Origin of the sequence: Microbacterium sp. WCS2018Hpa-9, assembly GCF_031843745.1 — a bacterium.
GTDB lineage: Bacteria > Actinomycetota > Actinomycetes > Actinomycetales > Microbacteriaceae > Microbacterium.
Genome location: NZ_JAVTIY010000012.1, coordinates 1 through 55,652, shown reverse-complemented (window position 1 = coordinate 55,652; position 55,652 = coordinate 1). Strand labels below are relative to the sequence as shown.

General features: G+C 68.1%; 57 protein-coding genes and 1 tRNA gene (1 of these 58 running past the window's edge). 24 read left to right on the top strand and 34 right to left on the bottom strand.

The genetic code is table 11. The features are described from left to right. On the top strand, nt 1-8 hold the 3' end of the coding sequence (locus RQG82_RS19170; RefSeq protein ID WP_311260378.1) for a prolyl oligopeptidase family serine peptidase. 1,852 nt of this gene lie to the left of the window's left edge; only the last 8 of its 1,860 coding nucleotides appear in the window; its start codon lies beyond the left edge, outside the window; its stop codon occupies nt 6-8. Here the strand turns inward: RQG82_RS19170 and smpB are convergent, their stop codons facing one another. From smpB to ftsE, 3 genes are all read right to left on the bottom strand, one after another. Beyond that, the gene (gene smpB, locus RQG82_RS19165; protein ID WP_042536531.1) at nt 9-485 is read right to left on the bottom strand and encodes an SsrA-binding protein SmpB; all 477 of its coding nucleotides are present in this window, start codon (nt 483-485) and stop codon (nt 9-11) included. A gap of 84 nt (nt 486-569) precedes the next feature. Next, nucleotides 570-1,484: a permease-like cell division protein FtsX gene (gene ftsX, locus RQG82_RS19160; RefSeq protein ID WP_311260377.1), complete on the bottom strand. Its 915-nt coding sequence runs from the start codon at nt 1,482-1,484 to the stop codon at nt 570-572. Then, the gene (gene ftsE / locus RQG82_RS19155) at nt 1,481-2,542 is read right to left on the bottom strand and encodes a cell division ATP-binding protein FtsE (RefSeq protein WP_311260376.1); all 1,062 of its coding nucleotides are present in this window, start codon (nt 2,540-2,542) and stop codon (nt 1,481-1,483) included. Before ftsE ends, ftsX begins: the two co-directional genes overlap by 4 nt. 139 nt (nt 2,543-2,681) lie before the next feature. On the opposite strand from ftsE, the gene RQG82_RS19150 reads away from it, so the two are divergent. After that, nucleotides 2,682-4,094, top strand: coding sequence for a DUF2510 domain-containing protein (locus RQG82_RS19150; RefSeq protein ID WP_311260375.1), 1,413 nt, complete (start codon nt 2,682-2,684; stop codon nt 4,092-4,094). A 185-nt stretch (nt 4,095-4,279) separates the two neighbouring features. Here the strand turns inward: RQG82_RS19150 and prfB are convergent, their stop codons facing one another. After that, entirely contained in the window at nt 4,280-5,389 is a 1,110-nt protein-coding gene (prfB, locus tag RQG82_RS19145) for a peptide chain release factor 2 (protein ID WP_311260374.1), read from the bottom strand. 108 nt (nt 5,390-5,497) lie between these two features. Here prfB and RQG82_RS19140 point away from each other — a divergent pair, with 108 nt between their 5' ends. Continuing rightward, nucleotides 5,498-6,730: an MFS transporter gene (locus RQG82_RS19140; protein ID WP_311260411.1), complete on the top strand. Its 1,233-nt coding sequence runs from the start codon at nt 5,498-5,500 to the stop codon at nt 6,728-6,730. Further along, the gene (locus RQG82_RS19135) at nt 6,727-7,287 is read left to right on the top strand and encodes an NUDIX domain-containing protein (protein WP_311260373.1); all 561 of its coding nucleotides are present in this window, start codon (nt 6,727-6,729) and stop codon (nt 7,285-7,287) included. The genes RQG82_RS19140 and RQG82_RS19135 overlap by 4 nt, the downstream gene beginning before the upstream one ends. Before the next feature lie 45 nt (nt 7,288-7,332). Here RQG82_RS19135 and RQG82_RS19130 read toward each other — a convergent pair whose 3' ends face one another. The 7 genes from RQG82_RS19130 to RQG82_RS19100 are packed head-to-tail and all read right to left on the bottom strand — an operon-like array spanning nt 7,333 to nt 11,363. After that, nucleotides 7,333-7,716 (bottom strand): hypothetical protein, encoded by a 384-nt coding sequence (locus RQG82_RS19130; protein WP_311260372.1) that lies wholly within the window; start codon nt 7,714-7,716, stop codon nt 7,333-7,335. A 23-nt stretch (nt 7,717-7,739) separates the two neighbouring features. Beyond that, complete coding sequence (locus RQG82_RS19125; RefSeq protein WP_311260371.1) at nt 7,740-8,174, bottom strand: TadE family protein; 435 nt, start codon at nt 8,172-8,174, stop codon at nt 7,740-7,742. After that, complete coding sequence (locus RQG82_RS19120; RefSeq protein WP_311260370.1) at nt 8,164-8,568, bottom strand: TadE/TadG family type IV pilus assembly protein; 405 nt, start codon at nt 8,566-8,568, stop codon at nt 8,164-8,166. The genes RQG82_RS19125 and RQG82_RS19120 overlap by 11 nt, the downstream gene beginning before the upstream one ends. A gap of 12 nt (nt 8,569-8,580) precedes the next feature. Next, a complete protein-coding gene (locus RQG82_RS19115; protein WP_311260369.1) occupies nt 8,581-8,793 on the bottom strand; it encodes a hypothetical protein in 213 nt (70 codons plus the stop codon). Between the two features lie 19 nt (nt 8,794-8,812). Further along, complete coding sequence (locus RQG82_RS19110; protein ID WP_311260368.1) at nt 8,813-9,751, bottom strand: type II secretion system F family protein; 939 nt, start codon at nt 9,749-9,751, stop codon at nt 8,813-8,815. Further along, nucleotides 9,748-10,605, bottom strand: coding sequence for a type II secretion system F family protein (locus RQG82_RS19105; RefSeq protein WP_311260367.1), 858 nt, complete (start codon nt 10,603-10,605; stop codon nt 9,748-9,750). Before RQG82_RS19105 ends, RQG82_RS19110 begins: the two co-directional genes overlap by 4 nt. Continuing rightward, on the bottom strand, nt 10,602-11,363 hold the full coding sequence (locus RQG82_RS19100) for a CpaF/VirB11 family protein (RefSeq protein ID WP_311260366.1): 762 nt from the start codon (nt 11,361-11,363) through the stop codon (nt 10,602-10,604). Before RQG82_RS19100 ends, RQG82_RS19105 begins: the two co-directional genes overlap by 4 nt. Nucleotides 11,364-11,511: 148 nt before the next feature. Between RQG82_RS19100 and RQG82_RS19095 the strand changes: the two genes are divergently transcribed. The 3 genes from RQG82_RS19095 to RQG82_RS19085 all read left to right on the top strand — a co-directional run bounded on the left by RQG82_RS19095 (nt 11,512) and on the right by RQG82_RS19085 (nt 14,910). After that, the gene (locus RQG82_RS19095; protein WP_238989083.1) at nt 11,512-12,630 is read left to right on the top strand and encodes a tyrosine-type recombinase/integrase; all 1,119 of its coding nucleotides are present in this window, start codon (nt 11,512-11,514) and stop codon (nt 12,628-12,630) included. Continuing rightward, nucleotides 12,620-12,955: a helix-turn-helix transcriptional regulator gene (locus RQG82_RS19090; protein ID WP_124091585.1), complete on the top strand. Its 336-nt coding sequence runs from the start codon at nt 12,620-12,622 to the stop codon at nt 12,953-12,955. Before RQG82_RS19095 ends, RQG82_RS19090 begins: the two co-directional genes overlap by 11 nt. A gap of 101 nt (nt 12,956-13,056) precedes the next feature. Continuing rightward, a complete protein-coding gene (locus tag RQG82_RS19085) occupies nt 13,057-14,910 on the top strand; it encodes a hypothetical protein (protein WP_311260365.1) in 1,854 nt (617 codons plus the stop codon). Here RQG82_RS19085 and RQG82_RS19080 read toward each other — a convergent pair whose 3' ends face one another. From RQG82_RS19080 to RQG82_RS19055, 6 genes are all read right to left on the bottom strand, one after another. Continuing rightward, the gene (locus RQG82_RS19080) at nt 14,911-15,228 is read right to left on the bottom strand and encodes a thioredoxin family protein (RefSeq protein WP_311260364.1); all 318 of its coding nucleotides are present in this window, start codon (nt 15,226-15,228) and stop codon (nt 14,911-14,913) included. Between the two features lie 11 nt (nt 15,229-15,239). Then, complete coding sequence (locus tag RQG82_RS19075) at nt 15,240-15,770, bottom strand: signal peptidase II (protein ID WP_036297873.1); 531 nt, start codon at nt 15,768-15,770, stop codon at nt 15,240-15,242. Continuing rightward, on the bottom strand, nt 15,767-16,375 hold the full coding sequence (locus RQG82_RS19070; RefSeq protein ID WP_036297875.1) for a cadmium resistance transporter: 609 nt from the start codon (nt 16,373-16,375) through the stop codon (nt 15,767-15,769). The genes RQG82_RS19075 and RQG82_RS19070 overlap by 4 nt, the downstream gene beginning before the upstream one ends. Then, entirely contained in the window at nt 16,375-18,291 is a 1,917-nt protein-coding gene (locus RQG82_RS19065; protein ID WP_036297919.1) for a cation-translocating P-type ATPase, read from the bottom strand. The genes RQG82_RS19070 and RQG82_RS19065 overlap by 1 nt, the downstream gene beginning before the upstream one ends. Continuing rightward, nucleotides 18,288-18,647 carry a helix-turn-helix transcriptional regulator gene (locus RQG82_RS19060; protein ID WP_036297877.1) on the bottom strand — a complete coding sequence of 120 codons (360 nt, stop codon included), beginning with the start codon at nt 18,645-18,647 and terminating at the stop codon, nt 18,288-18,290. The genes RQG82_RS19065 and RQG82_RS19060 overlap by 4 nt, the downstream gene beginning before the upstream one ends. 93 nt (nt 18,648-18,740) lie before the next feature. Then, nucleotides 18,741-19,217, bottom strand: a complete 477-nt coding sequence (locus RQG82_RS19055) for an ATPase, T2SS/T4P/T4SS family (RefSeq protein ID WP_311260363.1) — start codon at nt 19,215-19,217, stop codon at nt 18,741-18,743. Nucleotides 19,218-19,337: 120 nt separating this feature from the next. Here RQG82_RS19055 and RQG82_RS19050 point away from each other — a divergent pair. Together RQG82_RS19050 and RQG82_RS19045 are read left to right on the top strand one after the other, a co-directional pair. After that, nucleotides 19,338-19,419 (top strand) — tRNA-Leu (locus RQG82_RS19050). Between the two features lie 66 nt (nt 19,420-19,485). Further along, nucleotides 19,486-20,256, top strand: a complete 771-nt coding sequence (locus RQG82_RS19045) for a VTT domain-containing protein (RefSeq protein WP_311260362.1) — start codon at nt 19,486-19,488, stop codon at nt 20,254-20,256. A 26-nt stretch (nt 20,257-20,282) separates the two neighbouring features. Here the strand turns inward: RQG82_RS19045 and RQG82_RS19040 are convergent, their stop codons facing one another. Beyond that, the gene (locus RQG82_RS19040) at nt 20,283-21,143 is read right to left on the bottom strand and encodes a Ku protein (RefSeq protein WP_311260361.1); all 861 of its coding nucleotides are present in this window, start codon (nt 21,141-21,143) and stop codon (nt 20,283-20,285) included. Nucleotides 21,144-21,201: 58 nt separating this feature from the next. Here RQG82_RS19040 and ligD point away from each other — a divergent pair, with 58 nt between their 5' ends. After that, nucleotides 21,202-23,190: a non-homologous end-joining DNA ligase gene (gene ligD, locus RQG82_RS19035; RefSeq protein ID WP_311260360.1), complete on the top strand. Its 1,989-nt coding sequence runs from the start codon at nt 21,202-21,204 to the stop codon at nt 23,188-23,190. A gap of 4 nt (nt 23,191-23,194) precedes the next feature. On the opposite strand, the gene RQG82_RS19030 is transcribed toward ligD, so the two are convergent. The 5 genes from RQG82_RS19030 to murI form a co-directional block, all read right to left on the bottom strand. Further along, on the bottom strand, nt 23,195-24,115 hold the full coding sequence (locus tag RQG82_RS19030) for a cation diffusion facilitator family transporter (RefSeq protein ID WP_311260359.1): 921 nt from the start codon (nt 24,113-24,115) through the stop codon (nt 23,195-23,197). A gap of 83 nt (nt 24,116-24,198) precedes the next feature. Next, nucleotides 24,199-24,774 (bottom strand): dihydrofolate reductase family protein, encoded by a 576-nt coding sequence (locus tag RQG82_RS19025; protein ID WP_311260358.1) that lies wholly within the window; start codon nt 24,772-24,774, stop codon nt 24,199-24,201. Nucleotides 24,775-24,832: 58 nt separating this feature from the next. Beyond that, nucleotides 24,833-25,426 (bottom strand): RdgB/HAM1 family non-canonical purine NTP pyrophosphatase, encoded by a 594-nt coding sequence (gene rdgB, locus RQG82_RS19020; protein ID WP_311260357.1) that lies wholly within the window; start codon nt 25,424-25,426, stop codon nt 24,833-24,835. After that, nucleotides 25,426-26,160, bottom strand: coding sequence for a ribonuclease PH (gene rph / locus RQG82_RS19015; RefSeq protein ID WP_042536503.1), 735 nt, complete (start codon nt 26,158-26,160; stop codon nt 25,426-25,428). The genes rdgB and rph overlap by 1 nt, the downstream gene beginning before the upstream one ends. A gap of 46 nt (nt 26,161-26,206) precedes the next feature. Beyond that, nucleotides 26,207-27,040 (bottom strand): glutamate racemase, encoded by an 834-nt coding sequence (gene murI, locus RQG82_RS19010; protein WP_311260356.1) that lies wholly within the window; start codon nt 27,038-27,040, stop codon nt 26,207-26,209. A gap of 74 nt (nt 27,041-27,114) precedes the next feature. On the opposite strand from murI, the gene RQG82_RS19005 reads away from it, so the two are divergent. Beyond that, the gene (locus tag RQG82_RS19005; protein ID WP_311260355.1) at nt 27,115-28,440 is read left to right on the top strand and encodes a nicotinate phosphoribosyltransferase; all 1,326 of its coding nucleotides are present in this window, start codon (nt 27,115-27,117) and stop codon (nt 28,438-28,440) included. Nucleotides 28,441-28,462: 22 nt separating this feature from the next. On the opposite strand, the gene RQG82_RS19000 is transcribed toward RQG82_RS19005, so the two are convergent. From RQG82_RS19000 to RQG82_RS18990, 3 genes are read right to left on the bottom strand one after another with little or no spacing between them, the layout of a single operon-like run. Further along, nucleotides 28,463-28,729 (bottom strand): DUF3039 domain-containing protein, encoded by a 267-nt coding sequence (locus tag RQG82_RS19000; protein ID WP_042536500.1) that lies wholly within the window; start codon nt 28,727-28,729, stop codon nt 28,463-28,465. 40 nt (nt 28,730-28,769) lie between these two features. Further along, on the bottom strand, nt 28,770-30,335 hold the full coding sequence (locus tag RQG82_RS18995; RefSeq protein ID WP_311260354.1) for a hypothetical protein: 1,566 nt from the start codon (nt 30,333-30,335) through the stop codon (nt 28,770-28,772). Next, nucleotides 30,311-32,065: an ATP-binding cassette domain-containing protein gene (locus RQG82_RS18990; protein ID WP_311260353.1), complete on the bottom strand. Its 1,755-nt coding sequence runs from the start codon at nt 32,063-32,065 to the stop codon at nt 30,311-30,313. Before RQG82_RS18990 ends, RQG82_RS18995 begins: the two co-directional genes overlap by 25 nt. A gap of 252 nt (nt 32,066-32,317) precedes the next feature. Between RQG82_RS18990 and RQG82_RS18985 the strand changes: the two genes are divergently transcribed. The 4 genes from RQG82_RS18985 (at nt 32,318) to RQG82_RS18970 (ending at nt 36,027) form a co-directional block, all read left to right on the top strand. After that, entirely contained in the window at nt 32,318-33,010 is a 693-nt protein-coding gene (locus RQG82_RS18985) for an NTP transferase domain-containing protein (RefSeq protein ID WP_311260352.1), read from the top strand. Between the two features lie 81 nt (nt 33,011-33,091). Continuing rightward, complete coding sequence (locus RQG82_RS18980; protein ID WP_311260351.1) at nt 33,092-34,078, top strand: hypothetical protein; 987 nt, start codon at nt 33,092-33,094, stop codon at nt 34,076-34,078. A 117-nt stretch (nt 34,079-34,195) separates the two neighbouring features. Next, nucleotides 34,196-35,785 carry an acyl-CoA carboxylase subunit beta gene (locus RQG82_RS18975; RefSeq protein ID WP_375137374.1) on the top strand — a complete coding sequence of 530 codons (1,590 nt, stop codon included), beginning with the start codon at nt 34,196-34,198 and terminating at the stop codon, nt 35,783-35,785. A 50-nt stretch (nt 35,786-35,835) separates the two neighbouring features. Next, nucleotides 35,836-36,027: an acyl-CoA carboxylase subunit epsilon gene (locus tag RQG82_RS18970; protein WP_396653640.1), complete on the top strand. Its 192-nt coding sequence runs from the start codon at nt 35,836-35,838 to the stop codon at nt 36,025-36,027. A gap of 197 nt (nt 36,028-36,224) precedes the next feature. Here RQG82_RS18970 and RQG82_RS18965 read toward each other — a convergent pair whose 3' ends face one another. From RQG82_RS18965 to RQG82_RS18945, 5 genes are all read right to left on the bottom strand, one after another. Beyond that, entirely contained in the window at nt 36,225-37,421 is a 1,197-nt protein-coding gene (locus tag RQG82_RS18965) for an ROK family transcriptional regulator (protein WP_311260349.1), read from the bottom strand. Nucleotides 37,422-37,724: 303 nt separating this feature from the next. Then, on the bottom strand, nt 37,725-38,735 hold the full coding sequence (locus tag RQG82_RS18960; protein ID WP_311260348.1) for a hypothetical protein: 1,011 nt from the start codon (nt 38,733-38,735) through the stop codon (nt 37,725-37,727). Beyond that, nucleotides 38,732-39,964 (bottom strand): ATP-binding protein, encoded by a 1,233-nt coding sequence (locus tag RQG82_RS18955; protein WP_311260347.1) that lies wholly within the window; start codon nt 39,962-39,964, stop codon nt 38,732-38,734. Before RQG82_RS18955 ends, RQG82_RS18960 begins: the two co-directional genes overlap by 4 nt. Next, nucleotides 39,954-40,616: a response regulator transcription factor gene (locus RQG82_RS18950; RefSeq protein ID WP_311260346.1), complete on the bottom strand. Its 663-nt coding sequence runs from the start codon at nt 40,614-40,616 to the stop codon at nt 39,954-39,956. The genes RQG82_RS18955 and RQG82_RS18950 overlap by 11 nt, the downstream gene beginning before the upstream one ends. A gap of 41 nt (nt 40,617-40,657) precedes the next feature. Next, the gene (locus RQG82_RS18945; RefSeq protein ID WP_311260345.1) at nt 40,658-41,887 is read right to left on the bottom strand and encodes a TRAM domain-containing protein; all 1,230 of its coding nucleotides are present in this window, start codon (nt 41,885-41,887) and stop codon (nt 40,658-40,660) included. A 23-nt stretch (nt 41,888-41,910) separates the two neighbouring features. Between RQG82_RS18945 and RQG82_RS18940 the strand changes: the two genes are divergently transcribed. Beyond that, nucleotides 41,911-42,549 (top strand): nucleoside triphosphate pyrophosphatase, encoded by a 639-nt coding sequence (locus RQG82_RS18940; protein WP_311260410.1) that lies wholly within the window; start codon nt 41,911-41,913, stop codon nt 42,547-42,549. A 78-nt stretch (nt 42,550-42,627) separates the two neighbouring features. Further along, nucleotides 42,628-44,394 carry a biotin carboxylase N-terminal domain-containing protein gene (locus tag RQG82_RS18935; protein WP_311260344.1) on the top strand — a complete coding sequence of 589 codons (1,767 nt, stop codon included), beginning with the start codon at nt 42,628-42,630 and terminating at the stop codon, nt 44,392-44,394. A 53-nt stretch (nt 44,395-44,447) separates the two neighbouring features. On the opposite strand, the gene RQG82_RS18930 is transcribed toward RQG82_RS18935, so the two are convergent. Together RQG82_RS18930 and RQG82_RS18925 are read right to left on the bottom strand one after the other, a co-directional pair. Beyond that, a complete protein-coding gene (locus RQG82_RS18930) occupies nt 44,448-45,329 on the bottom strand; it encodes a hypothetical protein (protein ID WP_311260343.1) in 882 nt (293 codons plus the stop codon). Nucleotides 45,330-45,346: 17 nt separating this feature from the next. Continuing rightward, a complete protein-coding gene (locus tag RQG82_RS18925; RefSeq protein ID WP_311260342.1) occupies nt 45,347-46,801 on the bottom strand; it encodes an NAD(P)H-quinone dehydrogenase in 1,455 nt (484 codons plus the stop codon). 48 nt (nt 46,802-46,849) lie between these two features. On the opposite strand from RQG82_RS18925, the gene RQG82_RS18920 reads away from it, so the two are divergent. Genes RQG82_RS18920 through RQG82_RS18910 form a run of 3 tightly spaced genes read left to right on the top strand, consistent with a single transcriptional unit; the run spans nt 46,850 to nt 49,619 of the window. After that, nucleotides 46,850-47,683 carry a purine-nucleoside phosphorylase gene (locus RQG82_RS18920; protein WP_311260341.1) on the top strand — a complete coding sequence of 278 codons (834 nt, stop codon included), beginning with the start codon at nt 46,850-46,852 and terminating at the stop codon, nt 47,681-47,683. Continuing rightward, entirely contained in the window at nt 47,680-49,350 is a 1,671-nt protein-coding gene (locus RQG82_RS18915) for a phospho-sugar mutase (protein WP_311260340.1), read from the top strand. Before RQG82_RS18920 ends, RQG82_RS18915 begins: the two co-directional genes overlap by 4 nt. A 5-nt stretch (nt 49,351-49,355) precedes the next feature. Next, the gene (locus RQG82_RS18910; RefSeq protein ID WP_311260339.1) at nt 49,356-49,619 is read left to right on the top strand and encodes an HPr family phosphocarrier protein; all 264 of its coding nucleotides are present in this window, start codon (nt 49,356-49,358) and stop codon (nt 49,617-49,619) included. Between the two features lie 8 nt (nt 49,620-49,627). On the opposite strand, the gene RQG82_RS18905 is transcribed toward RQG82_RS18910, so the two are convergent. Then, on the bottom strand, nt 49,628-51,550 hold the full coding sequence (locus RQG82_RS18905) for a PRD domain-containing protein (protein ID WP_311260338.1): 1,923 nt from the start codon (nt 51,548-51,550) through the stop codon (nt 49,628-49,630). Between the two features lie 164 nt (nt 51,551-51,714). Between RQG82_RS18905 and RQG82_RS18900 the strand changes: the two genes are divergently transcribed. Genes RQG82_RS18900 through RQG82_RS18885 form a run of 4 tightly spaced genes read left to right on the top strand, consistent with a single transcriptional unit; the run spans nt 51,715 to nt 55,623 of the window. Next, entirely contained in the window at nt 51,715-52,032 is a 318-nt protein-coding gene (locus RQG82_RS18900; protein ID WP_311260337.1) for a hypothetical protein, read from the top strand. Continuing rightward, nucleotides 52,029-52,310 (top strand): HPr family phosphocarrier protein, encoded by a 282-nt coding sequence (locus RQG82_RS18895; RefSeq protein ID WP_042536481.1) that lies wholly within the window; start codon nt 52,029-52,031, stop codon nt 52,308-52,310. Before RQG82_RS18900 ends, RQG82_RS18895 begins: the two co-directional genes overlap by 4 nt. Next, nucleotides 52,307-53,992 (top strand): phosphoenolpyruvate--protein phosphotransferase, encoded by a 1,686-nt coding sequence (gene ptsP / locus RQG82_RS18890; RefSeq protein WP_311260336.1) that lies wholly within the window; start codon nt 52,307-52,309, stop codon nt 53,990-53,992. Before RQG82_RS18895 ends, ptsP begins: the two co-directional genes overlap by 4 nt. After that, entirely contained in the window at nt 53,989-55,623 is a 1,635-nt protein-coding gene (locus RQG82_RS18885; RefSeq protein ID WP_311260335.1) for a PTS mannitol transporter subunit IICB, read from the top strand. Before ptsP ends, RQG82_RS18885 begins: the two co-directional genes overlap by 4 nt. Nucleotides 55,624-55,652 lie beyond the last annotated feature (29 nt).

The window sequence follows — 55,652 nt, the reverse complement described above, 5'->3', positions numbered from 1 at the left end:
CGCGCTGATCACTCGCCGACGCGGTTGCGCAGCCGCATGGCGCGATCGGCCTCACGGGTGTCCTGACGCTCGCGCAGGGTCTGACGCTTGTCGTATTCCTTCTTGCCCTTGGCGAGGGCGATCTCGACCTTGGCGCGACCGTCCGAGAAGTACAGCTTCAGCGGGATCAGCGTGTATCCACCCGCCGACACGGCATGCTGCAGCTTCGCGATCTCCTCGCGGTGCAGCAGCAGCTTTCGGACGCGCTTGGCGGAGTGGTTGGTCCAGTGCCCCTGCGAGTACTCCGGAATGTGCACCGAATCGAGGAACACCTCGTTTCCCTTGACGAACGCATACCCGTCGCTGAGGTTCGCGCGCCCCTGACGCAACGACTTGACCTCGGTGCCGGTGAGCACCATCCCCGCCTCGTACGACTTCTCGATGTTGTAGTCGTGACGTGCGCGACGATTGGTCGCGATGACCTTCTCCCCGCGTTCCCTGGGCATGATTCTCTCCTGATCCGTGTCGCGCAGTGGTTCCAGTGCCCTGGCGGGCGCACGACAGCCTGTCAGTCTATACCGGCGAGCCGGTCACGTGCGCAGCCAGCGTCGGATCGCGAAGCCCGCTGAGAGTGCGGCCAGCACGACGCCGATCCCGATCAGCACGGGGACGACGACGGCGGCATCCTGCATCGTCACCCACGTCGTGATGAACGGCACGCGTCCTCGAAGGTAGCCGTCGACACCGAAATGCACTCCGGCGACGACCGCCGCGCTCGCGAGTGCCGAGCCGAGGAACGCCGCGAACACGCCCTCGAGCACGAACGGCGTCTGGATGAAACGGTTGGATGCGCCCACCAGACGCATGATCCCGATCTCCTTGCGCCTGGCGTAGGCGGAGAGTCTGATGGTCGTGGCGATCAGCAGGATGGCGGCGATCAGCATCAGCGTGGCGATGCCCACCGCGATGTACGTCGCGACAGTCAACGCCGAGAAGAGCGGCTCGAGATACTGCAGTTGGTCCTGCACCTGCTCGACGCCGGCGACGCCGTTGAACGCCTCGGAGATCACCTGCGATTGGCCGGGGTCCTTCATCGTGACGAAGAAGACCTCGAAAGCCTGCTCAGGGGTGATCACACTCGCCTGGTCCTCGCCGAGCTGCTCGACGAGCTTGGCGTAGGTGTCTTCCTTGGAGTCGAAGCTGACCTCGCTGATGAGCGGGGCGAGCGCCTCGCCCTCGAGCTGGGATCGCACGGCGTTCACCTGCTCCTCCGAGGCGCCTCCGTCGACACAGGTGTCCTGCTCGGAGATGTCGGAGCACATGTAGACGGCGACCTGGGCCCGTTCGGTCCAGTAGCCGCGCATGGTGCCGATCTGCGCCTGCATGAGGATCGCGGCGCCGACGAAAGTCAGCGACACGAAGGTGACCAGAACGACGGAGATGACCATCGAGATGTTTCGCCGAAGGCCCCCGAGAGCCTCCGTGAGGATGAGTCCGATTCTCATGATGTCGGCCCCACTTCTTCGGAGCCGTCATCGGACAGGCCGAGGCGATCGGCTACGCCGAGCTCGGCGACGTCGACCTGCGGCACCACGATGGGATGCGTACGAGGCGCGACGGGCGCCTGGACGGCCACCGACTGCTCTTCGACGACGGGCGGCTCGATCGGCACGGCCTGCGCCTCCGGTGTCTCGGATGCGGTCGGCACGGCATCCGCGGATGCTCCTGCGGCCTTGCGCTGAGCGGTGAGCTCCTCAGCGAGCGCCGCTCGCACGAGGGAGAGGTCGGCGGTCTGGCGCTGCACCTCCTGCACTGCGGTGAGGGCGGCCGCGGCTGCGGCGCCGCGCACCTCCTCGGGGACGAGGCGTGGGATGTTCGACGTGTCTCCATAGCCGCCGTGCACTTCGTCTCGCACCATCTCGCCATCGCGGAGCTCGATCACTCTGCGCTGCATCTGGTCGACGAAGCCCGCTTCATGAGTCGCCATGAGCACGGTCGTACCGCCCGCGTTGATCCTCGCGAGAAGCTGCATGATGTCGACCGACGTCGCCGGGTCGAGGTTTCCGGTCGGCTCGTCCGCGAGCAGCACCTGGGGACGGTTGACGAGTGCCCGAGCGATCGCGACGCGCTGCTGCTCTCCGCCCGAGAGCTCGTGCGGCATCCGCTTCTGCTTGCCGTCGAGCCCGACCAGCGCGAGCGCCTCGGGGACGGCCTGCTGGATGAAACCGCGCGACGAGCCCGTCACCTGCAGGGTGAAGGCGACGTTCTGGTAGACGGTCTTCGACGGCAGCAGTCGGAAGTCCTGGAACACGGATCCGATATGGCGGCGGAAGTACGGCACCTTGCGGTTCGCGAGCGAACGCAGATCGCGTCCGAGCACGGCGACTCGACCGGTGGTCGGCACGTCCTCTCGGAGGATCAGCCGCAGACAGGACGACTTGCCCGACCCTGAAGCACCCACGAGGAAGACGAACTCCCCGCGCTGCACTTCGAAGTCGACACCGGACAGAGCGGGCCGTGAGGTCCCGCGATAGCGTTTCGTGACGTTCTCGAACCGAATCATGGCGGTTCGAGCCTAAGCGCGCCCGTTCATCTGCTCGCGAGCGACACCCCGCGCGAGCCCCCTGCGTGTCGCACTGCACTGCTATACATGGAGGTGCCGATCCATGCCCTCAGCGTGGACGATACTCCGAGGGGGAACCATGACGACGCCTGCAGGCTGGTATGACGACGGATCCGGACGCCAGCGCTGGTGGGACGGCACCCAGTGGACCGAGCACTTCGCGCCCGTCGTCGAGTCTGCGGAGTCCGCGGCAGACGAGTCGACCGCCGGTTCGGCCGATGACGAGGCGACGAACGCCGGGTCCGACTCGGCGGAGAACGCAGATCACGCATCGCCCGTCGGCGTCCCGGAGTCGGCGGCAGACGCCGAGACCGCCGCGTCTATCGAATCGGTCGCTGCTGTCGAGAGCCAGTCATGGAACGCCTCCGCGCCGTCCGACACCGATGCCGACGCACAGGCCCCGGCCGAAGCGCCTGCCTACGAGGTCATAGCTCCCGAGCCCGAGTCCTCCTGGTCTGCCTCCGAGACTCCCGCTGCAGAGCCCGGCAGCGCGCAGGAACCTGATTTCACCGCTCCGGAAGCCGCGACGCCGCTCGACGACACCGTGCCGCCGTATGCCGGAGGCGCACCCTCGTACCCCGGTGCCTCTGCGCCTGCGCAGCCCCAGGATTACCCCGTCGCCCCCGGCTACCCGGGTGCCGCAGCGCCGAGCTACCCGGGCGCCGCCTACGCGCCCGCAGGACAGCAGCCTGCAGGACAGCAGTACGGTGCTCCCACTGGTTACGCGCCCGCGTATGGAGCGACGCCCCCCGCAGCGCCGTCGGGTCCGTCCATCCTCGGCCTCGTCGGGCTCGGGCTCGCGGCGCTCGGCACCATCCTGTCGTGCATCCCCGTGATCTTCTGGCTCGGATGGCTCCTGCTGGGCGTGGGATTCATCGTCTCGCTGATCTCCCTGTTCCTCAAGGGCAAGAAGTGGCCGGGCATCTCCGGCCTCATCCTCTCGGTGATCGGTGCGATCATCGCGGTCGTCATGTTCTTCGTCATCGTCTTCGCGACGGTGTCGGAGGCCGTTCGCGACCTGCCTACGGCCCCGCCGTCGAGCGATTCGGACACCGGCACGGGAACAGAAGACGAGGGCACAGGAACCGACACCCCCGAGGTCGTCGAGGGCGAGATGGGCTCACCCGTGCCGATCAATCAGATGTCCGCGACGAGCGAGGTCACGATCCACTCGGCGACCTGGGCGACGAGCGACGGCTCGAGCATCCCCTCGACCAACGGCGGTTACGTGATCCTCGATGTCACCTTCACCGGCGTCTCGGGCACGAGCTACCTGAGTGCGTTCAACTTCGCCATCGAGACCGCTGAGGGCGTCGAGGGAACCTACGACTATTACGTCGATGGGATCGTGTCGGAAGAACTCGCCCCCGGCGAGTCGGTCGACGGCAAGATCACCTTCGACGTCGCGCAGAGCGAGTCCTACGACGTGATCTTCACCGACGAGTTCCTGCAGGAGGTCACGCGCATCACCGTCGCCCCGTCGGCCGGCTGAGACACAGCCCAGGGCGAATCCCGGCCCGCGGTGCCCGGCGGTTCGTATCGCAGGTGGGCCCGTGCCACGATGCTTCGGCATCCGGCACGGGCCCATTTTCGCTCCGAGTCCGTGCGTCGCCGTCAGGGCAGACGAGAAAAGCGGGCCGCCTCGAAGATGCAGCCCGCTGAAAGCGGAGAGTTCGCTCAGTCCTCTTCTTTGCGCTTGCGCCAACGGATGCCGGCCGAGATGAACCCGTCGATATCTCCATCGAACACGGCCGCCGGGTTGCCCGACTCGTGTCCGGTGCGGAGGTCCTTCACGAGCTGCTGGCCGTAGAGGAAGTACGAGCGCATCTGATCGCCCCAGCTCGCCGTGATGTTGCCGGCGAGTTCCTTCTTCTTCGCGGCCTCCTCCTCCTTCTGCAGGAGCAGGAGTCGGGTCTGCAGCACGCGCATGGCCGCTGCGCGGTTCTGGATCTGGGACTTCTCGTTCTGCATCGACACCACGATGCCGGTCGGCAGGTGGGTCAGGCGCACGGCGGAGTCGGTCGTGTTGACCGATTGGCCACCGGGACCCGATGAACGGAAGACGTCGACACGGATGTCGTTCTCGGGGATGTCGACCTCGGTCGCCTCCTCCATGAGAGGGATGACCTCGACAGCCGCGAACGACGTCTGGCGCTTGTCGGCAGAGCCGAACGGGCTGATGCGGGCGAGGCGATGCGTTCCGGCCTCGACCGACACCGTGCCGAACGCATAGGGCGCATCGATCTCGAACGTCGCCGACTTGATGCCCGCGCCCTCGGCGAACGAGGTGTCGAGCACCTTGACGGGGTACTTGTGGCGCTCGGCCCAGCGCAGGTACATGCGCATGAGCATCTCGGCGAAGTCGGTGGCGTCGTCGCCGCCGGCACCCGAGCGGATCGTGATGATGGCTGAACGCTCGTCGTACTCGCCGTCCATCAGCGTCTGGACCTCGAGCTGGTTGATGATCTCGGTGAGCGCGTTGAGTTCGACGCGAGCCTCGACAGCCGACTCCTCATCGCCCATCTCGTTCGCGAGGCCGACCAGCACCTCGAGGTCGTCGAGTCGACGACCGATGCCCTCGAGTCTGGCGAGCGCCGACTGCCGGTGGCTCAGCGCGCTGGTCACCTTCTGGGCGCGTTCGGGGTCGTCCCAGAGGTCCGGCACGCCGGCTTCCTCGCTGAGGCGCGCGATGTCGGAGCGGAGGGTCTCGACATCAATGACCTCGCGGATGTCACCGTAGGTGAGTCGCAGGGCCTGGATGTCGGCGGAGAGATCGAGTTCGAGCATGTCGCGTCCAGCCTAACGTGCCACCTGTGCAGGCGGGTACGGCGTTCGAACGGGAGTAGCGTGAAACGGGTGAGCAACGCATCCACGGTCCTGAGGCGATTCGGACCGATGGTGTACCTCCCCACCGTTCTGTTCTCACTCGGCGAGGGCGCCGTGATCCCGCTGATCCCGGTGATCGCCGCGCGCATGGGCGCCGATATCGCGTTCGCCGCGCTCGTGGCATCAGCGCTGGTCGTCGGCCAGCTCTGCGGAAACCTCCCTGCCGGCTGGGCCGTGGGCCGCATCGGCGAACGCTTCACGATGGTGATCGCCGGCGTGATCGCGATCGTGGCAGGCGTCAGCATGGTGTTCGCTCCCACGGTCGGCGTTCTGGCTGCGTCCGTCTTCCTCCTGGGCTTCTGCGCGGCCGCCTTCGGACTCGCCCGTCATGCATTCATGACGACGAGGGTGCCGATCGCCTTCCGTGCGCGGGCCCTTTCGCTGCTCGGTGGAAGCTTCCGCCTCGGGATCTTCATCGGGCCCTTCGTCGCGGCCGGTCTCCTGCAGCTTTTCGGTTCGGAGTCGGCGGCGATCTGGTTCTTCCTGGGGTGCCTCGTCGTGATGGTGCTGCTCGTACTGCTCGGCCCCGATCCCGAGAAGACGATCGCGCCGACCACCGCCGTGCGCACCGCTGCGCTTGCCGATGACTCGGGCGAACCGGTCACCGGCTCGATTCCCACGGCTGCGCGCGCCGGCATCTTCCGCACCATGTGGCAGCAGCGCAGTGTGCTCGGCCGGCTGGGGCTCGCCGCCGCATCGCTGTCGGCCGTGCGGTCCGCGCGGCAGGTCGTGCTGCCGCTGTGGGGGCTGTCGCTCGGCCTCGACGCGTCGACGATCGCTTTGGTCGTCGGCATCTCGGGCGCGATCGACTTCGCGCTGTTCTATGCGAGCGGCCAGGTGATGGACCGGTTCGGACGTCTCTGGGCAGCAATGCCGGCGATGGTGCTGATGGGAGCGGGATTCCTCGCGCTCTCGTTCACGCATGATCTGGATGCGGCGGTGCTGTGGTTCGGCATGTTCGCCGCAATGCTCGGAGTCGGCAACGGTCTCTCGAGCGGCATCCTGTTGACGCTGGGCGCCGACGTCGCCCCGAAGAGGGAGCCTGCAGCGTTCCTCGGCTCGTGGCGCACGCTGACGGATGCGGGAGGAGCTGCCGCTCCCCTGCTCGTGTCGGCGATCGTGGCGGTCGCCTCCCTGCCGATCGCAGCGGCGGCCATGGGAGTGATCGGCCTGGTCGGTGCGGGCGGGTTCATCCGCTGGATCCCCCGCTTCGTGCCCCGCTCGAAGGAGGAGCCTTCATGACCGCTGCCCTCGGCGCCGACGTGCGTCGCCTGGTCATCGGAGCCGCATCGTCGACGGATCACGAGCGTGATGCTGTCACGGACTTCGCGACGTTCTTCCCTGATGATCGCGGGCCGGTCCTGCGCGACGACGGTCAGCGCCACGCGACGGCGTCGGCGATGGTGTTCGATCCGTCGCTCACCCGCACGCTGCTGGTCTTCCACGCCAAAGGACGGTTCTGGGTGCAGCCAGGTGGACATCTCGAGCCCGACGACACGTCCATCGCGGAGGCCGCGCTGCGCGAGCTGCAGGAGGAGACCGGTGTCGACGTGCCTGCTCTCGTCGAGCCCCTGGTGTACGACCTCGACCATCATGAGCTGTCCTCCGCCTTCGGTCGCTGCGCCTCGCATCTCGACATCGGGGTGGCGGTCGTCGTCGGAGAGGGCCTCGACCTCGTCGTGAGCGAGGAGTCCGAGGACGTGCGCTGGTGGCCGATCGACGCGCTGCCCGATCAGTTGCCGGATGGATTCCACGGGCGCGTGCTCAGGCTGCGGGATCGCCTGCTGAGTCGACGCTGACGACCTGACAGTCTCCCGGGGTCACGAAGGAGCAGTGAGGAACGGTCAACGCAGGGCCGTGCGACTCGTCCCTGTCGCCTCCAGGCGCACGCTGTCTGGGACGAACAGCGACACGAGCGGCGGACTCCACATGGTGGCGACGGTCACCCGCGAGGAGTGGCCGTCGGGGCTCGACGCCGACTCCAGGGCCACCGGTGCCGTGAGTGCTGCGAGCAGCGACTCGGCCTGGTCTCTGACGCCCTGATCGGTGAGATCCGCGCGAGCAGTCTCGCCGTCGATCGCCAGCGTGAAACCGTCCGCTCCGGCGAGCGCTGCCGCGTCGGCGATCGCATCGAGTCTCTTCTGACAGATGTAGAGGTCGGTCGCGCAGACGCTCACGAAGATGAGGGCGAGCGCGAGCAGCGCGTAGCCGAGAGTCAGCAGCAGCACGCTTCCGTCGTCGCCTGCCCGCCTCACCCGCCACCCCAGAGGCGAGACAGCTTCTGCACCGCCGACCCCTCCACTGCGATCGATGAGGCCTCGTTCACTCCGAAGATCGTCGGCACGAGGGGCAGGGACGCCGACGTCGCGACCGTGACGGTCACGGTCGCGCCCGCCGACGGACATGCCACCTCGATGGGTGCGCAGGTCACAGACACCTCGATGGATTCCGCATCGATGCCGTACTGATCCGAGATGCTCGCGAGCACCTGCTCGCTCCGCACGGCTGCCGTGGCGGCATCCGGTGCGAGCGCGATCGCCCGTGCCGTGTGACGCGCGGCGGCCTCGACCCCCAGCGTCTGCTCCTGGACAGCACCGAGGGCGGTGATCAAGTACACGAGCGGCACCAGCAGGATGATGCCGACCGCGATGAACTCGAGGGCCGCCGAGCCGTCGTCATCCATCATCGAACGACTCCTCCGGTGCATGCGCCTGCACCTCCAGCGCGAACGGCACACCGAGCAGCCCGATCACGGGAAGCGTGGTGCGGATGCGCACCTCGATCGTCGGCTGAGCGAGGGACATCGAGCGGACGACCGTCACATCTTCGGCGTACGACTCGCCGACCGCACGAGTGATGACTTCCCGTGCGCGTTGGGCTCCCTGCTGTGTGGTCGTGTCTGCCAGAGCGGCGTGATAAGCGCCATCGACCGCCGCGTCATGCACGACGTTGCGCACGTAGACGGCGAGCGCGAGCTGCATCACGGCGAGGGTGAGGAGAGTGAGCAGCGTCCCCGCGAGCACGAACTCGACCGGGCTCGATCCGCGCTCGTCCGTGAAGGAGAGCCGTGTGACGGACATCGAGATATCCCGTCAGAGCCCAGACACACGCTGGATGGCCTGCTCGAACAGCGCACTGAGCGCAGGGCCGGCGACCGCCCAGATCAGCACCACGAGGCCGGCCGTCATCAGTGTGACCAGCACCCATCCTGGAACGTCTCCGGATTCGTCGTCGACGAGGTCCTCGAGGAGAGCCTGAGGGTGGGAGGCCGCGAAGCGGGCCCTCAGTGGTCGTGGAGTGTTCATGTCGTCCTTTCGTGATCGCTCAGCCGATGCCGAGTCGCAGAATGAAGAGGCCCGGGTAGATGGCGAAGAGCACGGAGAGCGGGAGGATCAGGAACACGAGCGGCAGGAGCATCAGGATCTCCTTGCGTCCGGCCTGTTCGATGAGAACCCGCTTGGCATCCTCACGCGCGTCACCGGCCTGCGCGTGCAGGACGGCCGCGAGCGGGGCACCGTGCTCGAGCGCAGCGATCACCTGGTCGATGGCGCGTGAGAGCCCCGGAAGCTGCAGCCGCACGGCCATCTCGGCAAGAGCGTCGGCCAACGGTGATCCGGTGCCCACAGCGAGAACCACGCGGCGAAACTCGCCGGTGAGCTCTCCGGATCCGACTGCGGCCACCCGGCGCAGGGAGTCGAGGAACCCCTCCCCTGCCGACAGACACAGAGCGAGGAACTCGAGGGTCGTCGGCAGCTCGTCGGTCAATCGGGCTCGACGAGATGAGACTCGTGCCGTGAGCTGCATGTCGTATCCGAAACCCGCGGCGGCCCCCAGGATGCCGGGCAGCAACGCGATCGGCGGACTCATGCGTCCCGTGATGGCGAGCACGATGACGGCGATCGCGCCGGTCACGATGCCTGCGAGAACCCAGCCGAGCTGACGCCCGCGGAAAGCGCCCTGCTCCAGAGGGAGCCCGGCCTGCTCGATCCTGCGGCGCAAAGCCTCTCCACCGCCGATCAGGCGCTCGAAGACCGCCAGCGATCGGAGCCACACCGTCCGGCCACCTGCGGAGAGTACTCCGACTCGTGGGAGTGCTCCGTCAGGCAGGTCGCCATCGGAGACCACGTCTCGCACGTATGGCGCGATCCGCAGTGACAGCGGCGTTGCCGACCAATGCGGCATGGCTGCGAGAATGCAGAGCACACCTGATCCGAGCGCGACGCCGCCGAGAACCGCGATCGCGGCTGCGGAGACCGGGTTCACCCGAACCACCTACCCGGCTCGGGCAGACGACCGATATGGATCATGATGCGGTACGCGATCACCGACACGGCAGCGCCGAGGCAGATCACCAGCATCCCCTCTGCAGTTCCGTAGGCGGCAGCTCCCTCGGGGCGCAGCACGAGCAGACCGAGGATGACCCAGGGCGCGACGGCGCCGAGCACCGCTGCGCCACGGATCCAGGACTGCCGGGCCTCGACCTCGCCGCGCAGCACCGCGTCTGCGCGAACCGACGACGACAGCGCGCGCAGAACGCCGGTGAGTTCGGTTCCGCCGACCTGTCTCGCCATGCGGAGCGTCTCGATGATCCGGTCGGCGATGGGATCGGCCAGCGCGGATTTCAGTCGATCGAGGCTCGTCTCGAATCGGCCGGTGGCGCGCAGATCCCTGGCGAACATGACGAAGGCTGGCCGTATCATCGAGGGCGATGACTCGGCCAGGCTCGCGACGGCGTCCGGCAGCGATAGCCCCACTCGGATGGAGGCGATCAGGAGGTCGCAGACGTCGGGCCAGAGCTGCCGCCGCAGCTTGCGCAGCCGCAGACGCCGCGATCGCACGAACACGATCGGCGCCACGGCTGCGGCCGCGCCTGCCAACCCGGCGAGGACCGGGATCGCCGTGAGGAGCCAGACGAGGGAGGCTGCGGCGAGCGCGACCGTCGCCATCACCAGCAGAAGCGTGCGCGGGCTGACGGAGGCGAGACCGCCCTCTTCGAGCAGCCGAGCCAGTCGCCCGCGGCGCCTGACCTTCTCTGCTTCCGGACGCGGGGGCCACAGCCATGGCGACGCGCACATCAGCAGGCCGGCGGCGAGCATCGCACCGAGCAGCACCGTCACCGAGTGCCTCCGACACCCTGCAGCTCGCCGCGTCGCCATGTCGTCCCGGCTGCGACGGTCGGGACGTCGCCACGGGTGTAGACCTCTCGAGCGACGATCCGCCCGTCGATCACCTCGCCGGTCGGCGCGATGACCTCGTGCACCCGTCGGACTCCGTCGTCGCCGCGCACGCAGTGCACGACGAGATCGACCGCTCCCGCGAGCGCAGGCACGATGAACGATCTGTCGATGTTCCGCCCGGCGAGCAGCGGCAGCAGCGTGAGCTTGTCGAGGGCCTCGGCGGCGGAGTTCGCGTGCACGGTCGCAGCGCCTGGCACGCCGGTGTTCAGCGCGAGGACGAGGTCGAGCGCCTCGGCGTCTCTGACCTCACCCACCACCAGGCGGTCGGGTCGCATCCTGAGCGCCTCTTTCACAAGCCTGCGCAGCGTGATCTCGCCCGTTCCCTCGAGGCTCGCCTGACGGCCCTGCAAAGAGACGACATCGGGACCCTGCACGGCGAGCTCGAAGGTCTCCTCGACGGTGATGATCCGCTGACGGTCGGAGCACGAGGCGAGCAGCGCACCGAGGAACGTGGTCTTGCCCGCATGCGTGGCACCCGACACGATGACGCTCCTGCCCGCACGCATCGCCTCGCGCAGTGCGTCGCCGAGGTCTGCGGTCAGAGCTCCATGCTCGACCAGCGCGTCGAGGGTGCGAAAGCGGGGCAGAAACTTGCGGATGTTGACCGCCCACGAGCCGCGGACGACAAACCCTCGCATGTTGCAGTGAATGCAACTGTTCACACTTGCAAACGACGTCTATTCACCAGAGAGGTGCGGATCTGCTCTGACCATAACAGCGAGATCTGGCGGATGCTGAGATCTGAGTTGACAGGGTGATGCACTGTCCCATACTTTGTTGCATCTAATGCAAGATTTTGGGGCTTCTCCAGCGGCGCTTCGGCTGATCACGTCAGCATCGAACGTCGCACTGGCGAACCCGGAAGCGCAGGTTTTCAGCGCGATGATCGATGGTTGGCGGAACCAGCAGCTGTCGCGCGGACTCCGTGAGCAGACGATACGGAACCGGACGGCGACGGTGACGCGGTTCCGTGATTTCGTGGACAAACCGCCATGGAGGTGGACGGTCGCGGATGTGGATGAGTTCACTGCTGAGTCCGGCGGTCGCACTCGGACGCTGTCGACGATGCGCGCCAACCATGGGTCTATCCGTGGGTTCTGTGATTACCTCACGAACCCGTTGTACGACTGGATGGAGATCTGCGATCGCGAGTTTGGGGAGGTCCCCTCGCAGGTGTGTCTGCCGTGGAACACGGTGGCGCATCGGTTCGAGTTTGAAGGCGATGGGAAGCGTCGCCCGTTCACGTACGACGAGATTGAGCGCCTGTTTGACACGGCCGACGCTCGCGTCGAGCTGCTCGTGAGCTCCGGGAGAAAGGGTGCGCTCGGCGCGTTGCGGGATGCCCAGTTGCTGAAGACGGTCTACGCGTTCGGTCTGCGCCGCACTGAGGCGGTGATGCTCGATACCGTCGATTTGCACCACAACGCGAAGATGCGGCAGTGGGGGCGCTACGGCGCGGTTCACGTGCGATGGGCGAAGGCGGCGGGCGGTGGCGCGCCACGACGTCGCACGGTGCTGCTGGTGCCGGAGTTCGACTGGTGGGTGCCCGGAATGCAGCAATGGCTCGAGCAGGCCCGGGCCCGTTTCGCGCCCGGAGACCGCCTCGACGCGCTCTGGGTGACCGAGCGCCGTACGCGTCTGTCTGCTGGGTATCTCGACCGGAGGTTCGCAGAGCTGCGTGATGAAGCCGGCCTGTCGAAGGATCTGACGCTGCACAGCCTCCGGCATTCCTATGTCACGCACCTTCTGGAGTTCGGGTACGCCGATCGATTCGTCCAAGAGCAGGTCGGGCATATGCATGCCTCGACGACCTCGATCTACGCCTCCGTCAGTTCGGACTACAAGAACCGCGTGCTCGCCGAAGCGCTGAAGGCCCTCATCGAAGGAGAAGTTGATGACCGTTGAGCTCGACACCGGCTGGAATCTGCGCAGCGTGATGGCTTCGCGCGGGATCTTCCAGACCTCCAAGCTGAAGCCCCTGCTCGAAGAGCGCGGCATCGACCTGTCCCGGGAGCAGGTCTATCGGCTGGTGACTCAGCCGCCACAGCGGGTGCGTCTTGACGTGTTGGCGGCGTTGTGCGATGCACTGGAGTGCTCGCTCAACGATCTCGTGACGATCACTCGCCGGGAGGCCTTGGCCCCGGTGGCGGTGGGCGAGGAGGCGACACGGGGGTCGATCGGTGATCTCCGTCCTGTTCGCGCGGCGATTCGTCGGCCGCGTACGAAGTAGCCGCGGTGGCCAAGCCTCCGCAGCTGCCGCGAGTCGCTGAAGTCGTCGCTCTCGTCCACCCTCTCGTTCCCGAAATCTCTCGCGAGCGAATCGCTGAGATCGTGCATTCGGTTGCGCCAGTACCCCTCACGCAGCGGCTTCTTGAGCTCGCGCTGATCAAGCAGCCCGGAGTCCTGGAGGGGCAGCATGCGAACGTGCCGGGGACCGTTCAGGATCTGGCCCGCGCGCTGGTCGAAGAAGGGGCAAGCCGGGTGATGCTGCCGACGTGCGAGTCCTGCGGACGCGCGGTGAGAATGCCCCACAAGACGCCGGGCGGTGGTCGGCACTGCTCCCGATGCGAGCGGAACGCCCGGTCCGTCTCGTGCGCGTCCTGTGGCCGGGTCCGGCCCGTGCAGCGCACGATCGACGGACAGCGCTTTTGCCGTGACTGTTGGCGAGCCGACCCTCGATCGTTCGGCGACTGCTCGCGGTGCGGTCAGCATGCGACCATCATCGTCCGTCGCCCGGAACTGGTCTGTCTGGCCTGCTACACCGCACCGATCAAGACCTGTGGTCTCTGCGGAGAACCTGGCCGCGTCGCCTCCCACCTCGACGGACGACGAGTATGCGCGCGCTGCTACTACGCGATGCGCAGACCACAACCTTGTCCCGAGTGCGCGCGCAGGGTGTTCCTGACCGGCTTCATGAATGGCCAGATGGTCTGCGCCGACTGCGCGGGCACTCCGATCACGATGGCCTGCCCCGGATGCGGCTCGATCGAGGAGATCCGCAAACATCACCTCTGCGTCGAGTGCCGCCGGCCCGTCGCGATCCAGCAACTGCTCGCCGACGATGCGGGAGAGATCCGCGCGGACCTCCACCCCCTTGCTGACTATCTGCTCACGCACCATGGCAAAGCGGCGTCGCTCGAACGCTGGCTGCACAAGAGCAAGTGCGCGATGGTGCTCCGCGAGCTCGCGGACGGGACCCTGCCGCTCACCGCCGAGGCGATCATCACCCGAGCCCGGTCGGGACAGTCGGTCGCGTTCCTCCTCTCACTGCTGGTCCGTTCCGGCGTGCTGCCGGAGCTCGACGTCGAGGGCACGCGTTTCACCCACTGGCTCAACGACTGGCTCGATGGCATCGACCATCCCGAGGACCGGTTGATCCTGCGCCGATACTGCACCTGGGAGCTCCTCCGATCCACTCGGGCACTGCGCATCGCGTCCAGCCCTGCTTCCGGATTCCAGAGGCAACGGACTGCGCTGAAGTACTGCGCCGCGTTCCTTGGAGAGATCCGGTCGCACCAGGAGACGCTGGCGACGTTTCCGCAGCGCCTACTCGACGCGCATCTGACCGATTCGCCCAGCCAACGCGACGCGCTGGCACCGTTCACTCGCTGGCTGCGAAAGCACCGGTTGAGCACCCTTCGCGTCGAGTTTCGAGCCCATCACCTCGAAGGGCGAGACTATGCCTCCGACCACCGATGGCAGATGGCCCGCAGGTTCCTGTCCGATGCCGACATGGACCCGAAGACCCGGGCCGCGGGTCTCCTCGTACTGCTCTACGGCATCCAGCTGACCCGCATCGTCACGATCACCCGGGCACAGGTCGATACGAGCTCGCAGCCCGTGACGCTCACCGTCGGAGCCGAGCCGATCAAGGTCCCAGAGATCCTCGGCGACGCCATCGTCGAGCTCGTCGATGCCACAAAGGGCCATCCTGAAGGGTGGTTGTTCCCCGGCCGGAACCCGGGCCGTCACCTCACCCCGGGGCCGCTCAGCCGTCGCCTTCGCGCCGAAGGCCTGCTTGCCGGGAGCGCCCGCACGACAGCGCTCATCGAGCTCACCCGGCAACTGCATCCCCGGATCGTCTCGGATCTCCTCGGCATCACGACGGCATCCGCTGCCTCATGGTCGCGTCTCGCCGGTGGCGAGTGGTCCGATTACCCGGCTCTCCGCTCCACCCACCCCTGATCAAGCATCACCCGTCAGAGCCGGGCCGGAAATCGCTTCGCGCAGTTGCTCGACGGTCGGAGGGCCTCCCAGCCCGGCAGGGGTACGGAACACCCGGCAGGCGAGCCCGACCGGCGTGTGCTCGTCGGCGTAGGGATCGACGCCGTCGACGAGGACGGTCGGTGACCCGTGGAATCCGAGGCGCTCGGCGTCCTCGGCGGTCTCGACCAACTGTCGTGTGACGCGGATATCTGATCGACCGTCGAGCAGCTCAGCAAGCCGGCGGTCGAGTACTTCCCAGTTCGGGCAGCCGTCGAAGTACTGCAGGGTGATCTCCATGGTTGGCCCTCTCAGTTCTCGGTGCCGCGGAGCATCAGGAGCGCTCCGGCAATCGTAGCGGTGACGATCACGATGTCGGCGAGGTTCCCGATGAACCAGTTGCCGTAGGCGAGGAAGTCGACGACGTGCCCCCGGGCGAATCCTGGTTGGCGGAAAAGCCGGTCGCCGGCGTGCGAAGCAGCGGCCCCGCCGAGCGCACCGATCACGATCGCCCACCCGGGGCGTCGGACCCGGAACGCGAACACGATCGCGGTGGCCGTGGCCGCGACGGCGATGAGAGCGAACACCCAGGTGAAGCTCTCCCCGAAGGAGAACGCCGCGCCGGGGTTGTACGCGAGCTGCAGGCCCAACAGGTCGCCGATCAGCGGGATGCGCTCGTGCTCCGACAGGGTGGCCTCGGCCCACACTTTCGTTCCCTGATCGATCACGACGACGACCACTGCGATCAGAAGCGCCCAGGCAGTGAGCCGCCAGCGTCCTCTCTGCGGACGCTCTCCCGACGCCGATGCCGACTCAACGTCGGTATTCGTGTCCGGGGTCATGCGAGGGCCTCGAAGAGACGGACGATAACGCCGGATTCAATGAGGATGAACAGGCCCAGGCCGATGAACACGACGGGGACGAGCCAGTGCTCGACACGTTCGAGCGTTTCGGTGACGGCCTTGTGGGTGCCGATCAGTCGCCCGGCAGCGCACCAGACGGCGACGAGGATCAGGAACACGACGATCATGACCGCGACGTCGCCGGGCGAGCTGGTGCGGAAGATCGGCGTGTAGAGGGAGATGTTGTCGGCCCCGTTGGCGATCGTGATCCCGGCGACCCCCCATAGTCCGACCGCGGTGATCTTGGAGTCGTCATCATCGTCGTCGCCGTTACGGCGCAGGCCGCGAATGAGCGTCCAGATGCCGATGCCGAGCGGGATCAGACCCAGGAAGCCGACCCATTCGTCCGGGACGATCGTGAGACCGAGCGCGGCGATCACGCTGATCACGACGAGTGTGATGAACCCGAGGTACTGGCCTGCGACGATCTGCCACGGTCGCGGCTTTCCCCGGCTGGAGGCGAGGAACAGCACGGTGAGCACGACGATGTCGTCGATGTTGGTCGCCGCGAACAGGCCGATCGCCGACCCGATGGTTGCGAGCATCAGCTTTCCATTCGTGGTGTGCGGGTGCGTGCGGCGCGCAGGCCGTTGAGGATCACGATGACCTCCGCGACCTCGTGGACCAGGACGACAGCCGCGAGCCCCAGGACCCCGAAGAGCGCGAGCGGGAGCAGTGCGGTGATGATCAGCAGGGACAGGATGATGTTCTGGTTGATGATCCGCCGGCCCCGCCGCGCGTGATCGAACGCCCGCGGGATGAGCCGCAGATCATGACCCGTGAAGGCCACGTCCGCAGACTCGATCGCCGCATCGGAGCCGGTCGCTCCCATCGCGATGCCGATGTCCGCGGACGCCAGGGCCGGGGCGTCGTTGATGCCGTCACCGATCATCGCGACCGATCCCGCCTTCGACAACTCGCCGATCGCGGTCGCCTTGTCCTCAGGGCGCAGCTCCGCGCGCACATCAGCGATCCCGGCCTGCGCAGCCAGCGCACGAGCGGTGCGGGCGTTGTCCCCGGTGAGCATCGTCATGCCGACGCCCTGATCCGCAAGCGTGCGGACCACCTCGGGGACTTCCGGACGCAGCTCGTCGCGGACGCCGATCGCCGCGACCGGTGCCTCGTCGCGGTGCACGATCACGACAGTCATGCCCTGCTCCTCAAGCCCTGCAACCCGGTCGCCGAGCTCGCCGGCGTCGAGCCAGCGGGGGCTGCCGACCGTGATACGAGCGCCATCGACGGTGCCGTCGATGCCGTGCCCGGCCTGCTCGGTCACATCCGCGGCCACGGGAACACCCGGGGCTGCAGCGGTGATCGCCGCCGCAAGGGGATGCGTGCTGTGCTGCTCCAGAGCCGCCGCCCAAGCCAGCGCCTGCTCCTCGGCAATGCCGTTCGCAGTGAGGACCGCGGTGACCGCGGGCTCGTTACGGGTCAGGGTGCCGGTCTTGTCGACCGCGACGTGCCGGACCGTGCCGAAGCGCTCGAAGACCGCGCCGGACTTGATGATCACGCCGAACTTGCTCGCCGCGCCGATCGCGGCAACGACCGTCAACGGCACCGAGATCGCCAGCGCGCACGGAGAGGCCGCTACCAGCACGACGAGCGCACGAGTGATCCATACCTCCGGGTCGCCCAGCAGTGACCCAATGATCGCGACGAGCGCTGCGAGAATCAGCACACCGGGTACGAGCGGGCGGGCGATCCGGTCCGCGAGACGCGCACGCTCGCCCTTCTCCGTCTGCGCTTTCTCGACCAACTCCACGATCGTCGTAAGCGAGTTATCGGTACCGGCCGCAGTCGCCTCGACCTCCAGCACGCCGGAGCTGTTAATCGCGCCGGCCGACACCGCGTCCCCGGGCTCGACCTCGACGGGGATCGACTCCCCGGTGATCGCCGAGGTGTCCAGGCTTGAGCGGCCAGAGCGGACGATCCCGTCGGTTGCGATCCGTTCGCCCGGGCGGACCACCATGACCTGGCCGACCGTCAACTCCCTCGCCGGCACCTGCGCAGAGACGCCGCTCTGCAGCACGGTCGCCGTCTCCGGCACGAGCTTCAGCAGCGCCCGCAGGCCGCCACGGGCACGGTCCATCGCCTTGTCCTCAAGCGCCTCAGCAATCGAGTACAAGAACGCCAGAGCCGCAGCCTCCTCCACATAGCCGAGGATGACCGCGCCGATCGCGCTGATCGTCATCAGCAGCCCGATACCGAGCTTGCCCTTGAACAGCTTCCGGATCGCGCCAGGAGTGAACGTCGACGCGCCCAGCAGCAGGCCGATCCAGAACAGTACGAGCGCCGGGATCTCGAGCCCGGACCATTCAAGGATCAGACCAGCCAGGAACGCGACACCGGAGAAGACCGGCACCATGATCCCACGGTCCCTCCACCAGGGCCGCTCCACCTCTTCGGTCTCATCCTCCGCCGCAGTGGCAGGCTCGTGCTCGCAGCTACACGCCGCGCTCACGCGTCCGCCCCTGTACCGCAGCAGCCCGGCACCGTGCACGACGAGTCCACACACGGCGCGTGCTCATCGACCGCCAGCGTCACATCCACGAGCGCGACGAGCGCAGCCGCAAGATGCGGGTCAGCGATCTCGTAGCGCGTCTGGCGACCCTCAGGCTCGGCGACCACGATCCCGCAGTCACGCAGGCACGTCAGGTGGTTCGAGACGTTCGAGCGGGTCAGCTCCAGCTCGCGCGAGAGCACGGCCGGATAGCTCGGGGCGTTCAGCAGAGTCATCAAGATCCGGGAGCGCGTCGGGTCCGCCATGGCCCGGCCGAGCCGGTTCATGACGTCGAGGCGCGAAGCAATAGTCAGCATGTACTGAACTATACAGCAAGCGCTGATCAATCATTGGTGATCAGTGCCCCACCATTCATTGGGAGAAGAGTCGGAAGCCGCTGAATACGCAACTCAGCAACAATCGGCGCTACCAGTATCTGCGATGGCGACGTGCAGGCGCGACCCGTCGGGAAGAGACGCATCCACGAACGGCTGACTGATGTCGACGCGGCGGCCGGTCGACTGCAGCATCCGTTCGACGAGATCGCGCAGGGCCGACTCGGTGAGACGCAGCTCGATCCGTTCGGCGACCCCGCCGCGCGCGATGTGGATGCTCTCGGGACCGTTGAGCCAGATCTCCTCGATGTCCGGGTCGTCGAGAAGAGACTGCAGTGCTCCGAACCCGCTCACCGACGCGAGCACGTCGCGCACGCATGCGGCTTCGTCATCGATCATCGCCGCACCCCGTGCGAGCGCCAGGTCGTTGAACCTGCGCACCTCGGCGAGCGTGACGCTGCGCGCCGCCGCGGCGTCGAATGTCGGATCTGTCCCCTCAGCGCGGAGTCGCTGCCGCACGCGCTCGGCGACGAGGACGGAAGGCTGGATCACCCGAGCATCCTCGCAAGGATCGGGCGCCGCCCGTCGGAGTTATCCACAGAGACAGGTCCCTGGCTGCGGGCGGATGCTCAGCAACGCGCGATCCCCCGGTCAGTAGACTTATCCCACCGCGCGGGAGTGGTGGAATTGGCAGACACGCAGGATTTAGGTTCCTGTGCCCTAGGGCGTGTGGGTTCAAGTCCCACCTTCCGCACCGATCTGTCGCATCCCCCGCGACCGACGACTTGACCGCCGCACACATCACTACGACGGGAACTCCATGCATCACGCCGCTCTCATCCCCTGGCTCGACCCGGCCACCATCATCGGTTCGGCAGGCCCCTGGGCGCTTCTCGTGGTGTGCTTCATCGTCTTCGCCGAAACCGGCCTGTTGGTGGGATTCCTGCTGCCTGGTGACACGCTGCTCGTCATCTCGGGACTGCTGTCGCACCCGATCGCGGGTTCGGAGCACGGGGTCTTCGGCATCAACGTCTGGATCGTCGCGCTGCTCATCGGCCTGTCGGCATTCGTCGGCGGTGAAGTCGGCTATCTCATCGGCCACAAGGGCGGACCCGCAGTCTTCGAACGCAAGGAATCGGGCCTTTTCAGCAAGAAGAACGTCGAACGGACGAACGCCTTCTTCGAGCGCTTCGGAGGTATCACGGTCATCCTCGCCCGCTTCGTGCCGATCGTTCGCACCTTCGCGCCGGTCGCCGCCGGCGTGGGCCACATGCCGTGGCGTCGCTACACGCTGTACAACCTGATCGGCGCGATCCTCTGGGGCTTCGGACTGACGATGTTCGGCTACGCCATCGGGTTCATCCCGCCGGTGGCCGACTTCGTCGAGAGCTACATCGACCTGATCCTGCTCGCCGCTGTCGGTGGCACCGCGCTGATCACCGTCTGGCACTACTTCTCCGAGCGTCACAAGGCCAAGAAGGAGGCCGCAGCCGGTGAGGGTGAGACCGACGCCGCCGAGGCCGAAGAGCTCGCGCTCGACCCCGAGGTCTTCGACCGCGCTCCCGACTTCGACGGCGACGGCAAGCACTGATCGCAGGCCGATGAAGGCGGGCTGACTCAGCCCGCCTTCTTCTTGCTCGGGCTCTTCTTGGCGCTCGTCTTCTCGTCGGACGACTCCGATCGCGCGGCCTTCGTACGAGCGACGCTGGCACGAAGCGCCTCCATCAGGTCGATGACCTCGCCGCTCTTGGCGTCGCCGTCGCCCTCGGACTCGCCGAACGTCTCCGACACGTCGAAAGTGTCGCCGGCCTCGATCTTGGCGTCGATCAGGGTCCGCAGCTCCTTCTGGTACTCGTCCACGAACGACTCGGGGTCGAAGTCGGCCGAGTAGCTGTCGACGAGGGACGCCGAGAGCTCCAGCTCCTTCTTCGAGATCCGCACGTCCTCATCGAGCGCCGGGAACTCCGCCTCGCGCACCTCGTCGGCCCACAGCAGGGTCTGCAGCACGAGCACTTTGCCTCGCACGCGGAGTGCGGCAAGACGGGTCTTCTGGCGCAGAGTGAAGCGCACGATCGCCGTGCGGTCGGTCTGCTCGAGGGTCCTCCGCAGAAGCACATACGCCTTGGGCGACTTCGAGTCGGGCTCGAGGTAATACGGCTTGTCGAGGGTGAGCAGGTCGACCTGGTCGGAGGGCACGAATTCGACGACGTCGATCTCGCGACTCTTCTCGGCGGGCAGGGCCGCCAGGTCGTCCTTCGTGAGAACCACCGTCTGCCCCTCGTCGACGTAGGCACGATCGATGTCGGCGTAGGCCACGGTCTCGCCGCACACCTCGCAGGTGCGCTGATACCGGATGCGCCCGCCGTCCTTCTCGTGCACCTGGTGCAACGGCACGTCGTGGTCCTCGGTGGCGGAATACACCTTGACCGGCACGTTCACGAGGCCGAAGGTCAACGCGCCCTTCCAGATCGTTCTCATGACCCCAGTGAACACCAGCCGCCCCGGTGGGGGCCAGTACCTTGACTACGCTGGCGTCATGGTCCCGGAGGCGCAGAATGTGCAGATCGACGGTCGTCGGCTGCGCATCACCAATCTCGACAAGGCCGTCTACCCCGATTCCGGCACCACCAAGGGCGAGATCATCGCCTACTACACGGCGATCGCGCCCCATATCCTGCCGCTGCTCGACGGACGACCGGTCACTCGCAAGCGCTGGGTCGAGGGAGTGGGAACCGCGGATGCTCCCGCCGACGCGTTCTTCACCAAACAGCTCGAGCCCGGCGCGCCGAGCTGGATCCCCCGACACGAGATCCAGCACTCCGACGGCCCCAAGGCCTACCCCCTCGTCGAGGACGTGCCGACCCTGGTCTGGCTCGCACAGGTCGCGGCGATCGAGCTGCATGTGCCCCAGTGGCGCTTCGCCCCCGACGGGCTGCCCGGCAAGCCCGACCGCCTCGTGCTCGACCTCGACCCTGGCCCCGGTGTCGGACTCGCGCAGTGCGCCGAGGTCGCTCGCATCGCCCGAGGCCTGTTGACCGACATCGGGCTCGTCCCGGTGCCCGTCACCAGCGGCAGCAAGGGCATCCACCTTTACGCGGCACTGCCGGGTCAGCAGACCAGCGATGAGATCTCCTCGGTCGTCAAGGAGATCGCCCGGCTCATCGAGACCGAGCATCCGGATCTCGCGACGAGCACCATGGCCAAGGCCGCGCGCGGAGGCAAGGTCTTCCTCGACTGGAGCCAGAACAACGGCAAGAAGACCACGATCTCCCCGTACTCGATGCGAGGACGAGCGCAGCCATGGGTGGCCGCGCCCCGTACCTGGGAGGAACTCGACGACCCTGATCTGGCGCAGCTCGACTTCGCGAGTGTGCTCGAGCGGGCGGAATCCGGGCTGGATCCGCTCGCCCCTCTTCGCACCGAGCACGCACTTGAGCGCCCGCGCCGGGTCGAGGCGAAGTCGGAGCAGGCCCCCGCAGATGCGATGGCCACACGACCGGCTTCCGCGCGCCACCGCCCGCGCATCTCCGGGTCGCCGAGTGCGGCCCGGCCCGTCTCCCCCGCATCCGTCTCCCCCATGCTCGCCGAGAACGGCACACCGGCCATCGCGCGCGGCCTCAGCTCGCCCTCGTGGGTCGAAGTGAAGTGGGACGGCATCCGCGCTATCGGCACCTGGGCCGACGGACGGATGCTGCTGCACGCCCGCAGCGGCACCGACATCACTGCCCGCTACCCCGAGCTGACTGCTGATGGAGCACCCTCCCTGCCGGTGGGCGACGCCGTCGTCGACGGCGAGGTGGTGGCTTTCGACGCGCAGGGTCGCCCGAGCTTCGCACTGCTGCAGAACCGCATGCACCTGACGAGGCCCCGTGAGATCGAGCGCGAGGTCGTGCGCACCCCGATCGTCTACATGGTCTTCGATCTGCTGCGCCTCGACGGCCACGACCTCAGCTCGATGCCGCTCTCGCAGCGACGCACCCTGCTCGAGGACGTCATCTCCGACCTCGATGCGCCGGTGCAGGTGCCGCCCGTGTTCGATGACCTCGATGCGGCCCTGGCTGCGAGTGACGAGTTCGGCCTCGAAGGTGTCGTCGTGAAGGATCCGACGTCGCGCTACCGCCCGGGCCAGCGCTCGCCCTCGTGGCTCAAGCTCAAGCACACGCGGATGCAGGAGGTCGTCATCGTCGGCATCCGCCCGGGCAAGGGCGACCGTGAGGGGACGTTCGGCTCACTGCTGCTCGCGGTACCCGACGAAGGCCGGCTGCGGTACGTCGGCCGCGTGGGCACGGGCTTCAGCGACCGCATGCTGCGCGACCTGCTGGCCCGCCTCGCGACCCTGCGCGTCGAGTCGGCGCCGCTCGACGGCGTCCCGGCTCTCGATGCCTCAGACGCTCTGTGGGTCGAGCCAGAGCTCGTGGGCGAAGTCGAGTTCGCGAACTGGACTCCCGACGGAGTGCTGCGACACTCGCGTTGGCGAGGGCTCCGCCCCGACAAGACCCCTGCAGAAGTCGTCGTCGAAACCTGACGCCTCAGGCGTGACGCGGCTCGCAATCCGACTGCTCGGCCGGCTCGATCTGGAACGTCGAGTGTGCGACATCGAAGTGGTGTGCCAGGCACGACTGCAGATCGTTCAGCAGCTTCGTGGAGCGTCCGTCGGCGAGCAGTGCGGGTTCCACGCTCACATGTGCGCTGAAGACGGGTGCCCCGCGCGTCAGCTGCCATACATGAACGTCATGCACTCCGATCACGCCGTCATAGTCGAGCAGGTGCTGACGGATCTCGCTGACCGCGGTGCCCTTCGGCGCCGATTCGGAGAGCACCGAGAACACCTCGCGCAGCAGCGAGATCGCCCGAGGGATGATCAGCACCGCGATCATCAGCGAGGCGATCGCATCCGCAGGCATCCACCCGGTCGTCACGATCACGATCGCGGCGATGATCACCATCGCCGACCCGATCAGGTCGCCCATGACCTCGAGGTAGGCACCGCGGACGTTGATGCTGGTGCGCTGTGCGCGGCTGAGCAGCCACATCGAGATCGCGTTCGCGACGAGACCCACGACGGCGACGATGAGCATCAACCCGCCGACGACCTCGGTCTCACCCGGGTTCAGCAGCCGCCCGACGGCTTCGAACGCGACCCAGCCCGCGAGCAGGATCAGGATGATCGCGTTGATGAGGGCTCCGAACACCTCTGCGCGCTGATACCCGAAGGTGCGCCGGTCATCGGCCGGGCGTGCGGCGACCGCCGCAGCGATGAGCGCGATCACGAGAGCCGACGCGTCGGTGAACATGTGGGCGGCATCGGCCAGCAGCGCGAGCGAGCCGGTGAAGATCGCCCCCACGACCTGCACGACCATGATGGTCGCGGTCAGACTCAGCGAGATAGCCAGAAGGCGACGATGACTGGCTGAGCGGATGCCGCCGGCGGCGGGCGCATGATCGTGCATGTCTCCAGGCTAGACCGGCTCTCACGCGCGTCGGCGGGGATCGACCTAGTCGGGAATGGTGATGATTCTCAGTAGTCGATTGCTCAGCGCGCGCGGGAGTACTCGAGCATGACGCAGCCGTTGTCGAACGAGCGCACCTGATCGAGCGAGAACTGGGTCGGGGAGAACTGGTGGCGAACCATCGGGATGCCGGTGCCGGCGATCAGCGGGTACTTCTTGACGATCAGCCGATCGATCTCGTCGAGGAGGACGCCCGCGAGTGAGGCTCCGCCCGCAAGATAGATGCCGAGCCCGTCCTCCGCCTTGAGCTGCCGAACCCGCGCGACGGGGTCTGTGCCCACGACCTCGACGTTGGCTTCGCCCGGGTCTTCGAGCGAGCGGCTGAACACGACCGTGCGCAGGTGCGCGTATGGGTCGGTGATGCCGACCTGCAGCGCGGGCTCGTAGGTGCGTCGTCCCATGACCACCGTGTCGAACCGGGTCAGCGGCTCGACCGCGCCGCCACTCGCCGCGCGGACGTGCGCCGGCTGGATGTCGGCGAACTCGGCGCCCAGCGTCTCGGCGAAGGCTGGGGTCACCGGGTAGAAGTCGACCTCATCGTCGGGGCCTGCGATGAACCCGTCGAGGGTGACTCCGATGTAGTAGGTGAGGTCTCTCATGCCGACCACGATAACCACTACGCATGAAGTACGTCAAGCGTAGTGGTTACTATGCAGGTCAGAGATCGGCGAGCAGAGGCAGTAGCTCGACGAAGGCGCGGGCGCGGTGCGACTGCGCCTGCTTCTCCTCCGAGGTGAAGTCGCCGACGGTGCGCTCACCCCCCTCGGCCTGGCCATCCGGGATGAAGATCGGGTCGTATCCGAAGCCGCCTCCGCCGGATGCCTCGGTCGCGAGGCGACCCGGCCAGTTGCCCACGACGACATGTTCGCGGCCGTCAGGAGCGACCAGCGCGATCGTCGAGTTGAAGTGCGCGGCGCGATGCGGGTCGGCGATGTCGTGCAGCTGGTCGAGCAGCAGCTCGAGATTGGCCGCGGCATCCTTCTTCTGCCCCGCCCAGTAGGCCGAGAACACCCCCGGCGACCCGCCCAGCACGTCGACGCAGATGCCCGAGTCGTCGGCCAGAGCCGCGAGACCCGTGTACTGCGCGGCGGCGCGCGCCTTGATGAGCGCGTTCTCTGCGAACGTGACGCCATCCTCGACCGGCTCCGGACCGTCGTACGCGATGATCTCGAGATCGGGGCGCGCCGACGCGACGATCTGCTGGAACTCCGCGACCTTGTGCGGATTGTGGGTGGCCAGGACGACCTTCATCAGCCCGCGAGCGCCTTCAGCTGGTGGTCCTTCAGGTCGGCGCAGCCCGCGACGCCCAGGTCGAGCAGGGCGTCGAGCTCGCGCTTGTCGAACGGCGCCCCCTCTGCGGTGCCCTGCACCTCGACGAAGAGCCCACGACCGGTCACGACGATGTTCATGTCGGTCTCGGCGCGGACGTCCTCGACATATGCGAGATCGAGCATGGGCTCGCCGTCGATGATGCCGACCGAGATCGCGGCCACCGAATCGAGCAGCGGCGTCGCGTTCTTGCCGATGAACTTCTTCTCCCGGCCCCACTCGATCGCGTCTGCCAGCGCGACGTAGGCCCCGGTGATCGCGGCGGTGCGCGTCCCTCCATCGGCCTGCAGCACGTCGCAGTCGATGACGATCGTGTTCTCGCCGAGCGCCTTGGTGTCGACCACGGCACGGAGCGCGCGACCGATCAGACGGGAGATCTCGTGCGTGCGGCCGCCGATGCGGCCCTTGACGCTCTCACGATCGTTGCGGCTGTTGGTCGCGCGAGGGAGCATCGAGTACTCGGCCGTGACCCACCCCTTGCCCTTGCCGGTGAGCCAGCGAGGCACGCCATTCGTGAACGATGCCGTGCACAGCACCTTGGTTCCGCCGAAGCTGATCAGGGCCGATCCTTCGGCGTGGCTGCTCCATCCGCGCTCGATCGTGATCTCGCGGAGCTGGTCGGTGGAACGGCCGTCGGCGCGGACGATGCTGGTCATGGGGTTCCTTCGGGTGGAGGTGGATGAAGCGGGTGCTGCAGGAGGGCTAAGACCCGGAGGCCGTCGCGGGGAGCGTGATGACGCCGGTCTGCACGAGCTGCACGTCGCGCACCTCCCGGCCCATCAGACGGTTGGCGAGGGCGGTGAACTCGGTCGTCGAGTCGCCGGTCGCCTCGTAGACGTAAGAGGCCATGGCGTCGGGCGATGCGAGCAGGTCGCCTCGCACGAGCTGACGGTACACATCACCGGCGGTCTCGTCGTCGCTGGAGACCAGCGTGACGCCCTCCCCCATCACGTAGCTGATCGCGCCGCGGAGGAACGGGTAGTGCGTGCATCCGAGCACCAGGGTGTCGACGCCGGCATCGCGGAGCGGCGCGAGGTACTCCTCGGCGGTGGCGAGCACCTCCGGCGTGCCGGTGATGCCGCCCTCGACGAACTCGACGAAACGAGGGCACGCGGCAGTGAACACCTCGAGGCGCTCGTTCACCTCGAGCATGTCCTGATAGGCACGGGAGCCGATCGTCCCGACTGTGCCGATGACGCCGACGCGGCCGTTGCGCGTGGTCGAGACGGCTCGGCGCACTGCCGGACCGATCACCTCGACGACGGGGATGTCATACCGCTCCCTGGCATCGCGGAGCATGGCAGAGGATGCGGTGTTGCAGGCGATCACGAGCATCTTGACGCCCTGCTCGACCAGCGTGTCGAGGACCTCGAGGCCGTAACGCCGCACGTCCGCGATGGGCTTCGGGCCGTACGGGGAGTGAGCCGTGTCGCCGATGTAGACGAACGATTCCCGGGGCAGCTGGGCTCGGATGGCACGTGCCACCGTGAGTCCGCCGACACCGGAGTCGAAGATTCCGATCGGGGCGTCGTTCATGACTACCCAGCCTACCTGCGCGCGACCGCGTCATGCTCAGGAACCGGTGCGGGTGTCGTCACTAAGCTGAGCGGATGACGACGTCCACGGCGCTTCTGACCGACCGTTACGAACTCACCATGCTCGCCGCCGCACTGCGCGACGGCACAGCATCACGACCCAGTGTGTTCGAACTGTTCTCCCGGCGACTGTCCGGAGGCCGCCGCTTCGGCGTCGTGGCCGGCACCGGTCGCCTCCTCACGCTGCTGCGCGAATTCCGCTTCGGAGACGACGAGCTGCGCTTCCTCCGCGACAACGACGTGGTGGATGCCGACTCGCTCACCTATCTCGAGAACTACCGGTTCACCGGCTCGATCCGGGGCTACCGCGAGGGCGAGCTGTACTTCCCCGGATCGCCGATCCTGACGGTGGAAGGCAGCTTCGCCGACGCCGTCGTGCTCGAGACGTTGGCTCTCAGCGTCCTCAACCATGACTCGGCCGTCGCCACCGCGGCTTCTCGCATGAGCATCGCGGCGGGCGAGCGTCCGCTGGCCGAGATGGGTTCCCGCCGCGCCGCCGAGCAGTCCGCCGTGGCCGCCGCACGAGCCGCCTACATCGCCGGCTTCCGCGCGACGAGCAACCTCGAGGCCGGGCGTCGATGGGGAATCCCGACGATGGGCACCGCCGCGCACTCGTGGACCCTTCTGCACGAGACCGAAGAAGAGGCCTTCCGCTCGCAGATCGACAGCCTCGGAACCGACACGACCCTGCTCGTCGACACCTACGACATCCGCACCGGCGTCGAGACGGCCATCCGCGTCGCCGGCACCGGCCTCGGCGGTGTGCGCATCGACTCGGGCGACCTGCCGATCGTCGCAGCGGAGGTGCGGGCGCAGCTCGACGAACTCGGAGCGACAGGAACCCGCATCACGGTCACGAGCGACCTCGACGAGTACGCGATCGCCGCCCTCGCGGCGTCACCGGTCGACGCGTACGGTGTGGGCACCTCAGTGGTCACCGGATCCGGATACCCCACGGCGAGCATGGTCTACAAGCTCGTGGCCCGTCAGGATCCGAGCGGAGCGTGGATCGGAGTCGCGAAGGCCTCGACCGACAAGGCATCGCACGGCGGGCGCAAGGCCGCATTCCGCACCCTCGTCGACGGCGTCGCCGAGGCTGAGACCGTCGTCGTCTCAGACGGCTTCGAAGAGCTCGACACTCCGGCGGAGCACGCCGACGGGCGTCCGCTGCAGACGACCTTCGTCGAGGCCGGCGAGATCGACACCGCGTTCGAAGGGCCTGAGGGCACCGCCTCGGCGCGAGCTCATCACCTTCGGGTGCGTGAGGAGCTTCCTGTTCGGGCGCTCGCGCTCAGCAAGTCGGACCCGGCGATCCCCACCGTCTTCGTCGACGCGAGTTGACTGCCGCTGAGCCGGTGTGAGCTCAGCCGACCATCGTCTCGTAGATCTCCTTGCACGTGGGGCAGATCGGGAACTTCTCCGGGTCGCGACCCGGCGTCCACTTCTTGCCGCACAGCGCGCGCACCGGCTTGCCGGTGATCGCCGATTCGAGGATCTTGTCCTTCTTGACGTAATGGGAGAAGCGCTCGTGGTCGCCCGGCTCGAGGTTCTCCTCGCGGAGGAGTTCTTCCAGTTCGCGATCAAGCGTTGCCACGCCGCCCTGATCGGGGCTGTCCAGCGGAGTACTCATGCCGAGAGTCTAGCCGCGGAAGCGCCCGGTTGGGCGGCTGTCACGCGGTCTCGACGAACTCCATGAGCCGCTCGCCCTCGTGCTCGAAGATGCGCCCACCCACACCGACACCGATCGCGAAGACCGCGATGCCGGTCGCGAGTCCGGCCCAGAACGTCGCGGGGGCGAACTGCGACCCCTCGATCATCGTGAGCACCAGCAGCCAGATGGTCGGCACGCTCACGACGATCGCACCGAGGAACGCCGCAGCGGGGCCGTACGCACCGTGCGACGTGGGTCGCTGCGGCTGCTGGAACGGGCTGTCGCCGGGGCGCGAGACGGCGTAGGGAGCGATCACCGAGACGATGCTCGAGAATCCGAGAGCCGACAGCAACAGGCTGGCCCCGAGTCCAGTGAGCGGCAGAAGCAGGCGCCAGTCGTCGATCCACAGCAGCGTGAGAGGAACGGCGATCGCGAGCACCGGAACAGCCACGAGCATGACCGGGACGAGTCGTCCCAGGCGATCGGGGATGCCGCGGACGCCGCTGGCCACGTGCGTCCACAGTGCTGTGGAGTCGTAGGCGACATCGTTGTGCGGGAGCCACCCGAAGAACAAGGCCATCACCGGAACCGGAACGAGCGCAGCGATCTCGAGCGGCACGCCGGCCACGAGGAGAGGCAGCACGGTGAGCGCGCCCGCGACGGGGACGACGATGAGGTTCATGATGTACCTGCGGTCGCGCAGCCAGTAGACCAGGCTGCGAGAGGCGATCGCACCGAAGGCGTTCGACGGGAGCAGACCGAACCAGCCGAGACCCGAGCGCTCCCGCGAGGTCACGGGCCGCTCGGTGGTCGTGAGCAGTCTGCGCACGAGCCACGACCATGCCGCCCAGAGCACCACGGCGGTGACGAGAGCCACGATGCCGCTGATCCAGTTTCCGGTGACATCGTCTGTCGCGAACGAGAAGAGGAACCGCGACGCCGCAGCCAGGGGGGTGAAGCCGATCGTCGCCGTCAGCGACGCGACAGCCGCAGGAACCTGCCCGTCCCACTTGAGCGAGGCGAGGAACACGGCGACGGGGAACGCGATCACGATCACGGCCAGCGCGAAGAGGGCGGTGAGCTCGCGCGACCGACGCTCCGGCAGCAGCAGCGCGTTGACCGCCATGCCGATGCGCGCCGAGAGGATCGTCGACAGCAGGCTGACGAAGCTCACCAGCACCGCGACGAACCAGGGCGCACCGAGCCTGATCGCGACGATGCACACGCTGATGTTCACCGCGATCAGAGCAAGGCTCGGAACGCTGACGAATGAGGCGAGGGCGAGGATCCAGGGCATCTGCCGCTCGTCTACTCCGAACACCGCGAATCGCCGGGGATCGAGCTGGTCGACGGCGCCCACGAGGATCGGCCCGACCAGGAACCCCAGAAGCAGTGCGGCACTGCCGAGCACGATGACCGTGCGCGCGACGGCGACAGGGGCGTCGTCGAGACTGAGGACCGCAGCGCAGACCACAGCAGTCAGGACCACCACGACGGCGAGCATGACCAGGGTGCGCACCCGACGTTCGCCGCGAAGCGATCCGATCAGGAGCGCCGCCCTCAGTCGGAGAACGTGTGCAGCCACTCGAGCCCCTCCACCTCGCCGATGCCACCGGAGAGCTCGACGAACCGCGCTTCGAGCGTCTGCCCTGCGCGGACTTCGTCGATCGTGCCTTCGGCGAGCACCTCTCCCCCGACGATGATCGCGACGCGCGAGCAGACGCGCTCGACGAGATCCATGCCGTGGCTCGAGAGGACGACGGTGCCGCCGTGTGAGACATAGGCACGCAGGATGTCCAGGATCACCGCGGAGGACACCGGGTCGACGGCCTCGAACGGCTCGTCGAGCACCAGGACCCGCGGCGAGTGGATCATCGCGCCCGCGAGCATGATCTTCTTGGTCATACCGGCCGAGTAGTCGGAGACGACGCGGTTCAGCGCCTCTCCGAGGTCGAAGGCCCGTGCGAGGTCGGCGACGCGCTTCTCGATCACCGCCGATGCGAGCCCTCGCAGGAGCCCGTAGTAGTAGAGGAGCTGCCGCCCGGTGAGCCGGTCGAACGTGCGCAGGCGATCGGGCAGCACCCCCATCATGCGCTTCGCGGCGAGCGGCTTCGCCGACTGATCGATGCCGCAGATGGCGATGTCGCCCGCGTCAGCACGCAGAAGGCCCGCGACGATCGAGAGGGTCGTCGTCTTGCCGGCCCCGTTGGGACCGACGATGCCGTAGAACGACCCTGCGGGCACCGTGAGATCGATGCCGTTGACCGCGGTGTGGTCGCCGAAGCTCTTCACGAGGCCGCGGATGCGGATGGCTTCGGAGCCGGATGCCGCTTCGACTCCGCTGACGGCCTCATCCGTCTCGTCCACATCGGACACGGCGTCGACGACCTCGGAAGTCGCGTTCCCGTCGACGGACGGCTCCTCAGTGGACTCTGTGACCAGCCCGGCGTCCGCGGTGGCGTCTTCCACCGGTGCCGAATCGAGGGCGGGATCGGCGGGCGCATTCGCTGCTGATCGCGTGTGCGGAGTCGAATCGACGGGAGCAGACGTCGCGCCGTCTTCACTCTCGACCGCGAGCGCGTTCGAGGACGCCGCCGACTCGGTCGTCAGCGGCTGCGGCGCGGACTCGATGTGCATCTCGACCGCGACCTTCTCTTCGACAGCCTCATCCGTCGTGCCCGATCCTGTGGCTTCGAACTCGCGGGCACCAGCGTCGGAGGTGTTCACATCGGCCCCCGCCGTGTCCACTGCGACGGACTCGACCGCCGTAGCCTCGTCTGCCTCGGCCGCCGACGCCTTCGCGGCAGCCGCCTTGGCAGCGGCCCTCTTCGCCGCCGCGGTCTTCGCGGCCGCCGTTCTCGCGGCCGAGGTGCGTGCCGTGGACGTCGCCGCAGCGCTCTTCTCTGCCGCAGCCTTGGCGGCAGCCGTCTTGGCAGCAGCCGCCTTGGCCGCCGCTGTCTTGGCTGCCGTCGTCGTGGTCGCAGCGGAACGCGCCGACGCGGTCTTCGCGGCAGTCGAACGAGCCGTCGTGTCGCGCGTCGAGTTCTTGGCGGCGGCCGCGCGCGCCGCAGCGGTCGTGGTCTTCTTCGGTGCTGCGGATCGAGGACTGGCACTCGCGGAGTTCCGGTCGATCTTCAGCGCCGGCTCGGCGACCACCTCGACGGTCGCCGCCGCCTTCTCGGCTGCGGCTTTCGACGGGGCACGCGTGCCGGTCGTCTTCTTTGCGGGCGCCTTGCGGGCGGGAGTCTTCTTCGGGGCGGCGGGGGCGGCGTCAGCCACCTGATCGGTGCGGTCGTCGGAGGAAGAAGCAGTCACCGTCCTACGGTATCAACGGGCGCCGACTTTCTTCGGGTCACCGCAACAATTCGCCCGTACGATCGTCTCACCGACCTCTTGTCGCCCGGATCTGGACGAATCTGAGTGTTGGGTGTGTACTGGATCACGAATTGGCAACAGCGACCTCAACCCCCGGGGCTTCCCAGGCTTGATCGCTAGCATGACTCTCGGCACGACGAAGTGTCTGGTCGGTGAACCGACCGTGAACACATACTTCCTTTAGGAGCACTCGTGACTCTTCAGACCGTCATCCTCGCAGCTGGCATGGGCTCACGCCTGGGCCGCGCGCTGCCGAAGCCGCTCACGGAGCTGAGCGACGGCCGCACGATCATGCGCCAGCAGCACGACAACATCCGCGCCGCGTTCGGATCGGACGCCCGCATCACCGCCGTCGTCGGGTACCGCGCAGAGACCATCATCGAGGCGTTCCCGAACGTCAACTACGTGCACAACGAGCGCTACGACGAGACCAACACCTCGAAGAGCCTGCTGCGCGCCCTCGGCGCCACGGGCAAGTCGGGCGTGCTCTGGATGAACGGCGACGTCGTCTTCGACCCGATGATCCTCGGTCGGGCCGCTGCGTTCATCGAGCGCGACCAGTCGTTCGTCACGGTCAACACCTCGAAGGTCAGCGACGAAGAGGTCAAGTACACGGTCACGGCCGAGGGCTTCATCAACGAGCTGTCCAAGACCGTCAAGGGCGGCCTCGGCGAGGCCGTCGGCATCAACTACATCTCCTCCGCGAACAAGAAGGCGTTCATGCGCCAGCTGCAGCGCGTCGAGGACCAGGACTACTTCGAGCGCGGCCTCGAGCTCGCGATCGCCGAAGACGGACTGCTTCTCGAGCCGATGGACGTCTCCGACCTGTACGCGGTCGAGGTCGACTTCGCCGAAGACCTCGAGCGGGCGAACCTGTTCGTCTGATCGTCTTCCACGAAAGCCCGGCCCCGTCAAGGGGAGCCGGGCTTTCGGCGTTTTCGCGGCCGGGGTTCCTAGGATCGTTCCATGGCCCCCAAGGTGCACAAGATCCACTCCCTCCCAGACGACGCCGCGTGGGACAAGGGGGTGCCGCCGGTGGGCTCGGCTGAGCACCCGCTGATGGTCCGAGGACTCGATCGCGTTCTCGCCATCCAGCGCCCTCTCGTGCTCGCGCACATCCGCAGCATCCGCCTGAGGAACCCGCACGCGTCGCCCGAGCAGATCATCCGCATCCTCGAGCGTCGTTACCTCGCGGCGGTCACGACCGGTGGGGCAGCGGTCGGAGCGACCGCCGTGGTTCCCGGTATCGGCACAGGCATCACCCTCGCCCTCTCGGGAGTGGAGACCGTGGGGTTCGTCGAATCGACCGCACTGTTCGCGCAGTCGGTCGCCGAGGTGCATGGGATCGCCGTCTCCAACCCCGACAGGGCCAGGGCGCTGGTCATGACCCTGATGCTCGGCAAAGAGGGCGTGGCGCTCGTCGGACAGCTGGCCGGGCAGGCGTCGGGTCGCGGAGGCACGCGATCGTCGTACTGGGGCGAGACGGTGACCAAGTCGCTTCCTCGGGCCGCCGTCGGACCGCTGGTCGACCAGCTCAAGACCCGGTTCGTGAAGCAGTTCGCCGCGAAGGGCGGAGCCTCCTTCATCGGCAAGGCGCTGCCGTTCGGAGTCGGCGCCGCGGTGGGCGGCGCGGGCAACCACATCCTCGGACGCCGCGTCCTGACGACCTCGCATCACGCCTTCGGCGCGGCTCCCATGGACTTCCCGATCGAACTCGAGCCGGTGGACGGCGCAGAGAAGCTCGAACTGCGGATGCTGCACGGCGCGCAGTTCGTCGGGGGCGCCGTCGCGGGTGCGGCCGGCTCGGCAGCACGCGGAGTCGGCTGGGCGGGACGGAAGATCGTATCCGTCGGTCGCGGCCGCAGGAGCGGCGTCGACGAGATCGGCCCGTCGGGAACCCACCATCTTCCGGGCGAGCTCGGGTCCGGCGCGTCAGACGGCGGCCAGGACTGACGCGGTTCGGCATCCGCGGCCGCCACCGCCGACTGCACGACAGCCGCCAAAGGATCCGGCGACCCGTTGTGGCGAGCATCCAACGGACGGGGGCGACCCGACGATAGGGTGGAATCCGTGACGGACAAGCCCGAACTCTCGACCACCGCCGGCAGGATCGCAGACCTCCGCGCTCGCTACAACGAAGCCGTTGTCGACGCTGAGAAGGTCGCGCAGGAGAAGCAGCACGCCAAGGGCAAGATGACCGCCCGCGAGCGCATCGAACTGCTCGTCGATCCGGGGAGCTTCGTCGAGTTCGACGAGTACGTGCGGCACCGCACCACGTCATTCGGCATGGACCGCAACCGCCCGTACGGCGACTCGGTCGTCACGGGCGTCGGCACCATCCACGGACGCACGGTGGCGGTGTACTCGCAGGACTTCACCACGTTCGGCGGCTCTCTGGGCGAGGTCTCGGGCGACAAGATCATCAAGATCATGGAGTTCGCGCTGTCCGGCGGCATGCCGATCATCGGCATCCTCGATTCGGGTGGAGCCCGCATCCAGGAGGGCGTGCTCGCGCTCAGCAAGTACGGCGAGATCTTCCGGCTGAACACCCGTTCGTCCGGGGTCATCCCGCAGATCTCTCTCATCATGGGCCCCGCTGCTGGCGGCGCCGTGTACGGCCCGGCACTGACGGACTTCGTGATCATGGTCGACAAGACGAGCCAGATGTTCGTCACCGGCCCCGACGTGATCAAGACGGTCACCGGCGAGGACGTCGGCATGGAGGAGCTCGGAGGAGCCCTCACGCACAACACCCGCTCGGGTGTCGCCCATTACCTCGCTGAAGACGAGGACGACGCGATCGACTACGCGCGCACGCTGCTCGGCTTCCTCCCCGACAACAACATGGCGGAGATCCCGGCGTACGAGAGCGGCTTCGAGTGGGAGACGACGGATGCCGATCGCTCACTGAACACGATCATCCCGGACTCCGCCAACCAGCCCTACGACATCCACACCGTCATCGAGCACGTCGTCGACGCAGGAGACTTCATCGAGGTCCAGCCGCTCTTCGCGCCGAACATCGTGATCGGCTTCGGACGCGTCGAGGGCCGCTCCGTCGGCATCATCGCCAACCAGCCGTCGCAGATGGCGGGAACCCTGAACATCGAGGCGGGCGAGAAGGCCAGCCGGTTCGTGCGATTCTGCGACGCGTTCTCGATCCCGATCGTCACCCTCGTCGACGTGCCGGGGTACCTGCCTGGCACCGACCAGGAGTGGACCGGTGTGATCCGCCGTGGCGCGAAGCTCATCTACGCCTACGCCGAGGCGACGGTGCCGCTGGTCACCGTCATCCTGCGCAAGGCCTACGGCGGGGCCTACATCGTGATGGGCTCGAAGCAGCTCGGTGCGGACGTCAACCTCGCCTGGCCCACGGCGGAGATCGCCGTGATGGGCGGTCAGGGTGCGGTCAACATCCTCTACCGCGGCGAGATCAAGCGCGCCGAGGAGGCCGGCGAGGACGTCGCCGCCGTGCGCACTCGCCTCGCCAACGAGTACACCTACAGCGTGACCTCGCCCTTCCTCGCCGCCGAGCGAGGAGAGATCGACGGCATCATCGAACCGGCGAACACCCGCGTGTCGATCGCCAAGGCCCTCCGCGCCCTCCGCGGGAAGCGCGCCGAGCTGCCGCCCAAGAAGCACGGGAACATCCCGCTGTGACCATCCGTGCGACGCAGGACGCGACATCGGAGGAGCACCAGCTGCCGACGATGCAGATCACTCGGGGCGCTGCGACCGAGGAGGAGCTCGCGGCTCTCATCGCGGTGGTGAGCGACGCCTACGCGCAGGAGGCTTCCGAGGCCGTGGCAGACGAGCCTCGGGTGTCCGCGTGGGCTCGCACGCAGCGACCACTGCGGCGTCCGCTGCGACGCGACATCCCGTGGGGGCGCTTCACCCGGTGACCGCAGCGGGCACGGAGTGCCTGCGAGACCCGGAGCCCCCCAGCTACCGGGCCACGCAGACGACCCTCCGATTGATGCGGGGCCGTCGCCCCTGGCACCTTGTCACCCCAGACGGCGCATCTCATCGATAGTACATCGATTGGAGTTATCACCCCCAGGGCGTAACCGATATACCGGTATGCAAAGCGCTGGGCTGGTCAATCCTCGAGGTACAGGTCCGACGCCCGGGGCGTGAGAACGGCGTCGAGCACGACGCAGGCCGCACCCACCGCGCCGACGTCGTCTCCGACGACGGCACCGTCGATGGTCAGTGTGCGAACCGCGCGAGTCGCGCTCCTCCGGTGCAACGGCTCCGGGATCTCACGAAGGTAGATGTCGGAGAGCGGCCCCCAGAACGGACCCCCGAGAACGACCCGATCGACGTCGAGCACGTTCGTGAGCACCGAGATCAGCACGGCGAGATGGCCCGCAGAACGACGCAGCACCCCGAGCGCCGACACCTCGCCCGCTGCGGCCTGCTCGCACAGCCGCATGAACCGCTCGTCGACCTCGTCGGCGCCGCCCTCCGGGTCGTCATCGAACACCCCTGCCGCCTCGGCCTGCTCGACGATCGCCTGCGGTGTGCACACCACCTCGACACATCCGCGCGAGCCGCACGCGCACGGTGGCCCTTCCGGGTCGACCATGATGTGGCCGATCTCACCGAAGTTGTGGGTGCTGCCGGCGACCACGCCACCCTCGCGCGCGGCGGCTGCTCCCAGCCCCGTACCGAGGTACACGAACAGGAAAGAGCTCTCGGCCGTCGCATCTCCCGTCCACAGCTCCCCCACCGCGGCTGCAGTGGTGTCCTTCTCGAGCGTGACCTCGAAACCCGTCGCCGCGGCGAGCACCGAGCGGAGCGGAACACGATGCCACCCGTCGAGCTTCGGAGGGTCGATCACGGTGCCTTTCGCGGCGTCGAGCGGGCCGGGAGCAGCGACGCCGACTCCGGCGACCAGAGCCCGGTCGACGCCCGCTTCATCGATCAGGACGTCGATCGTCTGCGCCATCGTCTCGACGATGGCGTTCGGATCCCGGTCCTGCGTGCGCACCACTCGCCGCGCGACCACCTCACCGGTCATGTTCAGCAGCACGAACGTGATCACGGCCGGATCGAGATGCACCCCGACCGAGAAGCGGCTCTCCGCCACGAGACGCAACGTGACCCGCGGCTTGCCAGGCCCGTTGATGGTCCGCCCGGCTTCGGCGATGAGGCCCTCATCGAGGAGGCGGCGAGTGATGTTCGTGATCGTCTGCGCGGAGAGCCCTGTAACCTCGACGAGCTCGATTCGGCTGAGTCCTTCACCCGACCGGCGGATGGCCTCGAGGATGACCGACTGATTGAAGTCGCCCATACGGGGGAGATTTGTTCCTCGACGCATTCCCATGCCCCATCTTCTCGCACCGGGGTCGATTCTGTGTCCCCCAAAATACCTACAGACAACGACTTGAATAACCGTGAAACTAAGTAAGACGCTCAGCGTTCGGCTGGTCTCTCTGTCCCAGGGTAGATAGACGCAGACCGGCCACCAGCGGACGGTTTTCGGGTAACTCGTCCGCTTGGCGAGGGGCTGGCGGCATCGCCGCCCCTCGCCCACTCTGTCTGACCTCGACTCTGACCTCCTCCCCCGGCCAGAGCCGGGGGCTGGGGCCATGCGTCAGGCCTCTGGCGCGTCTCGCGGTATCTCGTGCCACACGTCGACGGCATCATCGTCGCTCTGCCCTCCTGCGCCTGCCCGACCGACCACCGTCACAGCAGTGAGAGGATCCTGAGCCGCACGGATGATCCATCGCTCCGCATCGGCGTCGCGCAGCACTCGAGCGATCTCGTCGCGGATCGTCGCGCGCCGTTCCTCGTCGACATCGGCCAGGCCACCCTCATCGAAGACCGTGACCACGGCACCCCGGCGACGCGCGTCCTCGATCGCATCCCGCACTGCATCGTTGAGCAGATCAGCGCCGCGAAGCTCATCGCGCAGACGCCCCTCGGCCAGGCGCGCCTGCAGACGTTCCTCGTCGTTCAGCGAGCCGCGAGATGCGACGGTGCGACTGAGCACGGGCCCGGCGACCGCGAGCGCGAACTGCGTGCGCAGGCGTCGTTCCTTCTGGCGCACCTGCTGGGTCGCGTGCCACGCCGACACCGCCTGCTGGATTCCCGCGAGACGCTCGGTGTCGCGAACGGCTCTGTCCCAGAAGATCACCAGCAGGTGAGCGATCACGACCCACATGAGCGAGCCGACGAGACCGAGCGACAGTGCCACGAAGAAGCCCAGATAGGCCGACGACGTGGCGACGAGGACGGCCACCACCAGCCAGCCGATGACGAAACGACGCCGCACGATGCACACGACGCCCATCAGACCGAGGGCGCCGATGTACCAGGTCGCGAACGGCGCCGTGCGCGTGAGCGGATCGAGAGACAAGGTCACGAGCACCGGGATCAGGATGCTCGAGGCCAGGGTCGCCAGCGCCGCCCAGAGAGGCATGCGCACGGAGATCGCCGAGCCCCAGAGGATCGCGACGTTGACGACGACGAGATACAGGGCGATCGCCGCGACCATCAGCAACGGCGCGGAGGGCTGCTCGATCCACCAGACGCCTCTGGCGGCGAAGTACATCGCGAAGCCGACAGCGAGCGAGGTCGCGACACTGCGCACTGTGCGGTTCATGGACGCTCCCACCCGAGAGTCACCGTGGTGCCGCACTCGCTCGAGTCGATCTCTGCAGTGCCGGCCACCCCGGCCATGCGGGCGAAGATCGATGCTCTGATCCCGAGGCGGTCGGCTCCGATCGCCCGAAGATCGAACCCGGGCCCGGTGTCCGAGATCGTCACGGTGATGCCTTCGTCGCCTCGGCCCTCGACGAGGATGTGCAGGCCGCGCCCGCCCGCGTGGGTGACGGCATTGCCGAGTGCCTGTCTGGCGGCGAGCACGAGCGCTCTCGCGGCACGTCCGGGGATCAGGCCGATCCCGCCTCGTTCTTCGACGATCGCATCCGCCCCGAGCTCCGAGAGCGCTCTGCGGAGCTCGACGACGATCTGCGCCGCGCCCACCGGTTCATCGCTCCCCTCCTGAGCGACAGCGGCCTCCGTGTTCGCCAGACGCGTGAGTGCCTCTCTGGCCATGCCCACGGCGAGGTCCTGTGCGCGGTCGCCTTCCGCACGCTCGGCGGCGATCAGTGCCGCCAGCACGCTGTCGTGCATGAGCGCAGACATCGCGGCACGCTCCTCTTCCGCGGCGGCTGCGGCCGCAGCCCCCGCGTACGAGGCGACCGCCCGCGCGCGGGCCTCGTCGACGCCCGCAGCGACCGACCGGAACATCCACCCCAGCGCGATGATGACGAAGCCGAGAATCAGCGTGAACGACACGTCGAATGCCGTCGTCACCCAGAAGTCACGCGAGAAGTCGCCCTCGACGAGACGGACATAGCCGTAGACGAACGGCAGGCACAGCGCCCACACGAACTGGAGCCAGAGCGGAAACGCGAGCATGGCAGCCACGACGCCCACGTTGACGAGGAAGAAGATCCACGGCTGGTCGGCCGCCTCACCCACCGGGTCGACGAAGCTCGGCCACGCACCGAGCGCGAGCGTGTAGATGATCGCGAAGGCTCCCGATGCCGTCCTGACACCGCGGCCGATGACGCACGCGATGAGCATCACGATCAGCGGTATGAAGACCACGAGCAGCATCGTGATGCGCGCGGCATCCGACCCCGCCGTGGTCGCGATACCCGCGATCAGCGCCTGCGCTCCGAGAACGCCCGATCCGATCGCGACGACAGTGGCGAGGATGCGTTCCATGCGCTTGCCGGTGAAGCGCTCGAACTCGGTCTCCACGCTGCCGGGAGAGGGGATCTTGCTCCAGGCCTCGCGGATGCTGAGCGGATCAGCGACCACTCGGCGCCCCGTCGGCGGCGACGATCCCATCTTCCATCGCGCGGCGCAGAAGGTCGACCTTCGTCGGGGCCGGTCGCCCGACCTCCACGTACTTGACCCGGATGCGAGTGATGTTCTCCTTCGCGGTCGAGTAGGCGACACCGAGCCGCTCGGCCACAGCCTTCAGCGGCAGGCCGGCGGCATACAGTCGCAGGACCTCGCGCTCGCGGGTCGACAGCTGGGCATCGGCGAAGTCGCGATCCCCGTCGACCGCGCTCGCCCACTCGACGTTGTTGAGCGCCTCCCCCTGCGCGACGGTGCGGATGGCATCCAGCACGTCGTCGAGCGCCGAGGACTTGCTCACGACGCCCGCAGCGCCGGCGGCGAGTGCCTCACGCACGGCGGCCGGTCGATCGGCGACGCTGTGGATCACGACACTGGCGCCGTCCGCGACGAGCGAGCGGACGTTCTCGGTCACCGTGGTGCCGTCACCGAGCGTCAGGTCGAGCACCACCACGTCGGCAGGCTGCGCTGACGTCGCCGTTCTCCACTCGAGATAGGACACGACGGTGCTGCCGGAGAAGACGACGGTCTGCGCACCGTCACGAGCGCACGCCGCCTCGAGACCGAGGCGGACGGACTCGTGATCGTCGATGAGTGCGACCCTGCTCATCCGCCCAGCCTACTGAGTCGTCAGCGTCCGCAGATCATCGGTCACCGCGTGAGCAGCGCGACGACCTCGAAGTGATGCGAGTGCGGGAACAGATCGAACCCTCGCAGAGTCACCACGTTCCACCCGTGCGCACGGAAGGTGCCGAGGTCGCGGGCGAGGGCGACGGGGTCGCACGCGACGTAGGCGATGGCCTCGGGGGCGAGCGTGTTCAGCGCGTCCACCACCGCCCGGCCGGCACCCGCGCGCGGCGGGTCGAGGACGACGGCTCCTGCGCGCGTGCCCGCCGGGCTACCGGCGAGATAGCGGTCGACTCTCGCCGTGACGGCTTTCACCGCGAGGGATGCGAGGTTCTGCTGTGCGTGAGCGGTCGCGCGCCTGCTCGACTCGACCGTGACGATGTCCGTGCCGCCGAGGTCCGCGAGCGTGGCGGCGAACAGACCGACCCCTCCGTAGAGATCGAAGTGCTTCTTCTCGGGGTCGACATGGCCGTCGAGGACGCCGTAGACGGCGCCGTCGAGCACCGAGGCGGCACGGGGGTGCACCTGCCAGAAGCCACCGGCGTCGACCTGGAATCGACGGTCGCCCACCTGCTCGTAGACGACCTCGGGTGCAGGCCGACGGTGCTGACCCCGTGCTGGACGCTCTTCGAGGCGGTTTCGGCGGATGACCCGCACCTCGCCGTCGCCGGGTTCGACGAGGTCCACACTGCCGGTCTCGCCGCCGGCGAGGCGCAGCGCCGCCCGTGCGACCGCCGGGCGGGCGAGCGGGTGGGAGCTCACCGGGATCACCCTGTGGCTGCGCGCGGCGTAGGGCCCGACTCGGCCATCGTCGTCGACGTGGAGGGTGACCCTCGTGCGCCATCCTGTGCCGTCGGTCGAGTCGACGGCCTCGATCTCGGGGGCCTCGAGTCCGGGGCCGGCGAAGCGGTCGAGCGCCTCGGTCAGCACCTGACGCTTCAGCACACGCTGCTGCGCGAGGTCGATGTGCCCGAGGTCGGCGCCTCCCGGGCGATCCTCCGGGGCGCGAGAGACGTCGGCCTCCGCCCAGATGTGCGGGCGGCGGTGCGGCGAAGCCTCGAGGACCTCGACCGTCTCGGCGCGCCAGAAGCTCTTCGACTCATCGGTCGAATCCTCGCTCAGGCGCGCGCGGACGCGCTCACCGGGGATGGCGTCGGAGACGAAGACGACCCGACCTTCGTGTCGGGCGATGAACGTGCCGCCGTGCGCGATGCCGGTGATGTCCAGATCGAGCAGGACTGGGGAGGAAGTCATCCTTCGAGGATACGGTGGTGAACATGCGCGTCTGCCTCGCCTCGACCTCTCCCGCCCGTCTCATGCTGCTTCGTCAGGCCGGTATCGAACCGCTGACCCAGTCACCGGGAGTGGATGAGGATGCCGTCGCCGCGGCAGCCGCGACCGAACGGGGCACCGAGCTCGCGCCGGCCGACCTCGTGCTCCTGCTCGCTCGCGCCAAGGCCGCGGACGTCGCGCAGCGGCTCGCGCAAGATGGATCATTCGACGGCATCGTGATCGGCGGCGACTCCATGTTCGAGCTCGGCGGCCGCGTGTACGGCAAGCCCTACACGGCGGAGGAGGCGACGAGGCGCTGGCAGGAGATGCGCGGCGCCACCGGCATCCTGCACTCGGGGCACTCGGTCTTCCGGGTCTCGCCGGGTGCCGCACCGGTCGAGGCCACCGCCACGGCGGAGGCCTCGGTGACGTTCGCCGAGGACATCACGGATGCCGAGATCGCCGCCTACGTCGCCTCGGGCGAGCCGCTGCTCGTCGCCGGGGCGTTCACGGTCGACAGCCTGGGCGGAGCCTTCATCACGCGCGTCGACGGAGACCCGTCGACGGTGGTCGGGATGTCGCTGTCGACCGTGCGCCGCCTCGCTGCGGATCTCGGCGTCACGTGGACCGACCTCTGGTCGTAGAGTCTCGTCGACGTTTCTCCCTCTTTCTTGTGGAGAGTCGTCAAAGCGAACGCGAGCCTTCTCGCTAGGCTGGCAAGCATGCCTGATATCGCCAAGGTGCTCATCGCCAACCGCGGCGAGATCGCCGTCCGCATCATCCGTGCCGCTCGCGACTCGGGAATCGCCTCGGTCGCCGTGTACGCCGACCAGGATCGCGACGCTCTGCACAGCCGCCTCGCCGACGAGGCCTACGCCCTCGGCGGCGCCACGAGCGCCGAGACCTACCTTCAGATCGAGAAGATCCTCTCCATCGCCCGTCGGGCCGGCGCAGATGCCGTGCACCCGGGGTACGGATTCCTCGCCGAGAACGCCGAGTTCGCCCGCGCGGTCATCGGTGCAGGCATGACCTGGATCGGCCCCTCTCCCGAGGCCATCGAGGCGCTCGGCGACAAGGTCACCGCCCGTCACGTCGCCGAGAAGGTGGGAGCACCTCTCGCCCCCGGCACGCCCGGCCCGGTCGCCGGAGCCGACGAGGTCATCGCGTTCGCCGAGGAGTTCGGTCTGCCGATCGCGATCAAGGCCGCATACGGCGGCGGCGGCCGCGGCCTCAAGGTCGCCCGCGAGCTCGACGAGGTCGCCGAGCTGTTCGAGTCCGCCACCCGCGAGGCCGTCGCGGCATTCGGTCGCGGCGAGTGCTTCGTCGAGAAGTACCTCGACAAGCCCCGCCACGTCGAGACCCAGTGCCTGGCCGATGCCGAGGGCAACGTCGTCGTGATCTCGACACGTGACTGCTCGCTGCAGCGGCGCCACCAGAAGCTCGTCGAGGAGGCACCCGCTCCGTTCCTCACCGACGAGCAGAACGACCTGCTCTACTCGGCCTCCAAGGCCATCCTCAAGGAGGTCGGCTACGTCGGCGCGGGCACCTGCGAGTTCCTGATCGGCGCCGACGGCACCGTGTCGTTCCTCGAGGTCAACACGCGCCTGCAGGTCGAGCACCCCGTCTCTGAAGAGGTCACCGGCATCGACCTGGTGCGGGAGCAGTTCCGCATCGCCGCCGGCGGCACCATCGACTACGACGACCCGAAGCCGACCGGCCACTCGATCGAGTTCCGGATCAACGGCGAAGACCCCGGTCGCGGGTTCCTTCCCCAGCCGGGTCCGATCCACGTCTTCAAGACCTTCGGCGGCCCCGGCATCCGGCTCGACTCCGGCGTCACCGCCGGCGACTCGGTCTCGGGTGCGTTCGACTCGCTGCTCGCGAAGATCATCGTCACGGGCAAGGACCGTGCCGAGGCTCTGGAGCGGTCGCGCCGGGCGCTCGACGAGTTCGAGGTCGCGGGACTTCCGACCGTGATCCCGTTCCACCGCAAGGTCGTTCGCGACCCCGCCTTCACGGCGGAGAACGGCGAGTTCGGCATCTTCACGCGCTGGATCGAGACCGAGTTCGAGAACGACATCCCCGCGTGGGACGGCGAGCTCGAGTCGCCCACGGCATCGGAGAACCGCCACACCGTGGTCGTCGAGGTCGGCGGCAAGCGGCTCGAGGTCAGCCTCCCGGACCGCGTTGCGGTGGCGGCAGGCACCGCTGGCCGACCGGCCGCGGTTCCCCCGTCTCGCCGCAGCCACGCGACCTCGGTCAGCGCCGGCGCATCGGGCGACGCGGTGAAATCGCCCATGCAGGCCACCGTCGTCAAGGTCGCGGTCGAGGAGGGTCAGCAGGTCGTCAAGGGCGACCTCGTCGTCATTCTCGAGGCGATGAAGATGGAACAGCCGCTGCAGGCTCACAAGGACGGCACGATCGGCAACATCGGCGCGGTCGCCGGTGCGACGGTCTCGGCCGGCCACCAGCTGCTCACCATCAGCTGACCGCAGAGTCATGACGAAGGCCCCCGCCTCGAGGCGGGGGCCTTCGTCATTCTTCAGTCCGCGGGGGCAGACACACACCACTCGTCGAGCAGCCGTTGCCCTGTGGATGTGCCGAGGACGGCGCGTGCCGACGGCGAATCGAGGAACTCACGCAACGCAGACCAGACGACCTGCGGGTGCGTCCTCAGCATCGCCGGGGCCACGGTGACCGTAGCAGGAGCGCGCATCCCGTCGGACGCGGTCACGCGACTCGGGTCCACGCGGAGTCGGATAAGCGGGAGCTCGTCCATGCCGCGACGAGGCTCGCTCGTGTCCGGTTCCACGCGGCGGATCGCATTCCACGGCAGGTACAGGCTCTCGGTGACACGCATCAGGAGAACCCCATCCGGGCCGATGCCCAGCCCCATCGGTCGACGGCCGAATGAATCGGAGCGGTACTGCGTGATGGCCGCGCGCACGGCCGCGTAGGCGAACAGCGCGGCGGTCGCTGCGAGCACCGCGACACCGAGGAAGGCCTCGGGCCGGCCGGTCAGCCCGATCCTGATCGCCACGACCGTTGCGGCCGCGAGTACGAGCGCCCACAAGACACACAGCGTCAGGGTCACGACCCCCGGCCGCCGCTCCGGCACGAAGTGCACTCGTGCATCAGTGGTCGATATACGCCCGCGCGTCAGTGTCGCCGCATCGACCAGACGCGTGCGCCCATCGACGAACGGCCTGCGGGCCGCGACCGCCAATGCCGTGAGACCGAACAGGGCGATGAACGCGCCCGACCACAGCGGTCCGGCCGCGCCACCCGAGAAACCGGTCATGGCAGCTGCGGCCGCGATGAGCGTGAGGCCGAGCCAGAGCATGCCGGTGTTGCGTCGGGGCCGACGTTCACCCCACCTCGTCGGCCACTCGTGCATCGGCGAGGACGCGCTCGTATCCGTCACTGCACCCTGCCTGGGTGCTACGAGATCTTCGCGTTGACGAGGTGCATCGCCCGGCTCGCGTCGGTGATGCTGCTCGACAGCGATGGGTACGCCGCGAAGACGCGGGAGACCTGGTCGACCGTGAGGCGACGCTCGACCGCGACGGCGATCGGGTAGATCAGCTCGGATGCCTTCGGTCCGACGATCACGCCGCCGATGACGGTTCCCGAGCCCTTGCGGGCGATGAGCTTCACGAAGCCGTCCTTGATGCCCATCATCTTCGCCCGCGGGTTCGCTGCGAGAGGCAGCTTGTAGACGAGCCCGTCGGCCACGCCGTCTTGCACGTCCTTCTCGGAGTAGCCGACCGTCGCGATCTCGGGGGCGGTGAAGATGTTGGACGTGATCTTGATGAGCTCGAGCGGGATCACGATGTCGCCCAGCGCGTGGAACACGGCCGTGCGGCCCTGCATCGACGCGACGGATGCGAGGGGGAAGAAGTTCGTGCAGTCGCCCACGGCGTAGACGTTGGGCACGGAGGTGCGTGCGACGCGGTTGACCCGCACGTGCCCGGTCTCGTCGAGTTCGACACCGGCGTCTTCGAGCCCGATGCCGGCGGTGTTCGGGATAGACCCGACCGCCATCAGGCAGTGGCTGCCTTCGACCGTGCGGCCGTCCGACAGCGTCGCCGTCACGCCGGTCTTCGTGACCTCGACCTTCTCGGCACGGGCCTTGGAGAGCACCGTCATGCCGCCACGCTTGAAGACCTTCTCGAGCACGTGCGCAGCATCCTGATCCTCACCGGGGAGCACCTGCTCGCGGCTGGAGACCAGAGTCACCTTCGCGCCGAGGTTCATATAGGCGGAGGCGAACTCCGCACCGGTCACTCCGGAGCCGACGACGATGAGGTGCTCGGGGAGCGCCTTCATGTCATACAGCTGCGTCCAGGTGAGGATGCGCTTGCCGTCGGGCTTGGCCGAATCCAGCTCACGCGGCGAGGCACCCACCGCCACGATGATCGTGTCGGCTTCGATCCGATCGAAGTCCGTGCCCTCCTGCCCTGTCGAGACGACGATCGCGGTCGGACCCTCGAGCCGCCCGTGACCGGAGAGGATCCGGACGCCGGCTTCGAGCAGCGTCGTGCGCATGTCCTCCGACTGCTGCCCGGCGAGCGCGATGAGCCGCTTATTGACGGCGGCGAGGTTGATGGCGATCTCGGGCTTCAGCGGCTTGCCGTTCTCGCCCTTGGCGTAGAACTGCACCCCGAGGTCGGAGGCCTCCGAGATGGCGATGGCCGCGTCCGCGGTCGCGATCAGGCTCTTCGACGGGACGACGTCGGTGAGCACTGCCGCTCCACCCACGCCCACGCGCTCGACCAGGGTCACCTCGGCTCCGAGCTGAGCGGCCGCGAGGGCCGCCTCGTAACCGCCGGGACCGCCGCCGAGGACGGCGACGCGCTGTGTGCGCTCAAAAGGGGTGGAAGACATGATCTCCATTCTTCCGCAATCCTGGCCCCGGAGCCTGCACCTTCCTAGAGTGGATCCATGTCTGAAACACACAGCAACCCCCTCGACGACCCGAATGCCGATCCGTTCGAGATCGCAGCCGACGCAGCCGCCGACATCGCGCGCCTGACCGGAGTCGAGAAGCACGACATCGCCCTGACCCTCGGCAGCGGCTGGGGCAAGGCCGCCGACATCATCGGCGAGACCGTCGCGACCGTCCCCGCCACCGAGGTGACCGGCTTCTCGAAGCCCGCTCTCGAAGGGCATGTGGGCACTCTGCGCAGCATCCGCACCCCCGACGGCAAGAACGTGCTCGTCATCGGCGCCCGCACCCACTACTACGAGGGACACGGCGTACGCCGTGTCGTGCACTCCGTCCGCACCGCCGCGGCGACGGGCGCCAAGATCATGGTGCTCACGAACGGCGCCGGCGGCGTCCGCGAGACCTGGACCCCCGGCCAGCCGGTGCTGATCAGCGACCACATCAACCTCACCGCCGATTCGCCTCTCGAGGGCGCGACCTTCATCGACCTGACCGACCTCTACTCCCAGCGCCTGCGTGACATCGCCCGCGGCGTCGATCCCTCTCTCGACGAGGGCGTGTACACGCAGTTCCGCGGCCCGCACTACGAGACGCCGGCCGAGGTGCAGATGGCGAAGCACATCGGCGGCCACATCGTCGGCATGTCCACCGCCCTCGAGGCGATCGCCGCACGCGAGGCAGGTATGGAGATCCTCGGGTTCTCGCTCATCACCAACCTCGCAGCGGGCATCCAGAAGACCCCCCTCAGTCACACGGAGGTCATCGAGGCCGGCCGAGAGGCGGAGCCGGTGATCTCGGCGCTGCTGGCCCGAGTGGTCGAGGCGCTGTGAACGACGAGCGCCTCGCGCAGGCGCGCGCCTGGATCAGACAGGACCCGGATCACGAGACCCGCGACGAGCTCGCCGCGGTCATCACTCGCGCGGCTTCCGGCGACGAGACCGCGGCAGCCGACCTCGACGACCGCTTCGGCGACAGACTCGCCTTCGGCACGGCAGGGCTCCGCGGGGCACTCGGCGCCGGCAGCAACCGCATGAACCGCGTGCTCGTCGCACAGGCGGCCGCGGGCTTCGCCGCATACCTGCGCGAGAAGTCGCACGGCCGCACACCGACGGTCGTCGTCGGCTATGACGGACGCCGCAACTCACGGGTGTTCGCGACCGACTCCGTCGAGCTGTTCGCCGGAGCGGGTCTGCGAGCGATCCTGCTCCCGAGGCTGCTGCCGACGCCGGTGCTCGCCTTCGCGGTGCGCCACCTGGGAGCGGATGCCGGTGTCATGGTGACGGCGTCGCACAACCCGCCGAACGACAACGGCTACAAGGTCTACCTGGGCGGCGCCGACCAGGGTTCGCAGATCGTCGCGCCCGCCGATGCCGAGATCGCCGCGTACATCCAGCGGGTCGCCGACGCGGATGACGTCTCGGCTCTGCCGCGCTCCACCGCCTACGAGACCGCGGGTGAGGATGTCGTCGAAGCATACGTGGCAGCGACAGCTGCGATCTCGCCCGCGCCGGCGGCCGCGTCGGACCTGCGGTGGGTCTACACCGCGATGCACGGGGTCGGCTGGGAGACGCTGTCGAAGATCGTGTCGGCCGCGGGGTATCCGCAGCCGATGGTCGTCGAGGAGCAGCTGAAGCCCGACGCGACGTTCCGCACCGTGTCGTTCCCCAACCCAGAGGAGCCGGGGGCGATGGACCTGTCGTTCGCTCGGGCGCGTCGCGTGCAGGCGGACTTCATCATCGCGAACGATCCGGATGCCGACCGCCTCGCCGTGGCGATCCCCGATGCGTCCTCCGAGAGCGGATGGCGTCGCCTCACCGGCAACGAGGTCGGGCTCCTGCTCGGTGCGCGCGCGGCTCGGGCCGCTGCAGGCACTCCCGGTGCCTCACTGGCCTGCTCGCTCGTCTCCTCCCCCGGTCTCGGCGCGGTCGCCGCGCACCACGGTCTCGACTTCCACGAAACGCTCACGGGATTCAAGTGGATCTCCCGGGCCCCTGGCATCGTGTTCGGGTTCGAGGAGGCCCTCGGCTACCTCGTGAACCCCGAGACCGTGCGCGACAAGGACGGCATCTCGGCCGCCGTCGCGGTTCTCGGTCTCGCGGCCGAGGCCCACGAGCGCGGGAAGTCTCTTGCCGACCTGCTCTCCGAGCTGGGCGACACATACGGCCACTTCGCCAGCGGGCAGGTGTCGGTGCGCGTCGACGACCTCTCGGTGATCGGCAGCGTGATGCTCTCGCTGCGCACGCTCCCGCCCCAACAGCTCGGTGGCCACGCCATCGCCTCTGCGGAGGATCTGCTGCACGCCGAAGAGGGGCGGCCTTCGGGCGATGTGCTGCGGTATCGACTCGCAGACGGCTCGCGCATCATCGTGCGTCCGAGCGGCACCGAGCCGAAGCTCAAGGTCTACATCGACGCCACCGCCGACTCCGCCGAGCGGGCGAGCGCGATGATCGGCGAGCTCGAGGCCGCCGTGCGCGTGCTCCTGGAAGAACGCTCGTAGGCCGCATGCCGAGAAGACATGTCGTGATCAGCGCCCATAACGGGGTGCACGCGCGCCCCGTCGCCGAGCTCGTCAGGCTCGTGCAGGCGCACCCCCACGCCGTGACTCTGCGCACGTCGTCGGGTGCGATCGTGGACCTCAGCAGCGTTCTCGCGCTGATGGACCTCGCCCTCGCGCCCGGCGACGCGGTGGTGCTCGAGACCGCGGAGTCGGCGGATGCCGAATCGGTGCTCGACACGCTGGCCGGTGTGCTGGATCCTCGGGTCTGACCCGGTCGTCAGCCGTCGATGACGGCGACGAGCTCGTCGAGGAACGCTTCGAAGGTCGTGCCTCGGCGGAGGATCCGCTGCACGCTGTCCCGCTCGCTGAACACCTCGACGAGCTGCTCGAACACCGTCTGGAACGCGGCACGGTCGGTCTCGCTGAAGGCGGCGAGAGCGACCACCTGCACCCGCCCCTCACCCCAGGCCGCCGATCCGTCGGCGACGCCGATCGCGATCGCGGTGCGCGTCGCGGTCATCTGCAGCGCGTGCGGCACCGCGAGTGCATCGGTGAACGCCGTCGACGACATCCGTTCGCGGAGGATCGTGTTGTCGACGTAGTCGTCGCCGATGAGACCGGCATCCACGAGCAGTCCGCCCAGTCGCCGGATGATCGCCTCCTCGCCCTCGTCGGGCAGCGGGTAGACGAAGGCGTCGGCGACGAAGTAGCGCGCGAGCTCGGCGCGGAGCCTGGTCAGGCGTCTGCCGCGTCTGACGCGCGCGGCGGCCTGCTGGATCCGATCGACATCGGCATCTGTGAGGAACGGCTGGATGCGCACGAAGCGATCGCCGGCCGCGCCCGGTTCGATCGTGCTGAGCACCAGATCGGTGTCGAACGATGCCCAGTCGGGGTCGACCTTGGTGATGACGCTGGTCACCTCGATCGCAGATCCCAGCGAGCGGTCGACGCTCGAGCGCAGCAGCTCGTGGAGCTCGTAATAGCCAGGACAGACGATGGTCGCCGTGAGGATCGACTCCGCCTTGCGGCTGCGTTCGAGTCGGCCGCCCACGTGCATGGCGATGTAGGCGATCTCGTCGTCGTGGATCGGTGTGCCCAGGCGGTCGTGCAGTCCGCTGGCTATCGAGACGGCGACCTCGAAGATCATCGGATACGAGGTCTTGAGCGAACGGGTCAGCGGGTTGCGCGTCAATGCGCTCTCTTCGGCTCGACGCATCAGATTCTGCACGTGCAGGGCGAGGCGCAGCACGAACGTCTCGTCGACCAGATCGACCTGGAAGTCCTCGGCCGCCCTCGCGATCTCGGCGCGGACCGCGGCCTCGACCCGTGGATCCACGCCGCTGCGCGCGACATCGCCCGCAGCGTCCTCGCCCGGGGCCACGATGCGGGTGAGCACGAGCGATGCGAGATGGCCGCTGTCACCGTCCCCGAGCGTGACCGAGAAGTGCTGCTGTGCGAGGCGGGCGATCACAGCGCCGACCCGCGGGATCTCCTCGCGTGCGCCGGCGGGCCCCGACTCCAGCGCGTGGCCTGCGGCGACCCTCTCGGCGGCGATCGCGATGTGCAGAAGGACGTCGGAGATCGCGAGCTCGTTGACGTAGTAGCCCTGCTCGCCGAGCTCGCGCACCAGCTCGGACTTGAAGGGGCCGACCGCATCTGCGGCGATCATGCCTCCGGAGAGCGCTCGGCGGAAGGTCTCGGGGTGGAACGACGCGGCATCCATCTCGTCGTGCGCCAACCGAGACAGCAGACGCCGCTGGGCCGCCTCGTTGCCGCGCAGCCGCACGATCTCCCGGTCTCTCTCGAGGGTGAGATCGGTGCCGTCGAGCAGAGCGCGCACTCGGGCGAGGTCCGCCTCGAGAGTGGCCTCACTCACGTGCAAGGCGTCGGCCGTGGCGAAGACGTCGACGCCGTCCGGCACGTCGAGCAGGGTGCGCACGAGACTGTGCAGACGGTCGCGCGGAGCGGACTCACGGCTCTGCCTGGCACGCAGTGCGTTCCGCGCCCCCGCCCCGGCGCGGTACCCGGCGGGGCCCGACTCGACGGCATCCGCCGCTCCGGTCCTGGCATTCAGAGCGGCGACGTACGAGCGGATGCTGCGCGGCGTGACGCCGAGCTGATCAGCGAGGTTCGCGGCCGTCACCCACTTCTCCTGTCGCAGCAGGGATGACAGGAGCTGGTCCTGGCGCTGTCGCGACATGATGCTCCCTCCTCCGTGCCGACTGCACTGTCCTGACGTGACTCCATGATGTCAGGAAGGAGGGGGCCTCGCTTCGAAACCGATGTTCCGCAGGGGCGGAAAGGAACCTGTTGGCGACGAGCCCCCGACTGTTCCCAGACTGTTCTCAGGAAAGGTGAGCATCGATGAAGATCCTCGTGGTGTGCGGCGCCGGTGCGTCGAGCACGTTCGTCGCGCAACGACTCCGCCGAGCGGCCACCGAGGCCGGCCTCGACTGGGACGCCGCGGCCGGTATGGAGCAGTCCGTCGCCGGCAGCGACCACGACCTCATCCTCGTCGGCCCTCATCTCGCCGATCGCCTCGAAGCGATCCGACAGGCCGCACCCGCACAGGTGGCAGTGCTCCCCGACGACGTCTTCGCCGACCGGGACGGCACCCGCACGCTGGCGCTGGCGCGGTCGATCGTCGCCGACGCCAGGAACACCCCGAAAGGAACATCATGACCGTCTCCCGCACCGTCCGCATCGGCTCATCCCATGGACTCCACGCTCGTCCGGCGAAGCTGTTCGCGCAGGCGGCCAAGGACTCGGGGATTCCCGTGACCATCGCGAAGGACTCGGGCAAGGCGGTCAACGCCGCCAGCATCCTCGGCGTCATCGCGCTCGCGATCGAGCACGGCGACTACGTCACGCTGACCGCCGAGGGCGACAGCGCCGAAGGCGTGCTCGACACGCTCACCGAGCTGCTCACCACCGACCATGACCAGGACGCCGGCGCGTGAGCGAGCTCAGAGGAGTCGGGATCGGTCTCGGGGTCGCCCAGGGCGTCGTCGTGCGGATGGCCGAGTCGCTGCCCGCTCCCGAGAACACCCCCAGCACCCAGGGCACAGAGGCCGAGCGCGCACGAGTGCGTGAGGCCGTCGCCGTCGTCGCCCAGGAGCTCACCGCTCGCGGTGAGGCCGCAGGCGGCTCGGCGCAGGAGGTGCTCGAGGCGCAGGCGATGATCGCCGAGGACCCCACGCTGCAGGACGAGGTCGACGCCCGCATCGACGACGGCGCGACGGCCGAATGGGCGGTGCACGATGCGTTCGCGGGCTTCCGCGCCACGCTCGAAGCCGTCGGCGGCTACCTCGGCGAGCGCGCGGCCGACCTCGACGACATCGCTCAGCGGGTGCTCGCTCGCCTTCGCGGCGTCGACGCACCGGGAGTCCCCGACCCGGGACATCCGTTCGTCCTGGTCGCCCGAGACCTCGCCCCGGCGGACACCGCGCTGCTGAACCTCGATCAGGTGCTCGCTCTGGTCACGTTCGACGGCGGGCCCACCTCGCACACGGCGATCCTCGCTCGCGAGAAGGGCATCGTCGCGATCGTCGGCGCCGCATCCGCATCCGAGCTCGCGACCGGTCGCGCGGTCATCGTCGATGCCGCCGCCGGAATCGTGACCGTCGATCCTTCCGACGATGAGAAGACGCGCGCCGAGCAGCGCGCAGCCGCCCGCCGCTCGGCGGACGCCGCACCGCTGACCCCCGGCGCCCTCGCCGACGGCACTCGGATCCCGCTGCTGGCGAATCTGGGGAAACCTGCAGACGCATCAGATGCCGTCGAACGTGGGGCTGAGGGCGTCGGGCTGTTCCGCACCGAGTTCCTGTTCCTCTCGTCGGCGCAGGCACCGACGGTGCAGCAGCAGCGTGAGGCGTATCGGGAGCTGTTGGCGGCCTTCCCCGGCCAGAAGGTCGTCGTGAGGATGCTGGATGCTGGCGCCGACAAGCCGCTGGCCTTCCTCAACGACGCGCACGAGGAGAACCCCGCGCTCGGGCTCCGCGGGCTGCGTGCCCTCCGAGCGAGCGAAGACATCCTGCGAGAGCAGCTCACGGCGCTGGCCGAGGCGGATGCCGCGACCGAGGCCGACCTGTGGGTCATGGCACCCATGGTCGCGACCGTCGAGGAGACCCAGTACTTCACCTCGCTCGCCCGTGAGTACGGGCTGAAGACGGCCGGTGTGATGGTGGAAATTCCGGCGAGCGCGCTGCTCGCCGACCGCGTGCTCGCGCACGCGGACTTCGCCTCGATCGGCACCAACGACCTCACGCAGTACACGATGGCCGCAGACCGGATGCTCGGCTCGGTCGCCGCGTTCCAGGACCCGTGGCACCCCGCCGTGCTCCGACTCGTGCGCGAGGTCGGCGCGGCAGGCGCCCGCCTCGGCAAGCCCGTCGGCATCTGCGGCGAGGCTGCCGCCGATCCGATGCTCGCGGTCGTGCTCGTGGGGCTCGGCGCGACGAGTCTCTCGATGGCGCCGTCGGCCCTCGCAGACGTGCGTCACACCCTGTCGCAGCACACTCTCGACGAAGCCCGACACTTCGCCGAACTCGCACTGGCGGCCGACGACGCCGCCGGTGCCCGCCTCGCCGTGGCCGATGCCGCGGCCCCCCTCCCCCCTCACCAGAAAGAGACGACATCATGACGACGACGTCACCCGCAGCCACGAAGGCAGGCGGCCTCCGAACAGGCGTGCAGCGCTTCGGCACGTTCCTCTCGGGCATGATCATGCCCAACATCGCCGCGTTCATCGCGTGGGGATTCATCACCATGCTGTTCATCCCGGCCGGCTTCTTCGGCGTCGACAGTCCATTCGGCTGGCACTGGTATCCGGTCGCCGAGCTCGTCGGCGGAGGCGGAGATTCGGCCATCATCGGCTGGCAGGGCGCCATGACCGCCGTGGCCGAAGGCGCCGACGGCAACTTCTTCGGCTACGTCGGCCTCGTCGGTCCGATGGTCACCTACCTGCTGCCCCTCCTGATCGCCAACACCGCCGGCCGCATGGTCTACGGCGAGCGCGGCGGCGTCGTGGCGACCATCGCGACGATGGGTGTCATCGTCGGCACGAACATCCCGATGTTCCTCGGCGCGATGATCATGGGACCGCTCGCGGCCTGGATCACCAAGCAGATGGACCGGCTGTGGGACGGCAAGATCCGCCCCGGCTTCGAGATGCTGGTGAACAACTTCTCCGCCGGCATCCTGGGCATGCTCCTGGCGATCTTCGGCTTCTTCGCCTTCGGTCCCGTGATGCTCGGCATCAGCGCGGTCCTCGGCGGTGCGGTCGACTGGCTGGTGGCGCTGAACCTGCTGCCGCTCGTCTCGATCATCGTCGAGCCGGCGAAGGTGCTGTTCCTCAACAACGCCATCAACCACGGCGTGTTCACCCCGCTCGGCATCGAGCAGGCCGCGGAGACCGGCAAGTCGATCCTGTTCCTGATCGAGGCGAACCCCGGTCCGGGTCTCGGCCTGCTGCTCGCGTTCTCGTTCTTCGGCGTCGGTGTGGCGAAGGCGTCCGCTCCCGGCGCGGCGATCATCCAGTTCTTCGGCGGAATCCACGAGATCTACTTCCCGTACGCGCTGAGCAAGCCGACCACCATCCTCGCCCTGATCGCGGGTGGCGCAGCCGGTGTCACCACCAACATGGTGCTCGGCGGCGGCTTGGCGTTCCCGGCGGCTCCCGGCAGCATCATCGCCGTCACCGCGGCAGCCATCGGCCCCGGCGTCCCGAACCTGCTGGTCGTGTACCTCTCGGTCATCATCGCCGCCGTCGTGACGTTCCTCATCACCGGCGTCATCCTGCGTGCCTCTCGCAAGCGCGACCTCGAAGCCGAGGGAGACAGCTTCGGCGACGCGATCGCACAGACCGAGGCGAACAAGGGCAAGTCCTCCGCCGCGATGGACGCTCTGCGTGCCTCCTCCGGCGCGGGTGCTGCCGGGGCCGCCGCCGGTGCCGGTACCGGTGTCGCCACCGACCGCCGCATCGAGAACATCGTGTTCGCCTGCGACGCCGGCATGGGTTCGTCGGCCATGGGCGCGAGCGTGCTGCGCAACAAATTCAAGAAGGCAGGGGTCGAGGGCGTCACCGTCACGAACCAGGCCATCGCGAATCTCGACGGCACCGCCGACCTGGTCATCACTCAGCAGCAGCTGACCGACCGGGCGCAGGCGCAGTCGCCGAACTCGATCCACGTGTCGGTCGACAACTTCATGAACTCTCCGAAGTACGAAGAGGTCGTCGAGATGGTGCGCGAGCAGCGCGACTCCGACGCGTGACAGACCAGGCGGGGGGGGGGGGGGGGGGG

Bases quoted from the DNA above. Each gene is read 5' to 3' on its own strand.
- RQG82_RS19120 (WP_311260370.1), bottom strand. From the start codon at position 8,568: ATGTCCGTCACACGGCTCTCCTTCACGGACGAGCGCGGATCGAGCCCG.
- rph (WP_042536503.1), bottom strand. From the start codon at position 26,160: ATGACCAGCATCGTCCGCGCCGACGGCCGTTCCACCGACCAGCTCCGC.
- RQG82_RS19140 (WP_311260411.1), top strand. From the start codon at position 5,498: ATGGTGTACCTCCCCACCGTTCTGTTCTCACTCGGCGAGGGCGCCGTG.
- RQG82_RS18980 (WP_311260351.1), top strand. From the start codon at position 33,092: ATGGCCCCCAAGGTGCACAAGATCCACTCCCTCCCAGACGACGCCGCG.
- RQG82_RS18895 (WP_042536481.1), top strand. From the start codon at position 52,029: ATGACCGTCTCCCGCACCGTCCGCATCGGCTCATCCCATGGACTCCAC.
- RQG82_RS18935 (WP_311260344.1), top strand. From the start codon at position 42,628: ATGCCTGATATCGCCAAGGTGCTCATCGCCAACCGCGGCGAGATCGCC.
- RQG82_RS18905 (WP_311260338.1), bottom strand. From the start codon at position 51,550: ATGTCGCGACAGCGCCAGGACCAGCTCCTGTCATCCCTGCTGCGACAG.
- RQG82_RS19005 (WP_311260355.1), top strand. From the start codon at position 27,115: ATGACGACGTCCACGGCGCTTCTGACCGACCGTTACGAACTCACCATG.
- rdgB (WP_311260357.1), bottom strand. From the start codon at position 25,426: ATGAAGGTCGTCCTGGCCACCCACAATCCGCACAAGGTCGCGGAGTTC.
- RQG82_RS19135 (WP_311260373.1), top strand. From the start codon at position 6,727: ATGACCGCTGCCCTCGGCGCCGACGTGCGTCGCCTGGTCATCGGAGCC.
- RQG82_RS19080 (WP_311260364.1), bottom strand. From the start codon at position 15,228: ATGGAGATCACCCTGCAGTACTTCGACGGCTGCCCGAACTGGGAAGTA.
- RQG82_RS19100 (WP_311260366.1), bottom strand. From the start codon at position 11,363: ATGCGAGGGTTTGTCGTCCGCGGCTCGTGGGCGGTCAACATCCGCAAG.
- RQG82_RS18925 (WP_311260342.1), bottom strand. From the start codon at position 46,801: ATGGAGATCATGTCTTCCACCCCTTTTGAGCGCACACAGCGCGTCGCC.
- RQG82_RS19030 (WP_311260359.1), bottom strand. From the start codon at position 24,115: ATGCACGATCATGCGCCCGCCGCCGGCGGCATCCGCTCAGCCAGTCAT.
- ligD (WP_311260360.1), top strand. From the start codon at position 21,202: ATGGTCCCGGAGGCGCAGAATGTGCAGATCGACGGTCGTCGGCTGCGC.
- RQG82_RS19125 (WP_311260371.1), bottom strand. From the start codon at position 8,174: ATGATGGATGACGACGGCTCGGCGGCCCTCGAGTTCATCGCGGTCGGC.
- RQG82_RS19115 (WP_311260369.1), bottom strand. From the start codon at position 8,793: ATGAACACTCCACGACCACTGAGGGCCCGCTTCGCGGCCTCCCACCCT.
- smpB (WP_042536531.1), bottom strand. From the start codon at position 485: ATGCCCAGGGAACGCGGGGAGAAGGTCATCGCGACCAATCGTCGCGCA.
- RQG82_RS18885 (WP_311260335.1), top strand. From the start codon at position 53,989: ATGACGACGACGTCACCCGCAGCCACGAAGGCAGGCGGCCTCCGAACA.
- RQG82_RS19150 (WP_311260375.1), top strand. From the start codon at position 2,682: ATGACGACGCCTGCAGGCTGGTATGACGACGGATCCGGACGCCAGCGC.
- RQG82_RS18970 (WP_396653640.1), top strand. From the start codon at position 35,836: ATGCAGATCACTCGGGGCGCTGCGACCGAGGAGGAGCTCGCGGCTCTC.
- RQG82_RS18960 (WP_311260348.1), bottom strand. From the start codon at position 38,735: ATGAACCGCACAGTGCGCAGTGTCGCGACCTCGCTCGCTGTCGGCTTC.
- RQG82_RS19040 (WP_311260361.1), bottom strand. From the start codon at position 21,143: ATGAGAACGATCTGGAAGGGCGCGTTGACCTTCGGCCTCGTGAACGTG.
- RQG82_RS18965 (WP_311260349.1), bottom strand. From the start codon at position 37,421: ATGGGCGACTTCAATCAGTCGGTCATCCTCGAGGCCATCCGCCGGTCG.
- RQG82_RS19075 (WP_036297873.1), bottom strand. From the start codon at position 15,770: ATGACCCCGGACACGAATACCGACGTTGAGTCGGCATCGGCGTCGGGA.
- RQG82_RS19095 (WP_238989083.1), top strand. From the start codon at position 11,512: ATGCAAGATTTTGGGGCTTCTCCAGCGGCGCTTCGGCTGATCACGTCA.
- RQG82_RS19070 (WP_036297875.1), bottom strand. From the start codon at position 16,375: ATGCTCGCAACCATCGGGTCGGCGATCGGCCTGTTCGCGGCGACCAAC.
- RQG82_RS19060 (WP_036297877.1), bottom strand. From the start codon at position 18,647: ATGCTGACTATTGCTTCGCGCCTCGACGTCATGAACCGGCTCGGCCGG.
- RQG82_RS19090 (WP_124091585.1), top strand. From the start codon at position 12,620: ATGACCGTTGAGCTCGACACCGGCTGGAATCTGCGCAGCGTGATGGCT.
- RQG82_RS19045 (WP_311260362.1), top strand. From the start codon at position 19,486: ATGCATCACGCCGCTCTCATCCCCTGGCTCGACCCGGCCACCATCATC.
- RQG82_RS18910 (WP_311260339.1), top strand. From the start codon at position 49,356: ATGCCGAGAAGACATGTCGTGATCAGCGCCCATAACGGGGTGCACGCG.
- RQG82_RS18900 (WP_311260337.1), top strand. From the start codon at position 51,715: ATGAAGATCCTCGTGGTGTGCGGCGCCGGTGCGTCGAGCACGTTCGTC.
- RQG82_RS19025 (WP_311260358.1), bottom strand. From the start codon at position 24,774: ATGAGAGACCTCACCTACTACATCGGAGTCACCCTCGACGGGTTCATC.
- murI (WP_311260356.1), bottom strand. From the start codon at position 27,040: ATGAACGACGCCCCGATCGGAATCTTCGACTCCGGTGTCGGCGGACTC.
- RQG82_RS18945 (WP_311260345.1), bottom strand. From the start codon at position 41,887: ATGACTTCCTCCCCAGTCCTGCTCGATCTGGACATCACCGGCATCGCG.
- RQG82_RS18950 (WP_311260346.1), bottom strand. From the start codon at position 40,616: ATGAGCAGGGTCGCACTCATCGACGATCACGAGTCCGTCCGCCTCGGT.
- RQG82_RS19000 (WP_042536500.1), bottom strand. From the start codon at position 28,729: ATGAGTACTCCGCTGGACAGCCCCGATCAGGGCGGCGTGGCAACGCTT.
- ftsE (WP_311260376.1), bottom strand. From the start codon at position 2,542: ATGATTCGGTTCGAGAACGTCACGAAACGCTATCGCGGGACCTCACGG.
- prfB (WP_311260374.1), bottom strand. From the start codon at position 5,389: ATGCTCGAACTCGATCTCTCCGCCGACATCCAGGCCCTGCGACTCACC.
- ftsX (WP_311260377.1), bottom strand. From the start codon at position 1,484: ATGAGAATCGGACTCATCCTCACGGAGGCTCTCGGGGGCCTTCGGCGA.
- RQG82_RS18920 (WP_311260341.1), top strand. From the start codon at position 46,850: ATGTCTGAAACACACAGCAACCCCCTCGACGACCCGAATGCCGATCCG.
- RQG82_RS18940 (WP_311260410.1), top strand. From the start codon at position 41,911: ATGCGCGTCTGCCTCGCCTCGACCTCTCCCGCCCGTCTCATGCTGCTT.